Source organism: Bradyrhizobium sp. 142, from assembly GCF_023074015.1.
Taxonomy (GTDB): Bacteria; Pseudomonadota; Alphaproteobacteria; order Rhizobiales; family Xanthobacteraceae; genus Bradyrhizobium.
Genome location: NZ_JADPKQ010000130.1, coordinates 1 through 56265, shown reverse-complemented (window position 1 = coordinate 56265; position 56265 = coordinate 1). Strand labels below are relative to the sequence as shown.

General features: G+C 63.5%; 57 protein-coding genes and 6 pseudogenes (1 of these 63 only partly in view). 48 read left to right on the top strand and 15 right to left on the bottom strand.

Features of this window, described 5'->3' with window-relative positions; genetic code table 11:
* The 16 genes and pseudogenes from IVA82_RS13355 to dhaK all read left to right on the top strand — a co-directional run.
* A pseudogene (locus IVA82_RS13355) lies at positions 1-402 on the top strand (LysR family transcriptional regulator); it begins 496 nt to the left of the window's first position.
* A gap of 83 nt (positions 403-485) precedes the next feature.
* Positions 486-641, top strand: coding sequence for a hypothetical protein (locus IVA82_RS13350; RefSeq protein WP_247388849.1), 156 nt, complete (start codon positions 486-488; stop codon positions 639-641).
* Between the two features lie 4 nt (positions 642-645).
* Entirely contained in the window at positions 646-876 is a 231-nt protein-coding gene (locus tag IVA82_RS13345) for a hypothetical protein (RefSeq protein ID WP_247388850.1), read from the top strand.
* Positions 877-1008: 132 nt separating this feature from the next.
* A pseudogene (locus tag IVA82_RS13340) lies at positions 1009-1120 on the top strand (FAD-binding protein); the annotation flags it as partial.
* A gap of 534 nt (positions 1121-1654) precedes the next feature.
* Entirely contained in the window at positions 1655-3001 is a 1347-nt protein-coding gene (locus tag IVA82_RS13330) for an extracellular solute-binding protein (protein ID WP_247388851.1), read from the top strand.
* 102 nt (positions 3002-3103) lie between these two features.
* On the top strand, positions 3104-4063 hold the full coding sequence (locus IVA82_RS13325) for a sugar ABC transporter permease (RefSeq protein WP_247388852.1): 960 nt from the start codon (positions 3104-3106) through the stop codon (positions 4061-4063).
* Positions 4060-5013, top strand: a complete 954-nt coding sequence (locus IVA82_RS13320) for a carbohydrate ABC transporter permease (protein WP_247493322.1) — start codon at positions 4060-4062, stop codon at positions 5011-5013. Before IVA82_RS13325 ends, IVA82_RS13320 begins: the two co-directional genes overlap by 4 nt.
* A complete protein-coding gene (locus IVA82_RS13315; protein ID WP_247388853.1) occupies positions 5010-5222 on the top strand; it encodes a hypothetical protein in 213 nt (70 codons plus the stop codon). The genes IVA82_RS13320 and IVA82_RS13315 overlap by 4 nt, the downstream gene beginning before the upstream one ends.
* Before the next feature lie 6 nt (positions 5223-5228).
* Complete coding sequence (locus IVA82_RS13310) at positions 5229-6326, top strand: ABC transporter ATP-binding protein (protein WP_247388854.1); 1098 nt, start codon at positions 5229-5231, stop codon at positions 6324-6326.
* Complete coding sequence (locus IVA82_RS13305) at positions 6319-7326, top strand: ABC transporter ATP-binding protein (protein WP_247388855.1); 1008 nt, start codon at positions 6319-6321, stop codon at positions 7324-7326. The genes IVA82_RS13310 and IVA82_RS13305 overlap by 8 nt, the downstream gene beginning before the upstream one ends.
* Positions 7323-7937 carry a dihydroxyacetone kinase subunit DhaL gene (dhaL, locus tag IVA82_RS13300; RefSeq protein WP_247388856.1) on the top strand — a complete coding sequence of 205 codons (615 nt, stop codon included), beginning with the start codon at positions 7323-7325 and terminating at the stop codon, positions 7935-7937. Before IVA82_RS13305 ends, dhaL begins: the two co-directional genes overlap by 4 nt.
* A complete protein-coding gene (gene dhaM, locus IVA82_RS13295; RefSeq protein ID WP_247388857.1) occupies positions 7934-8335 on the top strand; it encodes a dihydroxyacetone kinase phosphoryl donor subunit DhaM in 402 nt (133 codons plus the stop codon). Before dhaL ends, dhaM begins: the two co-directional genes overlap by 4 nt.
* On the top strand, positions 8328-8642 hold the full coding sequence (locus tag IVA82_RS13290; protein ID WP_247388858.1) for an HPr family phosphocarrier protein: 315 nt from the start codon (positions 8328-8330) through the stop codon (positions 8640-8642). Before dhaM ends, IVA82_RS13290 begins: the two co-directional genes overlap by 8 nt.
* A 5-nt stretch (positions 8643-8647) precedes the next feature.
* Positions 8648-10246 (top strand): phosphoenolpyruvate--protein phosphotransferase, encoded by a 1599-nt coding sequence (ptsP, locus tag IVA82_RS13285; protein WP_247388859.1) that lies wholly within the window; start codon positions 8648-8650, stop codon positions 10244-10246.
* Entirely contained in the window at positions 10243-10674 is a 432-nt protein-coding gene (locus IVA82_RS13280) for a hypothetical protein (protein ID WP_148750856.1), read from the top strand. Before ptsP ends, IVA82_RS13280 begins: the two co-directional genes overlap by 4 nt.
* 39 nt (positions 10675-10713) lie before the next feature.
* Positions 10714-11703 (top strand): dihydroxyacetone kinase subunit DhaK, encoded by a 990-nt coding sequence (dhaK, locus tag IVA82_RS13275; RefSeq protein WP_247388860.1) that lies wholly within the window; start codon positions 10714-10716, stop codon positions 11701-11703.
* A gap of 253 nt (positions 11704-11956) precedes the next feature.
* Here the strand turns inward: dhaK and IVA82_RS13270 are convergent, their stop codons facing one another.
* The 7 genes from IVA82_RS13270 to IVA82_RS13240 form a co-directional block, all read right to left on the bottom strand.
* On the bottom strand, positions 11957-12127 hold the full coding sequence (locus IVA82_RS13270; protein ID WP_247388861.1) for a hypothetical protein: 171 nt from the start codon (positions 12125-12127) through the stop codon (positions 11957-11959).
* 33 nt (positions 12128-12160) lie between these two features.
* On the bottom strand, positions 12161-12997 hold the full coding sequence (locus IVA82_RS13265; protein ID WP_247388862.1) for an ABC transporter substrate-binding protein: 837 nt from the start codon (positions 12995-12997) through the stop codon (positions 12161-12163).
* Between the two features lie 71 nt (positions 12998-13068).
* Positions 13069-13551, bottom strand: coding sequence for a MaoC family dehydratase (locus IVA82_RS13260; RefSeq protein ID WP_247388863.1), 483 nt, complete (start codon positions 13549-13551; stop codon positions 13069-13071).
* Positions 13552-13560: 9 nt separating this feature from the next.
* Positions 13561-15144 (bottom strand): malonate decarboxylase subunit alpha, encoded by a 1584-nt coding sequence (locus IVA82_RS13255; RefSeq protein ID WP_247388864.1) that lies wholly within the window; start codon positions 15142-15144, stop codon positions 13561-13563.
* Positions 15145-15160: 16 nt separating this feature from the next.
* Positions 15161-16303 carry an acyl-CoA dehydrogenase family protein gene (locus IVA82_RS13250; RefSeq protein ID WP_247388865.1) on the bottom strand — a complete coding sequence of 381 codons (1143 nt, stop codon included), beginning with the start codon at positions 16301-16303 and terminating at the stop codon, positions 15161-15163.
* 15 nt (positions 16304-16318) lie between these two features.
* Positions 16319-16687, bottom strand: coding sequence for a hypothetical protein (locus IVA82_RS13245; RefSeq protein WP_247388866.1), 369 nt, complete (start codon positions 16685-16687; stop codon positions 16319-16321).
* 3 nt (positions 16688-16690) lie between these two features.
* Entirely contained in the window at positions 16691-17791 is a 1101-nt protein-coding gene (locus IVA82_RS13240; RefSeq protein WP_247388867.1) for a LacI family DNA-binding transcriptional regulator, read from the bottom strand.
* A gap of 184 nt (positions 17792-17975) precedes the next feature.
* On the opposite strand from IVA82_RS13240, the gene dapA reads away from it, so the two are divergent.
* The 17 genes and pseudogenes from dapA to IVA82_RS13155 form a co-directional block, all read left to right on the top strand.
* Positions 17976-18884, top strand: a complete 909-nt coding sequence (gene dapA, locus IVA82_RS13235) for a 4-hydroxy-tetrahydrodipicolinate synthase (protein WP_247388905.1) — start codon at positions 17976-17978, stop codon at positions 18882-18884.
* A 15-nt stretch (positions 18885-18899) separates the two neighbouring features.
* On the top strand, positions 18900-20090 hold the full coding sequence (locus tag IVA82_RS13230; protein WP_247388868.1) for a CoA transferase: 1191 nt from the start codon (positions 18900-18902) through the stop codon (positions 20088-20090).
* Positions 20087-21250 carry an acyl-CoA dehydrogenase family protein gene (locus IVA82_RS13225; RefSeq protein ID WP_247388869.1) on the top strand — a complete coding sequence of 388 codons (1164 nt, stop codon included), beginning with the start codon at positions 20087-20089 and terminating at the stop codon, positions 21248-21250. The genes IVA82_RS13230 and IVA82_RS13225 overlap by 4 nt, the downstream gene beginning before the upstream one ends.
* 10 nt (positions 21251-21260) lie before the next feature.
* Positions 21261-21668 (top strand): MaoC/PaaZ C-terminal domain-containing protein, encoded by a 408-nt coding sequence (locus IVA82_RS13220; protein ID WP_247388870.1) that lies wholly within the window; start codon positions 21261-21263, stop codon positions 21666-21668.
* A 3-nt stretch (positions 21669-21671) separates the two neighbouring features.
* On the top strand, positions 21672-22103 hold the full coding sequence (locus IVA82_RS13215; protein ID WP_247388871.1) for a MaoC/PaaZ C-terminal domain-containing protein: 432 nt from the start codon (positions 21672-21674) through the stop codon (positions 22101-22103).
* A gap of 8 nt (positions 22104-22111) precedes the next feature.
* Complete coding sequence (locus IVA82_RS13210) at positions 22112-23053, top strand: dihydrodipicolinate synthase family protein (RefSeq protein ID WP_247388872.1); 942 nt, start codon at positions 22112-22114, stop codon at positions 23051-23053.
* On the top strand, positions 23050-23367 hold the full coding sequence (locus IVA82_RS13205) for a DUF4286 family protein (protein ID WP_247388873.1): 318 nt from the start codon (positions 23050-23052) through the stop codon (positions 23365-23367). Before IVA82_RS13210 ends, IVA82_RS13205 begins: the two co-directional genes overlap by 4 nt.
* Before the next feature lie 121 nt (positions 23368-23488).
* The gene (locus IVA82_RS13200) at positions 23489-24325 is read left to right on the top strand and encodes an ABC transporter substrate-binding protein (protein ID WP_247388874.1); all 837 of its coding nucleotides are present in this window, start codon (positions 23489-23491) and stop codon (positions 24323-24325) included.
* 16 nt (positions 24326-24341) lie between these two features.
* Positions 24342-25073: an amino acid ABC transporter permease gene (locus tag IVA82_RS13195; RefSeq protein ID WP_247388875.1), complete on the top strand. Its 732-nt coding sequence runs from the start codon at positions 24342-24344 to the stop codon at positions 25071-25073.
* A 23-nt stretch (positions 25074-25096) separates the two neighbouring features.
* The gene (locus IVA82_RS13190) at positions 25097-25876 is read left to right on the top strand and encodes an amino acid ABC transporter ATP-binding protein (protein ID WP_247388876.1); all 780 of its coding nucleotides are present in this window, start codon (positions 25097-25099) and stop codon (positions 25874-25876) included.
* 28 nt (positions 25877-25904) lie between these two features.
* The gene (locus tag IVA82_RS13185) at positions 25905-26864 is read left to right on the top strand and encodes a dihydrodipicolinate synthase family protein (RefSeq protein WP_247388877.1); all 960 of its coding nucleotides are present in this window, start codon (positions 25905-25907) and stop codon (positions 26862-26864) included.
* Between the two features lie 203 nt (positions 26865-27067).
* On the top strand, positions 27068-27952 hold the full coding sequence (locus IVA82_RS13180; protein WP_247388878.1) for an AraC family transcriptional regulator: 885 nt from the start codon (positions 27068-27070) through the stop codon (positions 27950-27952).
* A 240-nt stretch (positions 27953-28192) separates the two neighbouring features.
* On the top strand, positions 28193-29248 hold the full coding sequence (locus IVA82_RS13175; protein ID WP_247388879.1) for a sugar ABC transporter substrate-binding protein: 1056 nt from the start codon (positions 28193-28195) through the stop codon (positions 29246-29248).
* Between the two features lie 78 nt (positions 29249-29326).
* The gene (locus IVA82_RS13170; RefSeq protein WP_247388880.1) at positions 29327-30148 is read left to right on the top strand and encodes an ATP-binding cassette domain-containing protein; all 822 of its coding nucleotides are present in this window, start codon (positions 29327-29329) and stop codon (positions 30146-30148) included.
* A complete protein-coding gene (locus IVA82_RS13165; protein ID WP_247388881.1) occupies positions 30145-31401 on the top strand; it encodes a sugar ABC transporter permease in 1257 nt (418 codons plus the stop codon). The genes IVA82_RS13170 and IVA82_RS13165 overlap by 4 nt, the downstream gene beginning before the upstream one ends.
* Before the next feature lie 25 nt (positions 31402-31426).
* Positions 31427-32156, top strand: a pseudogene (locus IVA82_RS13160) (SDR family oxidoreductase).
* 92 nt (positions 32157-32248) lie between these two features.
* Positions 32249-32398 (top strand): annotated as a pseudogene (locus tag IVA82_RS13155) (FGGY-family carbohydrate kinase); the annotation flags it as partial.
* Between the two features lie 79 nt (positions 32399-32477).
* Here IVA82_RS13155 and IVA82_RS13150 read toward each other — a convergent pair.
* Positions 32478-33416, bottom strand: a complete 939-nt coding sequence (locus IVA82_RS13150) for a LysR family transcriptional regulator (protein WP_247388882.1) — start codon at positions 33414-33416, stop codon at positions 32478-32480.
* A gap of 207 nt (positions 33417-33623) precedes the next feature.
* Here IVA82_RS13150 and IVA82_RS13145 point away from each other — a divergent pair, with 207 nt between their 5' ends.
* The 10 genes and pseudogenes from IVA82_RS13145 to dinB all read left to right on the top strand — a co-directional run bounded on the left by IVA82_RS13145 (position 33624) and on the right by dinB (position 43874).
* Positions 33624-34697 (top strand): ABC transporter ATP-binding protein, encoded by a 1074-nt coding sequence (locus IVA82_RS13145; RefSeq protein WP_247388883.1) that lies wholly within the window; start codon positions 33624-33626, stop codon positions 34695-34697.
* A gap of 42 nt (positions 34698-34739) precedes the next feature.
* Positions 34740-35456 (top strand): HAD family hydrolase, encoded by a 717-nt coding sequence (locus IVA82_RS13140; RefSeq protein WP_247388884.1) that lies wholly within the window; start codon positions 34740-34742, stop codon positions 35454-35456.
* A gap of 15 nt (positions 35457-35471) precedes the next feature.
* Positions 35472-36779: an FAD-binding oxidoreductase gene (locus tag IVA82_RS13135; protein ID WP_247388885.1), complete on the top strand. Its 1308-nt coding sequence runs from the start codon at positions 35472-35474 to the stop codon at positions 36777-36779.
* Between the two features lie 29 nt (positions 36780-36808).
* Positions 36809-37870 carry an ABC transporter substrate-binding protein gene (locus tag IVA82_RS13130; RefSeq protein ID WP_247388886.1) on the top strand — a complete coding sequence of 354 codons (1062 nt, stop codon included), beginning with the start codon at positions 36809-36811 and terminating at the stop codon, positions 37868-37870.
* Between the two features lie 263 nt (positions 37871-38133).
* Positions 38134-38946, top strand: a complete 813-nt coding sequence (locus IVA82_RS13125; protein WP_247388887.1) for an ABC transporter permease — start codon at positions 38134-38136, stop codon at positions 38944-38946.
* Complete coding sequence (locus tag IVA82_RS13120) at positions 38943-39728, top strand: ABC transporter permease (RefSeq protein ID WP_247388888.1); 786 nt, start codon at positions 38943-38945, stop codon at positions 39726-39728. The genes IVA82_RS13125 and IVA82_RS13120 overlap by 4 nt, the downstream gene beginning before the upstream one ends.
* Before the next feature lie 66 nt (positions 39729-39794).
* Positions 39795-40030, top strand: a pseudogene (locus IVA82_RS13115) (aldehyde dehydrogenase family protein); the annotation flags it as partial.
* Between the two features lie 166 nt (positions 40031-40196).
* Positions 40197-41252, top strand: coding sequence for a sugar phosphate isomerase/epimerase (locus IVA82_RS13110; protein ID WP_247388889.1), 1056 nt, complete (start codon positions 40197-40199; stop codon positions 41250-41252).
* Between the two features lie 14 nt (positions 41253-41266).
* Positions 41267-42442 (top strand): Gfo/Idh/MocA family oxidoreductase, encoded by a 1176-nt coding sequence (locus IVA82_RS13105; protein ID WP_247388890.1) that lies wholly within the window; start codon positions 41267-41269, stop codon positions 42440-42442.
* Between the two features lie 184 nt (positions 42443-42626).
* Positions 42627-43874: a DNA polymerase IV gene (gene dinB, locus IVA82_RS13100; RefSeq protein WP_247388891.1), complete on the top strand. Its 1248-nt coding sequence runs from the start codon at positions 42627-42629 to the stop codon at positions 43872-43874.
* 37 nt (positions 43875-43911) lie between these two features.
* Here the strand turns inward: dinB and IVA82_RS13095 are convergent, their stop codons facing one another.
* Entirely contained in the window at positions 43912-44820 is a 909-nt protein-coding gene (locus IVA82_RS13095) for an RNA polymerase sigma factor (RefSeq protein WP_247388892.1), read from the bottom strand.
* 20 nt (positions 44821-44840) lie between these two features.
* Positions 44841-45149, bottom strand: a complete 309-nt coding sequence (locus tag IVA82_RS13090) for a hypothetical protein (RefSeq protein ID WP_247388893.1) — start codon at positions 45147-45149, stop codon at positions 44841-44843.
* A 174-nt stretch (positions 45150-45323) separates the two neighbouring features.
* Here IVA82_RS13090 and IVA82_RS13085 point away from each other — a divergent pair, with 174 nt between their 5' ends.
* Positions 45324-46733, top strand: coding sequence for a DHA2 family efflux MFS transporter permease subunit (locus IVA82_RS13085; RefSeq protein ID WP_247388894.1), 1410 nt, complete (start codon positions 45324-45326; stop codon positions 46731-46733).
* A gap of 505 nt (positions 46734-47238) precedes the next feature.
* Positions 47239-47483, top strand: a pseudogene (locus tag IVA82_RS13080) (GIY-YIG nuclease family protein).
* 25 nt (positions 47484-47508) lie between these two features.
* Here IVA82_RS13080 and IVA82_RS13075 read toward each other — a convergent pair.
* Entirely contained in the window at positions 47509-48540 is a 1032-nt protein-coding gene (locus tag IVA82_RS13075; protein ID WP_247388895.1) for an LLM class flavin-dependent oxidoreductase, read from the bottom strand.
* 88 nt (positions 48541-48628) lie between these two features.
* Positions 48629-50686, bottom strand: coding sequence for an ATP-dependent helicase (locus IVA82_RS13070; protein ID WP_247388896.1), 2058 nt, complete (start codon positions 50684-50686; stop codon positions 48629-48631).
* A gap of 127 nt (positions 50687-50813) precedes the next feature.
* Between IVA82_RS13070 and IVA82_RS13065 the strand changes: the two genes are divergently transcribed.
* Complete coding sequence (locus IVA82_RS13065; protein ID WP_247388897.1) at positions 50814-51404, top strand: TMEM175 family protein; 591 nt, start codon at positions 50814-50816, stop codon at positions 51402-51404.
* Positions 51405-51410: 6 nt separating this feature from the next.
* Here the strand turns inward: IVA82_RS13065 and IVA82_RS13060 are convergent, their stop codons facing one another.
* A complete protein-coding gene (locus IVA82_RS13060; RefSeq protein WP_247388898.1) occupies positions 51411-51797 on the bottom strand; it encodes a YciI family protein in 387 nt (128 codons plus the stop codon).
* A gap of 225 nt (positions 51798-52022) precedes the next feature.
* Between IVA82_RS13060 and IVA82_RS13055 the strand changes: the two genes are divergently transcribed.
* Positions 52023-52175 carry a hypothetical protein gene (locus IVA82_RS13055; RefSeq protein WP_247388899.1) on the top strand — a complete coding sequence of 51 codons (153 nt, stop codon included), beginning with the start codon at positions 52023-52025 and terminating at the stop codon, positions 52173-52175.
* A 29-nt stretch (positions 52176-52204) separates the two neighbouring features.
* Here the strand turns inward: IVA82_RS13055 and IVA82_RS13050 are convergent, their stop codons facing one another.
* Positions 52205-52918 carry a transporter substrate-binding domain-containing protein gene (locus IVA82_RS13050; RefSeq protein ID WP_247388900.1) on the bottom strand — a complete coding sequence of 238 codons (714 nt, stop codon included), beginning with the start codon at positions 52916-52918 and terminating at the stop codon, positions 52205-52207.
* Between the two features lie 338 nt (positions 52919-53256).
* Here IVA82_RS13050 and IVA82_RS13045 point away from each other — a divergent pair, with 338 nt between their 5' ends.
* Complete coding sequence (locus tag IVA82_RS13045; RefSeq protein ID WP_247493321.1) at positions 53257-55668, top strand: ATP-binding protein; 2412 nt, start codon at positions 53257-53259, stop codon at positions 55666-55668.
* Positions 55669-55932: 264 nt separating this feature from the next.
* Here IVA82_RS13045 and IVA82_RS13040 read toward each other — a convergent pair.
* A partial coding sequence (locus IVA82_RS13040; RefSeq protein ID WP_247388901.1) for a transposase occupies positions 55933-56265 on the bottom strand: 333 nt, incomplete at its 5' end.

The window sequence follows — 56265 nt, the reverse complement described above, 5'->3', positions numbered from 1 at the left end:
GAGGAAGTGGTTCCTGCCTGTAGTCCCGCACTGAAACGGCAACACGGCTTCCGTGTTGCAGGCGACTTCAAGCAGGCTCCGCTGCTGAGCATCTCCACCCGCCCTCAGGCCTGGGATCGCTGGTTTTCGCTTCACGATGTGCCTGGCAGAACCTTTCAGGGGATGGTGTTCGACCAATTCGCGACTGTGGCCCAGGCCGCGATTGCCGGCGTCGGTGTGGCGCTGCTCCCGACGTTCCTGATCAAGGACGAACTGGCCAGCCGCAAGCTGGTTCGCGCCATCAATCTGCCGATGGAGAGTCCTGAGCGATACTACCTCGTCTGGCCCTCCGAACGTGCGACGTACCCGCCGCTTCTGGCTTTCCGCGAGTGGCTGGTGGCGGAGACCGCACCCGACCGGTGAGGGGACAGCTGGACTTTTGCTCGCGAAGCGCAATAATTTCCCTTCGTTTTGTCGAAAAGCAATCAATCCGAAGGGAACCGGATTTGAGCCCCAGCTATCGCTTCGGCGCTTTCGTCGAGGAGGGCACCTATTGTACCGACCCGGGCGCCTATGTGGCGGCGATCGTGACGCCGCGCGCATGCGAGGCGCTGTCCTTCGCCAGGCGCGCGCAACGGGCTTGCCGTGACGAATGGTGGTGAAGCGGTGACGACCGACCAAGGCCGGATCGATTGCGATCGCGCGGTGATCTGCGCGGGCATTTGGTCCAAGGCGCTGACTGAGGCCGCGGGTGATCGGGTATTTCTTGCAAGCGAGCGCGGTTATCACGGCGTCATCGCATCTCCTGCCGCCGGCCCGCGGCTTCCGATCATGCCGAGCGACGGAAGAATGGCCAACACGCCGACTCCAGCCGGCCTGCGGCTCTCGACAGGTTGAGCTCGCGCACGTCGACGCCGAACCGGACTGGGCCCGCGTCGAGATTCTTGTTCGGCGCGCCCTGACGACCTACCCGAGTCTTGGAGCACGGGCGGGCCTGCCGGTTGATCGCTGGATGGGGCATCGGCCCGCGGCAACATCGCCACCAATGCCGGCGGCACCGGGGGTGCTGCGCTATGGCAACACCCGCGACAACGTGCTCGGCCTCGAGGTCGTCCTGCCCGACGGCGCGATCTGGGACGGCGGCGAAGACGGCAGCCTCCAGCGTTCCGTGCCTGAAGTCTTGTCTTTGGCTTTGCGGCTGGCAGATGTAGAGGAGGTGGTGCTCTTCACGGAAGCCGTTGGTGAGCTGTTGCTCTGTCTTCACCGCATCCGACGTGTTGGCCGCGTGCCGGTGATGCATTCGCGAATACCGCTCATTGCGCGCCGCGTGCCTGATTTCCCGCACAAGGCGGCGAACGTGCCGGCGCTGCTCTACGTCCAGCTGCTCGACGCCTACGGCATTCGCATTGCAGCGATCCGCGAGAAGCTGTTGGCAGGGGCCCCCGATATGAGTGTTTGAACTCCATGCGAGAACAGCCCGCTTGCAATGTTTAGTATCCCGTGGTTCACTAAACAAATCGAGCTTGGCTGAATCCCTAAGAATCCAGGCAGGCACGAGGAAACGTCCGTTTAGTCGTTCAGCCCGTGAAGGACTGTATCGCTCTGCTCGAAGCATTCGAGCGGGTTGGAGAGTCGCGCCATGTCGATGGCCGGCCCCACTGGGAGGGAAAGCGTTATGAAACAGACCATAAAGGCGCTTCTTACTAGTTTCGGAGTTCTCGCATCCGCGCTCAGTGCTGGAGTGGGGACTACCCCTGCGCACGCGCAGGCCAAGACCATCACGCTGTGCTGGGCCGCGTGGGACCCTGCCAACGCGCTGGTCGAACTGTCGAAGGACTTCACCGCCAAGACCGGCATCGGTATGAAGTTCGAATTCGTGCCGTGGACCAACTATGCCGATCGTTTCCTGAACGAGCTTAATTCGCACGGCTCGTTGTGCGATCTCATCATCGGCGATTCGCAATGGATCGGCGGCGCCGCGGAGAACGGCCAGTACGTCAAGCTCAACGATTTCTTCAAGAAGGAAGGGATCAGCATGGACGATTACATGCCGGCCACCGTGGTCGGCTATTCGGAGTGGCCGAAGAATACGCCAAACTATTGGGCGCTGCCCGCCATGGGTGACGCGGTGGGCTGGACCTATCGCAAGGACTGGTTTGCGCGGCCAGAGATCCAGAAGGATTTCCAGGCCAAGTACGGCCGCGATCTCGCTGCGCCGAAGACGCTCGACGAACTGCGAGACATCTCGAAGTTCTTCCAGGGCCGTGAGATCGACGGCAAAAAGGTCTATGGCGCTTCGATCTATACCGAGCGCGGCTCGGAAGGCGTCACCATGGGCGTTTCGAACTATCTCTACGATTACGGCTTCCAATATCAGGATCCCAAGAAGCCCTATGCGATGGATGGGTTCGTCAACTCGCCTGGCGCGGTCAAGGGGCTTGAGGCCTACAAGGAGCTCTACAAGTGCTGCACGCCACCCGGCGCCTCCAACTCCTACATGTCCGAAGGACTTGATGCGTTCAAGTCGGGCCAGGTTGCGCTGCAGATGAACTTCTTCGCCTTCTTCCCGGGCCTCTACAAGGATCCGAACGTTGGCGGCGACAAGATCGGCTTCTTCAGCAATCCCGCCGGCCCTGCGACACAGGCGACGCAGCTCGGCGGACAGGGTATCTCGGTCGTTTCCTATTCGAAGAACCAGGGCGAAGCGCTGCAATATATCAAATGGTTCTCCGGCGGGGATGTGCAGAAGAAGTGGTGGGCGCTGGGCGGCTATTCCTGCGCCAAGTCCGTGCTGAACGATCCGAGCTTCCCGAACAGCGCGCCGTTCGCCGGGGAGTTTCTGAAGTCGATGGGAATGGTCGTCGACTTCTGGGCCGAGCCCTCCTATGCGCAACTCCTGCAAGCCGAACAGAAGCGCGTGCATGACTACGTGGTGGCGGACAAGGGCACCGCACAGGAAGCGCTCGACGGTCTGGTGAAGGACTGGAAGGCCATCTTCAAGGAAGAAGGCAAGAAATTCTAAGGCAACCGCCTGGAGCGCACGCGAGCGCGCTCCAGGCTCTCTTCGGCAATATCGGCAGCTGTCGCATAGCTGATGGTCCCTGCGCGAGGATCGACCAAAGCCATGAACGATTTGAGTGCTTCGTCGCAGATCACCTATCGGGCCGTCTCGGTCCGGCCAGCCGTGGCGCGTCGTATCCGGGGCCTGTCGGACCAGGCGCTCGCCTGGCTCTTCATCACGCCGACGATCGTGCTGCTGCTGGCGATCAATATCTTCCCGCTGATGTGGACGATCTATCTCTCGTTCACCAACTACCGCGCCAATCGGGCGAACGCGCCGACGATATGGCTGGGCACCGACTGGTACCAGTCGATCCTGACCGATCCGGATATCTGGGCGGCGATGCAGGTGACGGCGCATTTCGTGATCTGGACGGTGCTCATCGAGACCGTGCTCGGATTTGGTCTTGCCCTCCTCATCGACAAGAAATTCCGCGGCCATGGCATGTGGACCACGATCATTCTGCTGCCGATGATGCTTTCGCCGGCTGTCGTCGGCAATTTCTGGACCTTTCTCTATCAGCCGCAGATCGGATTGTTCAATTATGTGGTCGCTTTCTTCACGGGACGCGACGCCTCGTCGTTCCAGATGCTGGGAGACGTGACCCTCAGTCCGTGGGCCATCGTCATCGTCGATGCCTGGATGTGGACGCCTTACGTGATGCTGATTTGCCTGGCCGGGCTGCGTTCGATCCCGGATTACATTTATGAGGCAGCGGAGGTCGATCGCGCGTCGAATTGGCGACAGTTTTGGTCCATCACGCTGCCGATGGCTCTACCATTCATCATGCTGGCTGTGCTCTTTCGGGGTATCGAGAATTTCAAGATGTTCGACATGGTCAACCTTCTGACCGGAGGAGGGCCGGGCTCGACCACGGAAGTCGCTTCGATCACGCTGAAGCGCGCAGCTTTTGAGAGTTGGCGAACCGGCTATTCCTCGGCCTTCGCCATTATTTTGTTCGTAACCGTATTCGGCCTCGCCAACATCTACGTAAAGGCGCTGAACCGGGTGAAAAGCCGATGAGCGCCTCAAACGCAGCCCACTCCATCATCGAACCATCGACCGGCGCTCGCCGCTTCGCTGGCCTGCTCGTCATACTCTATGCCATCATAACGATGGTTCCGCTGGCATGGATCGTACTCACCTCGTTCAAGTCGCCTGACGATGCGATCTCCTACCCGCCGAAGGTCCTCTTCAAGCCTTCTCTTGAAGGCTATTGCAATGTCTTTACAACGCGCTCGCGCCAGACCCAGGAGTTTATCCAGACCTTGGGCCCGCCGCAGGGGCTTTGTGACAACATCGCGCGCAGCCGCAACATGGTCGTGGCCGGGCCGTCGAACTACGTACCGCGTTTCGTCAACTCGCTGATTATCGCCTTTGGTTCGACAGCGCTTGCGGTCGCGCTCGATACGCTCTCGGCCTACGGTTTTTCACGGTTCCGCGTGCCGCTAAAAGATGACCTCTTGTTCTTCATTCTGTCGACCAGAATGATGCCGCCAATCGCGGTCGCGATCCCGATCTACCTGATGTACCGGACCGTTGGGCTGTCGGATACCCGACTCGGGATGATCCTGCTCTACACCTCGGTGAACGTCTCGCTCGCCGTCTGGCTTCTCAAGGGATTCATCGACGAAATCCCGCGGGAGTACGAGGAGGCGGCGATGATCGACGGCTACACGCGGTTTCAGGCATTCGTGAAAGTAGTGCTGCCGCAGGCGACGACAGGAATCGCAGCGACGGCCATCTTCTGCTTGATTTTTGCGTGGAACGAATACGCCTTTGCTGTGCTTCTGACCTCCGGCAACGCGCAGACGGCGCCGCCCTTCATTCCGGTCATCATCGGCGAGGGGGGGCAGGATTGGCCCGCAGTAGCCGCCGGTACGACGATCTTTCTTGTGCCGATCGTTGTCTTTACGGTGCTGCTCCGCAAGCATCTTCTGCGTGGCATTACCTTTGGGGCCGTCCGCAAATGAATCTTGATGTGAATACGTCCACGCTCCGACGCGGCCTCGCGGACAGGATTCTGCGACGCGGTCCGCTGGAGTCCATCGCGACGACGATCATCGCCGCGGGCGTCGTCATGCTGATGCAGCCATTTTTCCTCACGCTCTATTCTTGGTCGTTCGCGACCACGCTGTTCGGGACGGTGATGTTCACCATCGTCTTGAAGGTCAGGGAGTAAGGCGCGATGGCACAGATCAGGGTCGAAGCGCTCGACAAATCGTTCGGGACGTTTCGTGCGGTCAACGCCGCCAGCTTCACGGTGGAAGACGGCCAGTTCCTCTGCCTGCTCGGGCCTTCCGGCTGCGGCAAGACGACGACCCTGCGCATGATCGCAGGGCTGGAATTGCCGACGGCCGGCACCATCTGGCTCGGCGGCGAGGATGTTACGATGAATCGCGCCTCGGCGCGCGATATCGCCTTCGTATTCCAGCTATTTGCGCTCTATCCGCACATGAATGTCCGACGAAATATCGGCTTTCCCCTGAAATGCGAGGGCGTCGGAGCGGCTGAGCGCGACCGGCGGGTGGTGGAGGCCGCGCGTATTCTGCGTATCTCCCATCTCCTCGACCGGTCGGTGTCGGGCCTGGCAGGCGGCGACCGGCAGCGCGTCGCACTTGGGCGAGCCATAGTCCGGAAGCCAAAATGCTTCCTGATGGACGAGCCGCTCGGCGCGCTCGATACCGAGATGCGCGAGGCGATGATCCATGAATTGCGCGCGCTGCATGACCGGCTCGGCGCGACGACCGTGTATGTCACGCATGACCAGCTCGAGGCCATGGCGATGGCCGACATGATCGCGGTGATGAATAATGGCATGGTCGAGCAGGTCGCGAGCCCGCGCGACATCTACGACCGGCCTGCTTCGCTCTTTGTCGCAGACTTCATCGGCTCACCACCTATGAATTTCCTGCCGTTCCACGGTAGCCTGCAAACCGGCGCGCAGGCGGTCTGGCTCGGCGAGCGCGAAGTTGCAATTCCTGCTGCACGCGAGGCGCTGGCGGAAAGCGATCTCGTCCTCGGGGTACGGCCGGAGCATGTGCGGTTCACCGATTGCGGCATGGTGCGGGGCGAGGTTTATGGGTCGGAATATCTCGGCACGACGCAGATCGTGACCGTTACTACGCGCTACGGCGCACTCAAGGCCCGTTCGCCCAGCAGCATATACTTTCGGACTGGGGAAAGTGTCGGACTCGACTTCCGGCCCGATACGCTCTCGGTCTTCGACAAGGCGTCGGGCCGGGCCATCCGCACTGCGTTGTATGAAGGAGGTGCGCATGGCTGAAGTCGAGATCAGGGCAGTCTCCAAGGCGTTCGGCCGGACTCACGCCGTTGTCGACCTGTCCCTCTCGGTTGGAGACGGCGAATTCGTTGCGTTGCTGGGGCCGACGGGTGCCGGCAAGACGACGGCGCTGCGACTTGTCGCCGGACTGGAGACGCCAGACGGCGGTTCGATCCGGATCGGTGGACGTGATGTGACCGGCGATGCGCCGGCCGATCGCGACGTCGCCTTCGTCTTCCAGCAATATTCCTTGTATCCGCATCTTAGCGTGTTCGAGAACATGGCCTTTGCGTTACGTGCGCCGATCCGCCGCGTACCCGAGGCCGAGATTCGCGCGAAGGTGCAGGAGGTCGCGCGTCTTCTCCACATTGAAACCAAGCTGCACAACAAGGCGACGCAGTTGTCGGGCGGGCAGATGCAGCGCGTCGCGATCGGCCGGGCCTTGGTGCGCTCGCCGTCGATCTATCTGATGGACGAGCCACTCTCCTCGCTGGACGCCAAGCTGCGCGGCGAAATGCGCCTCGAACTCAAGCGCATCCAGACCGATCTCGGCGCCACCGTCCTCTATGTCACCCATGATCAGACGGAAGCGATGACCATGGCTTCGCGCATCGGCGTAATCGAGGCCGGCCGGCTGATGCAAATCGGTACGCCGCGCGAGATTTACGAGAATCCGATCAACGCCCATGTCGCCGCGCGGCTTGGCCAGCCGATGATCAACCTGCTGCCGGCGGCTCTATTTGCCGGCATTCCGGCCGGCGCCAAGACCATCGGCGCGCGTACCGAGCACCTGATGATCGCACGCAGCGGCGGAGACGTGTCGGCAACCGTCACGCGGGTCGAACATCTCGGCGACCAGAGCCATCTCCACCTCGACCTCGGCGGCCAGCCGGTCGTGACGTTGGCCGACCCCGAGGCGAGGTTGGGCGCGGGGGACATCGTATCGCTCCGGCTCAACAAGCCGCTGTTATTCGATGCGGCCGGCGGAAGGATAGCGGCATGAGTCTCGATCGGGCTGCCAGGGAAAAGCTGGTGCGGGCGCTAGCGGAATCGGTGATCCAGCACGCCGACGAATTGACCAGCCTCGACCAGGCGATCGGCGACGGCGATCACGGGCTGAACATGAAGCGCGGCTTCGAGGCCGTGCTCGCGACACTGCCCGGCCTTGCTGACAAGTCGCTGCCGGAAATGCTGAAGGCGATCGGAATGACGTTGGTCATGAAGGTCGGCGGCGCTTCCGGGCCGCTGGTTGGCACTTTCTTCATGGAACTAGGTAAGGCGCTTCCGGAGCAGTCGCTTCGAGCGGATCTCGTCGCCGCGACGGCGAAGGCGATTGATGCCGTCAAAGCGCGCGGGCGCTCGGAGGCGGGGCAGAAAACCTTGCTGGATGTGCTGGTGCCGGTGCAGGTCGTGTTGGCGGGGGGCGGCGATGCCAAGGCGATAGCTGCGGAAGCGGCGCAAGCGGCCGATCGCACCACGCCCATGCTTGCGATCCGCGGCCGTGCGTCCTTTCTCGGCGAACGTTCTATCGGTCATATGGACCCTGGTTCGCGTTCGGCGTCCCTTTTGATCGGCGCGGCAGTCAAGGTACTGGAATTCGAGGCAAGTTCATGAACAGTTCAAATTCCGGCAATGTCGGGATCGTTATCGTTTCACATTCGCCCAAGATCGCCGAAGGCGCGGCGGATATGGTGCGCCAGATGGTAGGCGGCGCCGTGCCGCTCGCCTGGACAGGCGGCGACATCGATGGAGGGCTCGGCACGAATGTTGCCGGAATCCTCGAGGCGATCGAGACGGCCTGGTCGCCGGCAGGCGTGGCGGTGCTGGTTGATCTTGGCGGGGCGGAGACAAACTCCGAGATGGCCGTGGAAATGCTGCCTGAAGATCGACGGGCGCGCGTCGTCGTCTGCAATGCCCCGGTGGTCGAGGGAGCTGTGATCGCTGCAACCGAGTCTTCGGGTGGCTCGCCGCTTGCCGCCGTCAAGCGTAGCGCGGAGGAATTCTATGCATGATGCTCACGCCAGCCGGCCGGGCGAAACGCCGGTGCCGCGGACAGCCTCAGCGGTTCTCGTCAACAAGGTCGGACTTCACGCGCGGCCGTCGGTCAAGCTCACGCAGTGCGCGAAGGGTTTTAGCGCGAAGATCGAGCTTGCCCTCGCGGCGGACGGGCCCTGGACGGACGCAAAGAGCCCGGTGAAGGTGATGCGCGTGAAAGCGCCGCAGGGCGCAACGCTCCATTTCCGCGCTACGGGGCCCGATAGCAAGGCAGCGCTCGCTGCCGTACTGGCGCTTGTACATGATGGTTTCGGCGAGGCCTGATCGCGGTGGCAGAGATCCATCTCATCGGCCGTGCTGCCTCGCCGGGCCTCGCGATCGGACCGGTCACCATGCTGACTGCGGCTGTGGCCAAGCGAACGGCGAGCGACGATCCCGCGCAGGAGGCGGCGGCACTGCGGGCGGCGATTGAAGGCGCGAGGGCGGAGATCGCCGAGCAGATCAAGACGATTCAGGGCGAGGTGGCCGACATTCTGGAATTCCAAGTCGCCATGCTTGATGATGATGCGCTGGCGGATCCGGCATATGGGGTTATCTCGGAGGGGATCGCTGCCGACCACGCCTGGCGCTTGGCACTCGACGTGGAAATAGCTGGCTATCGCGCTGCTAAAGATGAATATTTCCGTGCCCGGGCGGCCGATATCGTCGACATCCGCGACCGCGTGCTCGCGCATCTGAGCGGCGTGGATACGGTCGCCAGGATTACCGGTGGCTCGATCGTGGCGGCTGACGACATCACGCCTTCCGCTTTTCTTGCCGCTGACTGGTCGCGCGGCGGCGCCATCGCGCTGGCTGCGGGCTCACCTTCCTCGCATGTTGCGATGTTGGCGCGGGCGCGCGGGGCGCCCATGGTCGTTGGGCTCGGCCCACTGTCGTGGAACGGACAGCCACCGGCGTTGGCGCTCGTCGACGGCGATGCCGGCACCGTGATCTTCGATCCCGAGCCGGAAACGCGCCGCGTGTTCGAGCACCGCATGGCGGTTGCGAATGCCGCGCAAGCCGCCGCCGATGCCGGCCGCCTCGAGTCGGCACGCACGGCAGACGGCCGGCGGATCGCGGTCCTTCTCAATATCGCCGCGCCCGAAGACCTTGCTGGCCTCGATCCTGCAATCTGCGACGGCATCGGCCTTGTGCGTACGGAATTTCTGTTCGAGGCGTCCCAAGGCCTGCCGGACGAGGATGCGCAATATGCAGTCTATCGGCGCATTCTCGACTGGGCCGAGGGAAGGCCGGTGACGATCCGCACCCTCGATGCCGGCGGCGACAAGCCGATCGCCGGCTTGACGATCGATAACGAGCGCAATCCGTTCCTCGGCCTGCGCGGCATCCGTCTCTCGCTCGCGAGGCCGGAAGTGTTTCGGGTGCAACTGCGGGCACTGTGCCGTGCGGCCGTGCACGGGGCGCTGAAAGTGATGCTGCCGATGATCGCGGTTCCTTCGGAACTCGACCGTGCGAGTGCCCTGCTGGATGCGGAGTTCACGGCGCTCAGGGCGGAAGGGATCGCCTGCGCCCGACCGCCGCTCGGCATCATGGTCGAGGTCCCGGCGGCGGCGCTCCGCGCCGAGGCTTTCGGCGCGGCGTTCTATTCCATCGGCTCGAACGACCTGACCCAGTACACGATGGCGGCAGCGCGCGACATCGGTGCCGTCGCGGACCTCAACGATACCGGCAATCCGGCGGTGCTGGCGCTGATCTCCCAGACCGTCGAGGCCGGACGAAAGCGTGGCGTGGAGGTCTCGCTCTGCGGTGACGCCGCGGCCGATACCCGCCTGACGACGGCACTGATCGCCACTGGGTTGACAATTCTCTCGGTGTCGCCGATTGCCGTCGCACGGCTCAAGGCCGCAATCGCAAAGGTGCGTTCATGACGGACGAAGCAGGCGAGGATACCCGCGCGCCTGGTGACAGCAATGTGGCGGATTACAAGGCCATCCTGCGACGGGTGCTCGACAATCGGCCCTCGGGGACGCGGCTGAAGCTGGCGGCGGCGCTGGGCAAGAATCGCTCCTTCGTGACCCAGATCACCAATCCGGCGTATCTGGTGCCGATTCCGGCGAAGCATGTCGCGATCATCTTCGAAGTCTGCCATCTGTCCGGCGCCGAGCGCGCGGCATTCCTCCAAGCCTATGGACGCGCGCATCCCGGCCGGCTGCGTGCACCCCACCGCGAAGCGCACACCCGCACCGTCTCGGTGACCGTACCCGACCTCGGCGATGACAAGAAGAACCGCGCGCTCGAACAGCTGATCGTGGATTTCGCCGCGCAACTCGCGCGCTATGCCGAAAGTGTGGGTTGAGCCATTGATTTGAACTTTAGACGAGACGGGAGGACGTTCATGAAAAAGCTGATCAACAGCACCGATACGATACTCGAAGAAAGTCTGGACGGTTTCGCGGCAGCCCATGCGGATATCCTGCTTCTTGGTGCCGAGCGCAAATTCGTCAGGCGCCGCACGTTGAAGCCAGGCAAGGTCGCGCTGATTTCGGGCGGCGGCTCGGGACATGAGCCGCTGCATGCGGGCTTTGTCGGCCTCGGCATGCTCGATGCCGCTTGCCCCGGTCAAGTCTTCACCTCGCCGACGCCAGACCAGATGATCGAGGCCGCGGAGGCCGTCGACACGGGCGCAGGCGTGCTCTTCATCGTCAAGAACTACGAAGGTGACGTGATGAATTTCACCATGGCAGCCGAGATGGCCGGGCGGGAAGTTGCGAGCGTGGTGACTAACGACGACGTGGCGGTGGAGAAATCGACCTATACGACCGGTCGTCGCGGCGTCGCGGGGACATTGATCGTAGAAAAAATGGTCGGCGCTGCGGCCGAGACCGGAATGCCGCTTGCCGCTCTCACGGCGCTCGGCGAAGAGGTCAACCGGCGCACGCGCTCGATGGGAGTGGCGCTGTTGCCATGCACCGTGCCGGCGGCAGGGCGGCCAAATTTCGCATTGGCCGACAATGAAATGGAAATGGGCGTCGGCATTCATGGCGAGCCCGGCCGGCGCAGGGTGCCGCTGGCGTCCGCCGATGCGATTGCCGCCGATCTGCTCGATGCGATCCTGAAGGATCTTGCGCCCGGCAAGGGGAGTGAAGTGCTGCTTCTCGTCAACGGGTTTGGCGCGACGCCTCTGATCGAACTCTATCTGATGGTCAATGCCGCAAAGCGGATTCTTGACAGCGCGGGGGTGGCAGTGGCGCGCTTCCTGACCGGTTCCTACGTCACATCCCTCGACATGGCCGGTGTCTCGATCACCGTATCTGTGCTCGATAGCAAGTCGACGAAATTATGGGATGCCCCGGTGCAGACCGCAGTTCTGCGGTGGGGTGTCTGATCTCAGCTCGCGGCTTAGTTTTGGTCACAAGCAATGGCCTATCGACTCCGCTCCCCGAAGCTAGTCCTTCTAAGGAAGGTATTCTCTCGTCCGGCTCGATTGATCGGGCATCCAAGCCGCCAAGGCAGCGCGCTTGATCAAAGGCAATGGGAAGCAGCGAGCGGAGGTAGGCGCAAGCGGAGTGGATGTCGCTAACCAGCAGGTTGCGTCCGCCGGCTAGGGCTCACTGCTTCTCTCCTGATTGCAGGCTTCTCTATTGTGCGCCACCGGCGTCGAGGCGATCAGGCTTGTTGGGCAGGAGAGCCGCCAGCAGCGCGACGATCAGCGCCACTTCGAGCATGTGGAAAGTGTCGCTGAGGGCGAGGATGAAGGCTGCTTCTGCACGATCTTGAGTATTGCATGAGCCGGAATTGCGGCGGAACAACAGGCTAAGGCCGCTCGCCGCGGCGAAGGGGCGTCAGTTGCTCGGACCATCGCCGCGGATGGCGAAGGTTGCGGCCTTAAGCTTGGTCATGCCGAACTTGTCGAACAGCTTGTCATAGGTGCCGTCGGCGCGCGTCGCTGTCAGCGCGTCGGCGAAAGCTTGCGCGAGCAGCTTGTCGCGGAAGGCGAAGGTGATGTCGGTGCCGGCGATGTCGCGGACCCAGATTTTTGCGATCCCCTTCTGCTCGAGCGAGTTGGCAGTTTCGTTGATGTTGAGCGCGGCCTCGAGTTGGCCGGCGCGCAAAGCCGCAGAGGTCGCGGTGACGGTGGTAAAGGTGCGGAGCTCGATCGGCTTGAGGCCCTTCGTGACCATCTCGGTGTTGAACTCGCGCGCCTTGCGCTCGGTGTAGGTCGCCGATTCGACGCCCACCACGCGACCGGCGAGATCCTCGAACTTCTCCAGCTTCAGGCTGGAGGTGGGATCGGTGTAGATGCTGATCGCCTGCTGCGCGTAAGGCACGAGATAGAGCATTTTTGAGCGCTCCTCGGTCCAGAACAGGCCGGTGTTGATGGTGTCGAAGCGGCCGGAGCGGAGCGCCGGGATCATCGGCGGGAAATCCATGCGCAAAAACACCGGTTCGACGCAGATGCGCTTGGCGATCTCTCTGGCGAGCTCGACATTGAGTCCCTGCAACTCGCCCTTATCGTCGACGAATTGCTGCGGCGGCAGCGTCGGGTTGATCGACATCTGCCATTTCGGCGCCTCGATCAAACTCGATGCTGGCACATTTGGTGTGCAGGTCTGGGCAGCGGCCGCCTGGGACAGGCCGACCACCAGGCCGAGGGCGGAGAAGGTCTTGGGAAATCGCATCTGAATACTCCAATCAAATCGTGGGTGGCAGAGGAGCCGTTCTCCGGTCCGACGTCTTCTTCATTGTCTTGTTACGTGGCCGCCGTCGTGTCGGCTTGCCGGGTCAGGATCAGCGAGATGTGACGCGCAGCCGTCACCATTTCGTCGCGCTGGTTGAGGAGGTCGAGTGTCTCGATGACGATGCCCCGCGCGGGATCCCTGGTCGGCCGCTTCTCGACAAAACGGAAGCGCACGCGCAAACGGTCGCCGGCGACGATGGGGCCCTTGAACTTTACTTCGTCCCAACCGAGCGAGGCCACCGAGGTCTCCTCGTACAGCTTCAGCTCCGACTTCAGCCCCTCCATCAGCGACAGCCCGAACAGCCCGTGTCCGATCACCGCGGGAAAGCCGCGCGACTTCGCATAGGCGGCGTCGATATGGAGTGGATGGTGGTCTCGGGTGACATCGGCGAAAGTTGCGATGTCAGCCTCGGTTACGGTATGCGCGGCGGTCTCGAACTCCGCGCCGAGCGCGATGTCCTCATAGCGGAGATTGATCGAGGCGCTGGCGTCCATGTGTGTCCCTCAGACGACCTTGCGCGGCCGTGCCGGCAGCGCCATGAAGCTCTGTGCGATTCCCATCGGCCCGGGCCGGAAGATGCGCGGGTCCATGTCCTTTAGTTGCGGGCTGATGCGCGGCTTGAAGCCCATATGGGCGAGGATGTCCTCCTCCAGGCGAGCGCCCGGCGCAATCTCGGTCAGGATCACGCTGCCGTTCTCGAGCTCGAACACGGCGCGCTCGGTGACGTAGCTGACGTGCTGGCCACGTTGCGTCGCGAGCGACGCGCTGAAGCTGATCTGGCCAACCTCGGGTACGAATTTGCGGAAGGCGCCATCGCGCCGGATCGCGAGGCGGTCGTTCTCGACGCCGATGTCGAACTTGCCGCCGGTCATGGTGCCGCTGAAGATCAGCCGCTTGGCATTCTGCGTGATGTCGATGAAGCCGCCGGAGCCGTCGCGGCGCTCGCCGAACCGGGTGACGTTGACATTGCCGGTCTCGTCCACCTCCGCAAAGGAGAGGAAGGCGCAGGACAGCCCGCCACCGTCGTAGAAATCGAACTGATAGGCCTGGTCGAGAATGACGCGCGGATTGATCGCGGTGCCGAATTCGCGGGCATGGCCCGGTACGCCGCCGACCACGCCGGATTCCACCGTCAGCGTGATCAGGTCCGAGATGCCTTCCTCGGCCGCGACATTCGGGATCATCGCGGAGATGCCGACGCCGAGATTGACGACGTCGCGCGGGCGCAGCTCGAAGACGGCGCGGCGGGCGACAACCCGCCGCTCGGTCAGCGGATCGGGCGTGATCATCGCCACCGGCACGCGCGTCTCGCCGCAGCGCGCAGGATCATAGGTGGTACCGTAGGTCTGCATCTGCTCGGGCTCGAGCACGACGTGGTCGATCAGGAAGCCGGGGATCTTGACCATCTGCGGATGGATCGAGCCGCGCTTCACAATCCGCTTTACCTGGCAGATCACCGTGCCGCCGGCATTGTGCACGGCCTGCGCGATCGAGAGATCCTCGCGCGTCGTGCCTTCGTGTTCCATGCTGACATAGCCGTCCTCGTCGGCGGAGGTGCCGCGGATGATGGCGACGTCCGGCGGTGCTGGGACGCGGTAGAGCAGCCACGACTGGTCGTGCAGCTCGAGCAGATCGACCAGCGGCGCCGTGGTGCGCGCGTTCATGCGGCCGCCATCCTGGCGCGGATCCATGTAGGTGTCGAGGCCGACGTGGGTGAGCACGCCCGGATGTTTCGCGGCCATGGCGCGGCAGAGCTGGCTCATCACGCCTTGCGGAAAATTGTAGGCGTCGATCAACTCGTCGCGGACCAGGCGCATGAACGGCACCTGGAGGCCGAAATTGCCGCCGATCACGCGCGCGACCAGGCCTTCATGGGCGAGATGGCACAGGCCTTTCTCGGTGACCGCGCCGACGCCGGTGATGTTGATCAATGTCAGCCCGTGCGGGCCGAGGCCGCTGAGGAAGCGTCGCTCCAGCGCGTCGAGGATCGCTTCTGCGGCACCGGTGCCGCCGTTGCCGCCGACAATCAGCGTGTCGGCATCGCGGATCAGGGCTGCGGCTTGTACCGCGGTGATGACGCTTAGCATGACTGCGCGCACCGCATCACGGGGCCTCCTTCTCAACCTGGCGGGCGATGATGAGCCGCTGGATCTGGTTGGTACCTTCGTAGATCTGGGCGAGGCGCACATCGCGGAAGATGCGCTCGATGCGGTATTCGCGCGAATAGCCGTTGCCGCCGTGGATCTGGAGCGCATTGGAGACGTGCTTCATCGCCATGTCGGTCGTGAACAGCTTGGCCTGCGCCGCCTCTTTCGCGATCGGCTCGCCGGCATCATGGAGGCGCGCGGCGTGATGGATCAGAAGGCGCGCGGCGGCGATGTCGGTCGACATGTCGGCGAGCATGAATTGGATCGCTTGGAAGCCGATGATCGCCTGGCCGAACTGTTTGCGGTCACGAGCGTAGGCGGTGGCGTCCTCGAACGCAGCCTGAGCCATGCCGAGCGCCATCGAGGCCATCATCAGCCGGCTGAAGTTGAAGTTGCTCATGGCCATCTTGAACGCCTGGTTCTCCGGCCCCATCAGGCTGTCGGCCGGCAGGCTCACGTCGGAGAACGTGATCTGACAGTCTTCAAGGCCATGCATGCCGAGAAGCTCCTCGTTCTTGCCGCGCGCGATGCCGGGTAGGACACCGTCAACCAGCAGGCAGGAGATGGCGCGATGGCCTGCATCAGCGCCGGTGCGGGCGAACACTATGATGCGGTCGGCGACGCCGCCGAGGGTCACCCATGCCTTGGTGCCATTCAGCCGCCAGCCATTGCCGTTGCGCACTGCATTGGTCCGGATGCCCGCGACGTCAGAGCCGTGGTCGGGCTCGGAGACGGCGGTGGCGGGAATGACGTCGCCGCTCAGGATTCTTGGGATCAATTCCTTGTGCGCGTCAGTGCCGTGATGGTCGAAGAAGAGAACTGCCTCGACGGGAATGGCGAAGGCGTTGGCGACCGCGCCGGAGCAGCGCGCAAGCTCTTCCATTGCGATGCAGGCCGCCACAGCATCGAGCCCGGCGCCGCCCGCGCCTTCGCGCAGGCAAATGCCGAACAGGCCAAGATCGGCCATGCCCTTGTAAAGCGCACGGTCGAAACGATCCTCGCGGTCGATCTTGGCTGCGCGCGGCAGGATCTCCGCTTCCGCGAAACTACGGGCTGTCTCGCGCAGGGCTTTTTGGTCTTGGCTGTAGAAGCGATCCATGGCGTGTGGCTCCCGTCAGTCGCTGGCGAGCTTGGCGTCGTGGGAGACTTCGCTCTTGTCGCGATCGAGGAAGTAGACCGCGACGTCGTCACCGGGGACGCCATAGGCGCTGCACACGCCGCGGGTCAGGGCGATGGCGGCGGCGCGGCGCTCAGCCTCGCTGCGACGGAACGCGTGGACCTTGAGCAGGATGCGTTGGCCGGCGCCTTGAACCCCCATCACACCGGCATGGGCGTAGTCGTCGGCGGCGATCGGGAGGAAGTAGAGCGTGATCGTGTCCGCACCGACGCTGAATGCCGACATCAGGCCGTCGGTCACCGCCCTCGCCAGCACGGCCTTGCGCTGCGGCGGCACTTGCGGGGCGAGCACTTCGACATAGGGCATCGATCAGACCTTCGCGGACTTGGAGGCAGACAATTTGGACGCAGACGATCTGGACGGGGACGATCTGGGCTTGCCGGATCTCGCCGGGGGCGCGGCGTTGATCTGGCGGCAAGAGTCGCGCTTTATGAGGCGGGCGCCGACGCGATATTCGCGAACGCCGTCATTGCCGCTGCCCTTCGCATCCATGCGCTGCAGCAGCCGGTCAACGGCCAGATTGGCGAGATCGCGTGCGCCGTTGTCAACGATGCTAATGGCCGGGCGGTGCCATTCGAACCACGGCATGTCCTCGTAGCAGAGCAGCGAAAGGTCGTCAGGGATGGCGATGTTCCGCTCCGCGATGACGCGCAGCGCGCCGAGCGTTGCCTCGTGATTGGCGACGAAGATCGCGCTCGGCGGGCGAGGGAGGTCGAGCAGCGTGCGGCAGCACGTCGCACCAGTCTCTGGGACGAAATGGCCGGCAAGAATCAATGTGTCGTCGACAGGGATGCCGGCTTCGCGCAGCGCGCGGACATAGCCGGACAACCGCTCGCGGCCCGACGTAGTGTCCTGGCGGCCGACGATCAGCCCGATGCGTCTGTGCCCGAGCTCGATCAGATGGCGCGTGCCGAGATAGGCGCCTTGCGGATCGTCGGCGAGCACGGTCTCGAGGTCGGTCGCGTCATCGCGACGCACCAGGCACACGATCGGGACGTCTTTCGCCAATGCCTTGAGCTGTGCGCCGTTCTTGCCCGTGGGCACCACGATCAGCCCGTCAATGCGGTGGTCGACCAGTGTGGTAAGGGTGTCGCTCTCCTGCTCAGGATCGTCACCGCCGATGCACAACAGCATCTGGTAGCCCAGCGCCTTTAGCCGCGCCTGCACCACTTCCGCCATCACCTGGAACGAGGCGTTGGTGAGATTGTGGACAAGAAGCGCGACGAGCCGCGACTGCCCAGTCTTCAGGCCCCGCGCGATCGGGTTCGGTCGATAGCCGAGCTGGCGCGCGATGCGCGTCAGGCGTTGCTGCGTGCGCTCACTGGTCAGTCCGGTTCCGGTCAGCGCGCGGGACGCGGTGCTGACCGAAACGCGAGCCGCCTGTGCCACATCTTTGAGCGTGACGCTCATCAAACCTGCCGATAGACTGCAAACGATTGCAGGAACGCTATGGGCTAATTTCGCCCGGATCAAGCCCAAAAAATGGATGATGTTGCTCAATGCAGAGCCAGATACGCAATCGATTGCATAAATACTGCGGATATTCCGTAGGAGGTCGCCGCGCCCTGAATCCACCCGATCACCCGGCAGTTCTCTGATGAAGACGTTCCGCGGCACCTACACCGTCATGATCACTCCGTTCACGCCGTCCGGTGATGTCGATGTCGCGGCGCTGCGCGCCTTCGTTGACTGGCAGATCGCCGAAGGAATTCACGGGCTGATCCCGCTCGGTTCGACCGGTGAATTCCTGTCGCTGGACGATGACGAGAAGGCGCTGGTTGCCGAAGTCGTCATCAGTCAGGCCGCAGGGCGCGTGCCCGTGCTGATCGGCACCGGCGCAGAGGACACGCGCGAAGCAGTTCGCCTCAGCCGCCGTGCCGAAAAACTGGGCGCCGACGGCGTCATGATCATTCCGCCGTTCTATTCGACCCCGACCGACGACGAACTAGTCCACCATTACAAGACGGTTGCGGACGCGATCTCGCTGCCAATCATGGTCTACAACAATCCGGCGACCGCCAATGTCGATCTCAAGCCGCCGCTCGTGGCGCGCCTCGCCGAGATCGACAACTGTCTTTACATCAAGGAGTCGACGCTGGAGGTGACGCGCGTGCGCGACATCATTCGGCTCTGCGGCGACAGGATGGCTGTGTTCGGCGGCATCCTCGGCTTCGAATCCTTCGTCGAAGGCGCGCAGGGCTGGGTGGCGGTCGCCTCCAATGTGGTGCCGTCGGAGATGGCCCGGATCTTCAGCCTCGTTGCCGATGAGGGCGCGATCAAGCAGGCGCGCGAACTCTATCTGAAATACCTGCCGGTGATCGAATTCGTCGGCGGCCAGGCCTATGTCGCCGGCAGCAAGGCGTTGCTCGGTCACATGGGCTTTGCGGTCGGCCATCCGCGCCCGCCGCGTCTGCCGTTGCCGGCTGCACAGGACGCAACCGCCCGCGCCCTGGTCAAGACGTTCGATCTAGCGTGGCGCGGCGCGCCAATCGCGGCTGCTTAAATTGGGTGTGAACGAATGAACCTGCTCGACGGCGTCAAAATCCTCAGCTTCAATCATTATCTCGCGGGGCCGCTGGCGGCGCAGACGCTCGCTGATCTCGGCGCCGACGTCATCGCAGTCGAGCCGATAGAGGGGGCGTTTCAGCGCAACTGGGCGGTCGCCAATCATTTCGTCGCGGGCGACAGCGTCAACCATCTGGCGACCGGGCGCAACAAGCGCAGCCTTGCCGTCGATCTCAAGCATCCCGATGGCATCGCCGCGGTGAAGAAGCTGGTGGCGACCTCAGATGTCGTGATGGAGAATTTCCGTCCGGGCACCATGGCGAAGCTCGGGCTCGGCTATGATGTCCTCAAGGTCATCAACCCGGCCCTGATCTACGCGGTAGCGACGGGCTTCGGCTCCGAAGGGCCATACAAGGATCGCCCGGGCCAGGATCTCCTGCTTCAGGCGATGTCCGGTCTTGCGATGCGGACTGGGCGTGCCGACGGCGAGCCGACGGCAGTGGGCGCGGTGATCGTCGATCAGCATGCAGCCTCGCTCTACGCCATGAGCATTCTAGCGGCGCTGTTCGCGAGGACCAAGACCGGGAAGGGGCAACTCGTCGAGGTCAACCTCTATCAGGCCGCTCTCGACCTTCAGGTCGAGCCGCTGACAGCTTGGCTCAACGGTGCGCCGTCGCCGACGCCGCGCGGGCCGGCCGGCATCGCTGCGTGGTTCAGCCCCGGGCCTTACGGCATTCATGCGACGGCCGACGGCCATCTCGCGATCTCCATGGCGTCGCCCAAAGCACTCGCGGTGGCGCTCGGCAGCGATGCGTTGCAGCAGTTCGGCGACGCCGACAGCTTTTCGAAACGGGAAGAAATCACCGGAATTGTCACGGCGCGGCTGAAGCAGAAACCGACGGAGGAATGGCTGCCTGTGCTTGAAGCGGCGCGGATATGGCACGCGCCAGTGCAGGACTATCGCGACCTTGAGACCGATCCCCAGCTCAAACATCTCGGTGTGTTCAAGTCTGCCGAGAGTGCCGCGGGCGTGCCGATCCGGATGGTCGCGCATCCCGCGCGTTATGACGGCCAGACGCCCGAGGTGCGGCTGGTGCCGCAGCGGCTCGGCGCGCAGACGCGCGAGGTGCTCGGCGAGATCGGTTACGGTGCCGCCGAGATCGACACGATGGTCGCAGGCAGAGCTGTGGGAGTGGCGCGATGATCGATTTTTCGCTACCCGAGGACACCCGCCTCCTGGTCGATACCGTCCGCCGCTTCGTCGAAATGGAAGTGCAGCCGCTCGAAGACGAGGTGGAGCGGACGGCGACAGTGCCGGCCGACGCGCTGGCGCTCACCAAGGCTAAAGCGCAGAAGCTCGGCCTCTACGCGATGAACATGCCGGCCGATGTCGGTGGTGGCGGCCTGTCCTGCGTGGAGCATTGTCTCGTCGAGGAGGAATTCGGCAAAACCTCCGATGCGTTGATCCGCCGTGTGTTCGGCCAGGTCTATCCGATGTTGATGGCCTGCAAGGGCGAGCAGGTCGATTGCTATCTGCTGCCGACGGTCAAAGGCGACAAGATCTGCGCCATGGCGATCACCGAGCCGGGTGCCGGGTCCGACGCAGCGGCGATCAGCACCACGGCTCATCTCGACGGAAGTGCGTGGGTGCTGAACGGCACCAAGCATTTCATCAGCGACGGCGACATTGCCGACTATGTGATCGTGATGGCGCTGACCGACAAGGAGAAGCGCGCGCGTGGCGGCATCACGCTGTTCCTGGTCGATCGCGGCACGCCCGGCTTCAAGGTCGCGCGCAACCAGCCGATGATGGGCCATCGCGGCTACGGCCATGCGGAGCTGTCGTTCGAAGACTGCCGCATCCCGAAAGCGGCCGTGCTCGGCGAGGTCGGTGCCGGCTTCAAGCTGATCATGCAGAGTGTGCTCCAGATCCGCCTCGCCCATATCGGCGCACGTGCCGTCGGCATGGCGCAGCGCGCGCTCGAGATGACGCGCAAGCATGCGGGCGAGCGGCGCCAGTTCGGCCAGGCCATCGGCGATTTCCAGATGGTGCAAAAGCTGATCGCCGATTCCGCCACCGAAATCTTCGGCGTCAAGATGATGGTAATGAACGCCGCCTGGGACATCGATCAGGGGCGGGATGCGCGCGACAAGGTCTCGATGATCAAGGTCGCGGCCTCCGAGATGCAAGGCCGCGTCGTCGACCGCGCCATCCAGGTGTTCGGTGGCATGGGTTTCAGCAAGGAGCTGCCGCTGGAACGCATGTATCGCGACGCCCGCGTCACCCGCATCTACGACGGCACTTCCGAAATCCACCGCATGCTGGTCGCGCGCAGCACGATCAAGAACGGATTGCAGCTCTAGGGAACGCTCGATGTCTCACACACCTCTGAATCCCGGGGCCGCCTTCGCCTTCCGCAAGACCATGACGGTCGCCGAACAGGCGATGTTCACTGGCATCAGCGGCAATCTCGGCGGTCTCTATGTCGATGCCGTCCGTGCCAAGAAGGCGGGCGCGTCCAGCATGGTCGTCTTCGAGCTCGCTGTCGGCGGTCTCGCCACGACCTGCCTCAGCCAGCTCGGCGGACCGACGCGGCGGATCGGCAGCATCGCGTTGAATTTCGCAGCACCCGTGCTCGTCGGCGATTCCGTCGAGGCCAAGGCCGAGATCGTCTCGGTCGCCGGTGATGAAGCGGTCTGCCGCGTCACCTGCACATTGTCGCCGTCCGGCGCGACCGTGGTGGACGGCACCGCGACGCTCGTTCCCTTCGCGAAGGGCTGAACCATGTACGAGCCGAAATCCTTCGACGATCTGAAGGTGAACGACAGGGTCAGCCTCAGCAAGACCATCACCGAGGCGGACGGTGCGCTCTACATTGCCGCGACCGGTGATTTCGGCCCTGTCCATGTCGACGAGGTCTATGCAGGCGCCACGCGTTTCGGCCGCCGGCTGGCGCCGGGGATCATGGTCGCCGGCCTCTGCACCAGCATTCTCACCAGCGAACTGGTCGGCACGATCGGCGTGTCGGTGGAGGATCGCTTCTGGTTCACTGGGCCGGTGTTTTACGGCGATACGCTGACGTTCGACGTCTGGATCGCCGAGCAGCACGATGAGACCCGCACGATCGTCTGGGAGGCCAGCGCCCGCAACGAAGGCGGCCTCGAAGTGCTGAAGGCGCGGGCAAGCCTGAAATTCCCCCAGCGCAAACCTTCATGAGCAAGCCGATGAAGAAACCGGACCTGAGCGGCGTCACCGTCGCCACCGTGCTGCCCTTCACGGATGACAGCTCGATCGACTGGGACGGCTATGCCCGCGTGCTCGACTATAGCGCCTGTCCGGACGGGATCGCGGCCGTGTTCGTCAACGGCCATGCCGGTGAGGGCGGGTCGCTCTCGGACGACGAGCGCCAGGCGGTGATCGAGCGGACACGCCGGCATATCGGCGGCAAGCCGCTATTGGCCGGTATCATTGCGCACTCGACCGCGGAAGCGATTCGTCAAGCGCAACTCGCCGAGGCGGCCGGAGCCGACTGCGCGGTGTTGTTTCCGCCGGCGCCGCTCGGCGGCGGTGCATCGGCCACATCGCGCGCGCCGGTAGCCTACGTGCGGGCGGTCAGTTCCGCCATCGGCATTCCGGTGTCGATCTTCCAGTACCCGCTGACGTCCGGATTCGGTTACTCGCAAGAGACGCTAGCGAAGATCGCGGCGCTCGATGGCGTCATCGCCATCAAGGAGGGCAGCGACACTATCTTCGCCTATGACGAGAACCGGCGGGCGGTGAAGCAGGCCGATCCGTCTGTTGCGATCCTGCCGTCGAACTTCAACTGGTTCCTGCCGCAGCTCGCCGTCGGCGGCGACGGCATTCTGTCTGGTCTCGTCAGCCTCGCTCCGGATCTGTTTGTCGCACTCTGGCAGGCATCGCTCGCCGACGATCTCAAGACGATGCGCGCCGCCAACGAACGGCTTTATCCGATCGTGCGGGCGATCTATGGGCCGGCGCCGATCATGGATATGCACACGCGCATGAAAGTCGGGCTCAAGGCGCTCGGCCTGATCGACAACGCCGATCCACGGCCGCCGCTGCTGCCAGTCCTTCCCGCGCTGTGCGACGCCATTGCAACGACTGTTTGCGCGGCGTGCGCGGCCGGCGATATTCGCCTGGCATGAGAAGCGAGCTCATGGGGGACGAGGCCTTCATCCACATCGTGCGGGTCGATATCGATCCCGAGCAAGAGGCTGCGTTCAACGCCTGGTACGAGCACACGCATTTCCCGGATCTGCTCGCCTGTCCCGGCTGGCTGTCCGCAAAGCGCTTCGTCTCGATCGGCGACGGTCCGAAATATGCGGCCGTGTACGAGGTCGCGGGTCGCTGGGCATTCGACACACCGGAGTTCCTGAAGGTGAAGGGATTCGGTCCGTTCGAAGGGCTCGTGAAGAATTTCATGCGCATCCAGCTCAAGCCGTTGTCGGGACCGGTTTGAAGGGATCGACGACGATGCTGCCTGCCTTGTCGCGAGCTCCGGCTGGTCGCATCCAAGAACATTGAGGGGAAGGCCGGGTGAGGAACTGCATCGGTCATTGGCGTCTTACTGGAGGTATCACATGCTCTCGACACTGTTTCGCTTGAGTGCCGCCGCTGCACTCGTTCTCGCATCCACTGCTGCGCATGCCGCATGCACGCCGGCGATCACCGACGACAATCTGATTGCGCCGGGGAAATTGCAGCTCTCCATCAATCCGACCAATCCGCCGCAGCAGTTCGTCGACAAGGACGGCCAGTTGCGGGGCCTCAACGTGGAGCTCGCCATCGAGCTCGGCAAGCGGTTGTGTCTTCCGGTCGAGCTCGTCCGGATGGATTTTCCGGCGATGATGCCGGCCATGAATGCGGGCCGCATCGACGGCATCGACACCGGCATGTTCTGGACCGAGGAACGTTCCAAGCTGATGTACATGGTGCCCTACGCAATCCAGGCGATTTCGGTGGTGGTTTCGCCCGACAGCGGCACAAAAATTGCTACCGAAGGAGACCTGATCGGGAAAACGTCTGCGGTCGAGGTCAGCACTTACCAGATGAACTGGCTCAAGAAACTTAGCGATGCGAACGTGGCAAAGGGCGGACCAGCTATCGAGATGCGCACCTTCCCGACGGCGACCAACGTCGTGAGTGCGCTGCTCGCGGGACAGGTTGACAATGCGCTGCTCGTCGACAGCGTGGCGCGCGATCTTGTCGGCCGCGGTCGCGTGAAAGAAGTATTGAGCGGGCTCGGCACGGCGCGCACCACGCTCGGTTTCCGTAACAAGACGGTGGTCGATGCCGTCGTCAAGGCGCTGAACGCCATGCGCGCCGACGGCAGCTACCAGGCATTGTTTGAGAAGTTTGGCCTGACCAGCCTGCCGGCCGATCAGCCGATTGCGATCGCCGGCCCTGGTCCGGCCTGAACACGGAGACGAGCCGATGAGCCATTTCAGTCCGACGGCCGCCGTCAACTACTTCTTCAACTACTTCCTGATGAAGGGTGTGCTCGTCACCATCGGCCTGACGGTCGCGGCCGTGGTCGGCGGATTGATCCTCGGCATGGGCATCGCATTGATGCGCATGTCGTCTAACCCGGTGCTATCAGGTGCGGCGCGGTTCTATACCTGGTTTTTCCGCGGCACGCCGCTGTTGATCCAGTTGGTGGTCATCTACAGCGGCTTGCCGCAGCTGGGGATCAAGTTCTCCGTGATCACCTGCGCGCTGGTCGGACTGATCCTCAACGAGGCCGCCTATCTCGCCGAGATCGTCCGCAGCGGGTTCATGGCCGTCTCGGTGGGGCAGCGGGAGGCCGCGTGGGCCTTGAGCTTGTCGCCATGGGTGACGTTCCGGCGCATCACCCTGCCGCAGGCGTTTCGGCTGATGATCCCGCCGCTCGGCAACTCCATCAATTCGCTGTTGAAAGCGACCTCGCTCGCTTCCGTCATCTCGGTCGAGGAGCTCATGCGGCGCAGCGACATGCTGATGCAGGAGCATTTTCAGATCCTCGAGGTGTATGCAGCCGCCACCGCGTATTACCTGATCCTGACCTCTGTCTGGGACGCAATCCAGCGCCGGCTGGAGAAGCATTTCGGCCGCTCCAGTACTTTGAAATCGAAGCGGGCCGCGGCGAGGGTGCCGGTCGCACAAGCCAGCGTCGAGGCCAGAGCATGAGCGCATCATTGGGGAACACAGCGATGGCAACCAGCATCGAGGGTGAAATGGTGCAGTCGAAGCTGCGCGACGTGCCAGCGGTTCGCATGGAGGCCGTGTACAAGCACTATGGCGATTTCACCGCGCTCAACGAGATCGATCTCAAGGTCGCCAAGGGCGAAAAGATCGTGGTCTGCGGTCCCTCCGGCTCGGGCAAGTCGACCCTGATTCGCTGCATCAACCACATCGAGAAGCACGACGAGGGGCTGGTCTACGTCAACGGCACCGAGCTCGATCGCCAGCAGAAGAACATCGATGCCGTCAGGCGCGACACCGGCATGGTGTTCCAGAGCTTCAATCTGTTTCCGCACATGACGACGCTGGAGAACTGCATCCTGGCGCCGATGACCGTGAGCGGCATGACGAAGGAGGAAGCAAAGGATCTCGCCATGCATTTCCTGACCAAGGTCCGGATTCCGGACCAGGCCGAGAAATTTCCGGGGCAGCTCTCGGGTGGCCAACAGCAACGCGTTGCCATCGCACGCGCGCTGTGCATGCGGCCGAAGATCATGCTGTTCGACGAGCCGACCTCGGCGCTCGATCCCGAGATGGTCAAGGAGGTGCTGGAGACCATGAAGAAGCTTGCGGAAGAGGGCATGACGATGCTGTGCGTGACCCATGAAATGGGCTTTGCCCGCGAGGTCGCGGACCGGATCGTGTTCATGAACGAGGGGAAGATCGTCGAACAGTCCGCGCCGGAGGAGTTCTTCAACCATCCGAAGTCCGAGCGGGCAAGGACGTTCCTCGACCAGATCATTCACTGACCGGATGATGGCGGCGGCGAGGGACCAGATGGTGCGATCATTCGGCGACCGCCTGCGCGGCATCCATGCCGCGACCATTGTGCCGATGACGCCGAACTTCCTGATCGACGAGCCGGCGCTGGCGGCACATATCTCATCGGTCACGTCGGTGCCGGGGATCAACGGCCTCTTGGTCAACGGCCATGCCGGTGAGAATTTCGTGCTGTCGCTGACCGAAAAGCGCCGCGTGGTGGAGATCGCACGCGAGCATGCGCCGAAGGACTGCTTGATCGTCTCTGGCGTCAACCACGAATCGAGCCTTGAGGCCGCGCGCGAGGCGGCTGCGCTGGAGCGAGCCGGCGCGGACGGGCTATTGGTGTTTCCTCCCAACAGCTGGGCGCTGGCGCATGCCGATGGCTGCGTCATGGCGCATCACCGCCACATCCGCGAAGCGACGACGATCTCCTTGATGCTTTACGCAGCGCCCGTCGGCGCCGGCGCGATGCCCTATGCACCGTCGCTGCTGGAGCAACTTGTGGCTGACCACCGCTACGTCGCGATCAAGGAAGGCAGTTGGGAGGTCGCCGCCTATGAGCAGAACCTGCGACTAATCCGCAAGCTGCGCCCGGATTTTACGGTGCTGAGCTCGGGCGACGAACATCTCTTGACGAGCTATTTGATCGGAACCGCCGGCAGCCAGGTCAGCCTCGCCGCCGTCGTGCCGGAGCTCATGGTCGCGCTCTGGTCCGCAGCCGAGGCAGGGGAATGGGGTGAGGCCCAGGCCGTGCACGACAAGCTCTATCCGCTGGCGGTCGCCATCTATCGCGATGCGCCGGGCGGACGGGCGACGGCGCGGCTCAAGGTGTGCCTGAAGCTGCTCGGGCGGCTCGCCTGCGACGCGCTACGTCCGCCGCAGCCGCCGGTGACGCCGACCGAGCAACATGCGCTCGAGCTGGCGCTGCGAATGGCGGGTTGTCTCAGTGACGGGGATGATCGGCAACTTTGGTAGTCTTTGAGACCGTCCGATCTGAGGCCAGCACCACATCATATCAAGGGTGCCATCGGGTCAAAAAAGTATCATGATTGGCCACCAAATGTGGTGGCACGCGTCTACGTCGTCACCTACCGTTACGATCAAGCAAGAGCCGACAGAGATCGGCCGGCTGGGAACGAGGTCGTTGCGGGTGCCTGCATACGACTGGGAGGAAGGACATGGAGCCGGATCTTGAGTTGGTCCAGATAAGGCCTGGCGAGTCCTTTGCCGCCTGGTCCCACGGCTATCCCTTCCGCACCGTACGATGGCATTTTCACCCCGAATATGAGCTGCATATGGTGGCGGCGACGACCGGCCGCTATTTCGTCGGCGATTTCATCGGCGATTTCGCGCCAGGGAATCTGGTGCTGACCGGGCCCAACCTGCCGCACAATTGGGTCAGCGACATTCCACCGGGGACCAGCATTCCGCTGCGCTGCCGCATTATCCAGTTCAGCGAGGAGTTCATCGATGGCGCCATCAAAGCCCTGCCGGAACTCGCGGCGCTGCAGCCGGTGCTGGAATCGTCCCGGCGCGGTGTGCTGTTCAGCAGCGAAACTAGCCGGCGGCTGTCGCCGCTGCTCGAAGAGACGATGCATGCCAATGGAATGCGCCGCATCGAGTTGTTCATGCTGATCGCTGGCGTGTTGAGCCGGGCGCGGGGATCGCGCATGCTGGCCAGCGCCAGCTATCTGCCTGATCCGTCCGGCTATATGTCCGCAGGCATCAACAAAGCGCTCGCCTATCTCCGCAAGCATCTGACCAAGCCGTTCAGCGAGATGGATCTCGCCGAGATCGCAGGTCAGAGCACAAGCGCCTTCTCGCGTGCGTTCCGCCAGCACACCGGCATGTCGCTGATGCAATATGTAAAACGGCTGCGCATCAATCTTGCCTGCCAGATTCTGATGAGCGATGAGCAGGCCTCGATTGCAAGTATCTGCTACGAAGTCGGCTACAACAACATGTCGAATTTCAACAGACAATTCCTCGCCGAGAAGGGAATGACACCATCACAGTTCCGGCGATTGCTGCTCGACAACATCAACGCGCCCAAAGCCGCATGAGAAGGTTCTACGGCTTGGCCGCATAGCTCGTCGAGCGAGATGACGTATTATTCGACATCACGGCGCGAACGGCTTCCACCGCTTCGACGACGGATGACTGTTGGGTGTAGCGATCGACAAAAAGATGGGGGATTGTCCGGGATCGCCGGCGCCAACCCTACGCATTCAAGGCAACCGCAGGGGTTGCTCTTACCCTAGGGAGAAGACCATATGACACTAGCATCATTGAACGGAGCCGGGATGGCGGCGCTCGCCTTGTGCGTCCTGGCTGGCGGCCCCGCTCTCGGTCAGAATGCCAAAGTATCGGGCGCCACGGTCGCTTTTCTGATGCCGGACCAGGCTTCGACACGTTACGAAGAACACGATCGCCCTGGTTTCGTGGCTGAGATGAGCAAGCTATGCCCGACCTGTAAGGTGCTCTACCAGAACGCCGACGCGAATGCGTCGCGCCAACAGCAGCAGTTCAATTCCGTCATTTCGCAGGGCGCCAAGGTGATCGTCATCGACCCCGTCGATTCCACTGCTGCGGCGTCGCTCGTGAAGCAGGCCCAGGGGCAGGGCGTGAAGGTCATTGCCTATGACCGGCCGATCCCCTCCACGCCGGCGGACTTCTACGTGTCTTTCGACAACAAAGCGATCGGCAAGGCGATTGCCAAATCGCTGGTCGACCATCTCAAGGCGACCAAAGTGCCGACCGACGATGTCGGCGTGCTGGAGATCAACGGCTCACCGACCGATGCCGCAGCCGGGCTGATCAGAGACGGTATCCACGACGGTCTGGCCGGCAGTGGATACAAGACGCTCGCCGAGTACGACACGCCGGATTGGGCGCCGCCGAAGGCGCAGCAGTGGGCCAGCGGCCAGATTACCCGTTTCGGAAAGAAGATTGTGGGCGTCGTGGCCGCCAACGACGGCACCGGCGGTGCCGCGATCGCCGCTCTCAAGGCTGCAGGGGTCAATCCGGTGCCGCCGGTCACCGGCAACGACGCCACCATTGCCGGCCTCCAACTGATTATTGCCGGGGACCAATACAACACCATCAACAAGCCAAGCGAGATCGTCGCGGCCGCGGCGGCCAATGTGGCTGTCCAGTTGCTCGCGGGGGAGAAGCCGAAATCTGAAACCACGCTGTTCAACACGCCGTCGCAGCTATTCACGCCGACGCTGGTCACGGCCGACAACCTCAAGGCAGAGATCGTCGACAAGCGGATCAGCGGCAAGCCGATCCAGACCGCCGAAGTGCTCTGTGGGGGCCGCTATGCCGAAGGCTGCAAGAAACTCGGCATTACCAAGTAGAGTGTCGTCAAGGTATCATTTGGCCCGGCGATGCGGTTCGGTTCGCCACATCGCCGGGACGATCACGGAACGCCACGCATGACCGACCTGACATCGCCATCCAATTCGCAGAACGGCCTGGTGCTCAGCCTGCGCGGCGTTTCGAAAAACTTCGGCGCCGTCTCCGCCTTGACCAACATCGATCTCGATGTCCACGCCGGCGAGGTCGTCGCGTTGGTCGGCGACAATGGCGCCGGCAAGTCGACCCTGGTGAAGATCCTCGCCGGCGTTCATCTGCCGGATTCGGGAACGATCACGTTCTGCGGCGACATCGTGGTCCTCGACGATCCGGCCGCGTCGCTGCGGCTCGGTATCGCGACCGTATTCCAGGATCTGGCGCTGTGTGAGAATCTCGACGTCGTCGCTAACATTTTCCTCGGACGGGAACTCGATCCATGGCGCCTCGACGAGGTGGCGATGGAGATTCGGGCCTGGACCCTGCTCAACGAACTGTCGGCGCGCATCCCCAGTGTTCGCGAACCGGTGGCATCGCTTTCCGGCGGCCAGCGCCAGACGGTTGCGATTGCCCGTTCGCTGCTGCTCGAGCCGAAACTGATCCTGCTCGACGAACCAACGGCCGCGCTCGGCGTGGCGCAGACCGCTGAGGTGCTTGATCTGATCGAGCGCGTCCGCGATCGTGGTCTCGCCGTGGTGATGATCAGTCACAATATGGAAGACGTCCGCGCGGTCGCGGACCGGATCGTGGTGCTGCGGCTCGGACGCAACAACGGCATCTTCCATCCCGACGCATCCAACCAGGAACTCGTGAGCGCCATCACGGGGGCCTCGAACAATGCCGTGTCCCGCCGCGCAGAGCGGCGACAGGGCTCACGTGAACATTCAAGGGAGCCGCGGCCGTGAACGGCGACAAGGAACGTCGCGCAACGTCGGCGCCGCTCGATCGCGCCGACGAGCGGATTCGCAGCGATACGGGTCTTGCCGGCGCCACGCGCGCCTTCCTGGACCGGGTCCGCTCCGGCGATCTCGGCGCGCTTCCGGTCGTGATCGGGCTCGTGATCATCTGCACGGCGTTCCAGAGCCTCAATCCGGTGTTCCTGTCGAGCAACAATCTCGTCAACCTGTTGTTCGACTGTTCGACGGTGGGGGTGATCGCGCTTGGGATTGTCTGCATCCTGATGGTCGGCGAAATCGATCTGTCGGTGGGCTCGGTCAGCGGTTTCGCTTCGGGCATGGTTGGCGTGCTCTGGGTCAACATGGAATGGCCAGCCTGGCTCGCGATTTTCGCGGCGCTCGTCGTCGGCGGAACCATTGGCGCACTCTATGCGGTGTTGTTTAACCGCTTCGGGATGCCAAGCTTCGTCTCGACACTGGCCGGCCTGCTCGCGGTTCTGGGCTTGCAGCTTTATCTTCTAGGCTCGACTGGATCGATCAATCTGCCGTACGGCTCGCCGCTTGTGAATTTTGGCCAGACGCTGGTCATGCCGCCTGCGGTCGCCTACACGCTGGCCGCGGTGACCGGCGCGGTGGTATTCGCAACAGCCTTTCGAACTGCCGCTCGCCGCAAGCAGGCTGGTCTGTCGGCGAGATCGCTGGGCAGCCTGTTGCTTCGGGGCATCGTGATTACGATCATTCTCGAGCTCGTCGTTTATTATCTCAATCAAGATCGCGGCGTGCCCTGGATGTTCGGTCTGTTTGTCGCCCTGGTCGTAGCGATGAACTATGCGTTGACCCGAACAAAGTGGGGACGCTCGATGAACGCCGTCGGGGGCAACCGGGAGGCGGCGCGTCGTGCTGGCATCAACGTGCGTCGGACTTACATGACGGCCTTCGTGCTATGCGCGATCTTCGCGGCCGCTGGCGGTATCCTTTCGGCGGCGCGCCTGGCGTCCGCAAGCCAGCAGGCCGGCACCGGCGATGTTAATCTCAACGCCATCGCGGCGGCCGTGATCGGTGGAACTAGCCTGTTCGGCGGTCGCGGCACTGCTTATTCCGCGCTGCTTGGCATCATCGTAATTCAATCGATCGCCAGCGGTCTGACGCTGCTCGATCTATCGTCTTCGCTCCGGTACATGATCACCGGCGCCGTGCTGGCCGTTGCGGTGATCGTCGATTCGCTGGCCCGCCGCTCGCGCATGTCCCATGGCCGGGCCTGAAATCACCCCAAGCAACAGGAACGCCATGACTCTCACGCTATCCGGAAAAGTGGCCGCCATCACGGGAGCGGCTTCGGGGATCGGTCTGGAATGCTCTAGGATTCTGCTGCGCGAGGGCGCGCGCGTCGTGCTGGTCGACCGTGACGAGGATGCCTTGAAGTCGGCTTGCGCAATCCTCGGCCCGGAGGCCGTCCCGTTGACGATCGACCTTACCAAGCCTGAAAGCGTCAGCCGTATGATGCCGGGGATACTGGACCCGAGCCGGCCAACTCGATATCTTCCACGCCAATGCCGGAACCTACGTCGGCGGCGATATTGTGGACGGGGATCCCGATGTCTGGGACCGCGTGCTGAACCTCAACGTCAACGCTGCCTTCCGTTCGGTCCACGCCGTCCTGCCGCACATGGTCGCGCGCCGGACTGGCGACATCATCGTGACGAGCTCGATTGCCGGTCTGGTGCCGGTGGTTTGGGAGCCGATCTACACCGCTTCCAAGCATGCCGTTCAGGCGTTCGTGCATACGGTCAGGCGGCAGGTCGCCAAGCATGGGCTGCGCGTCGGCGCCGTGGCTCCTGGTCCCGTGGTCACGGCCCTGATCAAGGATTGGCCCAAGGATAAGCTCGACGACGAATTGGCGGCCGGAGGCTTGATGCAGCCGGCCGAAGTGGCCGAGGCCGTGCTGTTCATGCTGACGCGGCCGAGGAATGTCACCATCCGCGATCTCGTCATCCTGCCGCAGAGCAACGACTTGTAAACGTCATCGCCAAGCACGATGGCGATCACTGAGATGTCCGACAAGCATTTCCTCGGCGCGCGCACTGCCTGTGCCGACGTCGACGAACAGTCGGCGCGCGTGGCGACACGATCATCGTCAGCGGCGGTGCGGGCCAGAGTGAGTTGGCGCGTCAGCTTTTGGCCGATACGATCGGACAACTCGTGGCGACGACAATCTCACGGGAGCCTGTGCTTCTCGGGTCCGCTATGCTAGGCGCGGTGGCCTGGGCGAATACTGATGCTAGCCGGCTGAAACCCGGACTGGACGGAGAAGGTGTGCTCCGCATGATCAAGAATCACATCAATAGCAGGCCGATATCAAGCCGAGCTTCGGGTGAAGGCGGTCGATCGCGGTGAGCTCGCTTTGCATCTGCTCGATGATCCAGTCGCGGATCTCGGCGGCGACGGGCCGCATTGGCCGATTGCGTGGCGGCAGGAATTCGCAGATCCGCCGGGTGGTGGTGAGCGCGTCGGATGCCGGCGTCAGCGCACCGGTCAATAGCCAGTGCGAGGTGACCGTCAGCCAGCCGAGCGCGATGCCTTGGCCGAGCAGGGCGGCCTGCACCACGACGGCATAGTCGGTGAAGCTCAGCGTCTTCGCCGCACCGCGGCGTTTCGTGAGAAAGGATGGGTAGTCCGCCGCCCAGTCGCCGGGCGTCTCGGCCAGGCGAATGATGGTGTTGCCTTCCGCCTGCCCGGTCTGACCGAGATAGCCGGGGCTGCACACCGGCAGCATGACCTCTTTCATCACCAGCGTGCCGCCGGACGAAGGCTCTTCGCGATCGCGAAAGCGCATGCCGAGGTCGACATTCTCCACCGGCCCGCGCAATGCACCCGAGATCAGCTGAAAGCGCAAATCGACTCGCGGAAACTGCCGTTGAAGCTTGTCGATCCGCGGCATCAGCCAATGCGTCGTGAAGGCGGAGGACACCGACAGCGTGACGGTCTCAGTGCCTTTGCGGCGGCGCTCGATCTCGACCAATCCGGTCTCGATGCTACGAAAGCCCTCCAGCACGCGGCGATACAAGAGTTCGCCTTCCTCTGTGAGCACGGCGCGTCCCGCTTTGCGATCGAACAGGCGCACGCCGAGATGCTCCTCGAATTGGCCGAGCATCCGGCTCACCGCGGGCTGCGTGACATTCAATTCGGCGGCCGCAGCCGTGAAGCTGCCGTTGCGCGCAGCTGCGTCGAAGACGAACAGGGCGTTACTGGAGGGCAGCATCCGGCGCAGCTCAGGCATAACGCCATGTTATGAGGCCGGTAAGAATTTGGCAATTGCCGAGTTTGGCCAAGTCTGGTGTCATTGGCATGACAGCCGAAAGACAGGGCTCGCGAGTGAAGATTGGTTGCAGCGCACGCTGCAATCCAGACTGCTCCGAAGACTTGTCTATAAAGCAAGCTTATGGCGTGCAGTGAGGCACGCCTGAGGACATGGCGAGGTCGATCGTTGGACAAGCGAGCGGAAAGCGTCGAGATCAGGTCCGCGAGCAAGGCTTACGGCGCAGTTCGCGCCCTCGATGACGTGTCCCTTAATGTCGGAGCCGGCGAGTTCGTCTCGCTGCTCGGCCCCTCCGGCTCCGGCAAGACCACACTGCTCGGCATTTTAGGCGGCTTCATCCTGCCCTCGTCCGGCTCAATCCTGTTCGGCGGCCGCGATGTGACCTACATGCCGCCACACAAGCGCGATCTCGGTGTCGTCTTCCAGAACTACGCGCTGTTCCCGCATATGAGCGTCGGCGAGAACGTCGCCTTCCCCTTGCGTGCGCGGCGCCTGCCGAAAGCGGGCTGGCCCGACAAGGTGCGCGCCGCGCTCGCGATGGTCGGTCTGGCCGGCTATGAAGCGCGGGGCATTGCGCAGCTCTCCGGCGGCCAGCGCCAGCGCGTGGCGCTGGCGCGCGCGATGATCTTCGAGCCGCGGCTGATCCTGATGGACGAGCCGCTCTCCGCGCTCGACAAGCAGCTGCGCGAATCCATGCAGATCGAGCTGCGCGCACTGCACAAGCGCATCGGCGCCACCATCATCTACGTCACCCACGACCAGCGCGAGGCGCTGACCATGAGCGACCGCGTCGCGGTGATGAAAGACGGCAGGCTGATCCAGATCGACGCGCCCGAGCGCCTGCACGATTTCCCCGCAGATTCCTTCGTCGCGAGCTTCATCGGCGAGGCGACGATGCTGCCCGTGCGCCGCGTCGATGGCTCCAGCGTCGCGCTCGGCAACGCTCTTTTGCGCAGCGCCCGAGCCATTCCTTCAGGCGATGCCCTGATGCTCGCGGTTCACAGCGAAAAGCTGCTGATCGATGACGGCGCGCAGGATGCCGCCTGCAATCGCTTGACCGGCACTGTCACCGATATCGTCTACCAGGGCGAGAGCCTGCGCATCTTCCTGGCGCTCGAAGGCGGCATCGCGCTCAGCCTGCGCCAGGCGAGCTACCACCAGGCGTATAGCCGCATTCCGCCGCTCGGGGGCAGCCTCACCGTCACCCTTCACCCCGAGGATACCATCGTCGTGCCGGGGTAGGGGACTGATCCCAGCTTTGTTCAACTGAGAGAAGAAGCCAAAATGTCGTCAGCAGCCTCGTTCAGCAATTTCAAGGTCCTCACCTTCGACGTCGTCGGCACCCTGATCGATTTCGAGACCGGCGTGCTCTCCGCGGTGCGCAGGATCTCCGGCAAGACGCCGGCCGAGCTCAGCGACGACAAGATATTCGAGTTCTACAAGCGCGGCCGCGACCGGCACCATGAGCGCTCGAGCGAGGTGATGTTCCATGTCTACCGCTACGTCGCCAAGGAGCTCGGGTTGCCCGCCGACGACGCCTCCTGCGACGTGTTTCAGCTCGCGGTGCTGCGCTGGGGGCCGTTCCCGGACTCGGTCGAGGCACTCAAGCGTCTGCGTACGAAATTCCGTCTGGTGGCAATGACCAATGCCGACCGCGTCGCACTGTCCTGCTACGCGCATGCGCTCGGCAACCCTTTCGACGACACCGTGTGTGCCGACGACACCGGTGTGGCCAAGCCGAACCCGGAATTCTTCGCCTACAACAAGGGCCGCCAGTCCGCCTTCGGCTACAAGCAGTCCGACATCCTCCACGTCGCGCAGAGCCAGTACCACGACATCGGGATCGCGCGGAAACTCGGCTACAAGGTGTGCTGGATCGAGCGCCGCCAGGGCATCGCGGGCTTTGGCGGCACGCCGGCCGTCGAGACGCTGACCAAGCCGGACTTCCATTTCCCGACCCTGAAGGCGCTCGCCGATGCGGCCATCGGACCGGTAGCGTAGTCGGTGGGCCCGGGCATGACACGGGACTGGAGCGCGCTGCCATCGGCCAATTCGCTGTGGGCCGCCACGGCCGAGCCGGCGCGCGATTTTCCGGTCTTGTCGGGCGAGCATCAGGCCGATGTAGTGATCATCGGTGCGGGCTACACCGGCCTCTCGGCTGCGCACCATATCGCCAGAAGCGGCCTGTCGCCGATCGTGCTGGAGGCGAACCGCCCCGGCTGGGGCGCGAGCGGCCGCAATGGCGGCGTGATCACGGCAAAGTTCCGGCTGTCGTTCCGCGAGATCGACGCCGTGCATGGCCGCGCCATGGCGCGGCGCATGTACGAGATCGCGCATGAATCCACAGACATCGTCGAGGAGCTGGTCTCCGAGTTCGGCATCGCCAGCGCGCAGCTCACCCGCGCCGGCCAGGTCAAGGCCGCGCACAACGAGACCACGCTCCGGGCCGCGACCGACGAGGCCGACTGGATGAAGTGCGAGATGGGTGATGCGGAGGTGCGCATCCTCGACAGACGCGGGGTGCGCGAGGAGACCGGCTCCGACAGCTTCGTCGGTGGCGTGCTCAATCCCGGCTCCGGCGGCATCCATCCGCTGAACTATCTGCGTGGCCTCGCCGAGGGCGTCGCGCGCCGCGGCGTCGGTGTCTTCCAGGAATCGCCGGTGGTCAAGCTCCGGCGCGACAACGGCGGCATCGTCGCGCAGACGCCGCAAGGCACGGTGCGGGCGAAGCAGGCGATCATCGCCACCAACAGCTATTCGGATCTGACCGACGCCACCGCGCACATGCAGCGCACGCTGATCCCGTTCCGCAGCGCCATCATCGCCACCGATAGGTTGCCGCGCAATCTCGCCGGACGGCTGATGCCGACGGGACGCACCTACACCGAGACCAAGCGCATGATGCGCTGGTTCCGCATGGTCGACAATCGGGTGATCTTCGGCGGCCGCGGTGCCTTCGGCAAGCAGGATTCGCAAGCCGCCTTCGAGGCGCTGCGCAAGGCGATGGTCGGCATCTTCCCCGACCTCGCCGAGGTCCCGCTCGCCTACAAATGGTCGGGGCTCGTCGGCATGACGCTGGACTCGGTTCCGCATATCGGCCGGCTCGACGACCGCACCTTGTTTTCGATGGGCTACAACGGCGCGGGCGTCGCGATGTCGAGCCTGATGGGCCGCTATCTCGCCGCGTTCGTGCGCGGCGAGACGCCCGAGGTGGGGCTGCTCGATGCGCGGCGGATGAAGGCCATTCCGTTCTATCCGTTGCGCGAGCCTGCCGTGCGCATGGTCGCCGGCTGGTACCAGTTTCTCGATGCGATCGGACAGTGAGATCTTGTGTGGCGACAGAGGAGGCGAGGATGACGATGAAACGCGATCTTGGAGTTGGCTATGCCCTGTTGGGCGCTTCGCTCGGCGCGATCGCGCTCGGCGGCACCGAGGCCAGCGCCGCCGAGCAGATCACCTTCGTCTCGCAGGGCGGTGCCTATCAGCAGGCCCAGACGGTGGCGATCCTCGATCCGTCCGCCAAGAAGCTCGGCATCACCATCAACCAGGATTCGATTCCCGACGCCTGGCCCGCGATCAAAACCCAGGTCGGCAGCGGCAAGCCGATCTGGGACGTCGTCGACACCCCGACCGGCTATTGCCTGCGCGGCGGCGAGCAGGGGCTGATCGAGAAGCTCGACTTCGCGAAGATCCCCAACGCCGCGGCAATGCCAGAGGCATATCGCAGCCCCTATTCGGTGTCGTACGAGTTCTATTCCAGCGTGCTGGCCTTCAGCCAGAAGACGTTCCCGAAGGACGCGCCGAACAGCTGGGTCGATTTCTGGGACGTCCAGAAATTTCCCGGTCGCCGCGCGCTGCGCAACCATCCGATTGCCACGCTCGAGGCGGCGTTAATGGCCGATGGCGTCGCACCCGACAAGCTCTATCCACTCGACGTCGATCGCGCCTTCAAGAAGCTCGAAGAGATCAAGCCGCACATCACGGTGTGGTGGACCTCCGGCGCGCAGTCGGCGCAGCTCCTCAACGACGGCGAGGTCGACATGGAGATGGCCTGGAACGGCCGCGTCAGCGCGGTTGCCAAGGAAGGCGCCAAGGTCTCCTTCACCTACAACCAGGGCATCTTGCAGAGCACCTCGCTCTGCATCCTCAAGGGCGCGCCGAATCTCGACACCGCGGTCAAGTTCCTCAATGAGGCCGTCGATCCCGTGCATCAGGCCAACCTGCCGCTCCACATCGACTACGGCCCGGGCAATCCGAAGGCGTTCGAGACCAATGTGATCAAGCCGGAGCGCGCCGCGCAGCTGCCGAGCGAGCCGGCCAATGCGGCCAAGCAGGCGCTGATGTCCTACGCCTGGTGGTCGTCGCCGGCGGGCGAGGCGGCCGAGAAGCGCTGGGCATCGTTCATGCAGAAGTAAGACGACCAGAGGGGGCAGTTGAGCGTGAACCGCGCCAGCAGTGACACTGCGCTCCCTCCCACGCTTGCGGGGGAGGGTTGGGGAGAGGGTCTCTCCGCAATAAACACTCCCCAGGAGGAGTGAGCCCTCACCCGCCGCGCTCGTCGAGCGCGTCGACCTCTCCCGCAAGCGGGAGAGGTGCAGCACCCGAGAAGAGCGAGGCAGCGTTGACGAGACAAGTGCCAGATCCATCGCAGAAACATCGGCGCCGCGAGCACCGGCTGATGCTGGCTTTGGTGTCGCCGGCGCTGCTGGTGATCCTGCTGCTGATCGTGCTGCCGGTCGGCTGGCTCGCCTGGCAGTCGATCTACCATGACGGCTTCTCGCTGGAGAACTATCGCCGCGTCTTCACTGAAGACATCTACTGGCGCAGTTTTGCGCTGACCTTCGAGATCAGCCTCGCCGTCACCGTGCTGGCGCTGCTGCTCGGCTATCCCGTAGCCTATCTCGCCAACACGGTGCCGAAAGGATGGAGCATCCTCATCCTGTCGCTGGTCGTGCTGCCGTTCTGGACCAGCGTGCTGGTGCGGGCCTATGCCTGGCTGGCGCTGCTCCAGCGTACCGGCGTGATCAACCAGTTGCTTCGTTATCTTGACGTGATCTCCGAGCCGCTCGCGCTGGTCCACAACACCTTCGGCACCGTGGTGGCGACCGTGCACATCCTCTTGCCGTTCATGGTGCTGCCGCTCTATGCGACCATGCAGAAGATCCCCGCCGACCTGATGCAGGCAGGCGCCAGCTTGGGTGCGAGCCCGTCGCTCACCTTCGTCCGCGTCTTCCTGCCGCTATCGCTGCCGGGCGTGCTCGCCGGCTGCACCATGGTGTTCGTGCTCTGCCTCGGCTTCTACATCACGCCGGAGCTGCTCGGCGGCGGCCGCACGGTGATGGTGTCGATGCTGGTGAGCCGCAACGTCGAGCTCTACAACCAGTTCGGCGCTGCGAGCGCGGTCGCGGTGGTGTTGCTCTTGAGCGTGCTCTTGATCTTCCTCGTCGTCAGCCGCTTCATCTCGCTCGATCGCGTGCTGGGGCAGAAATGATGCGACCGTCGCCCGCCCGGATTGCCCTATACGTGGTCAGCGCGCTGGTGCTGGTCTATCTGATCCTGCCCGTCCTGATCATCGCGCCGATCTCCTTCTCCAGCGCGCGCTTCCTGACCTTCCCGCCGCCGTCCTTCTCGCTGCGCTGGTACCAGCAGTATTTCGCCAACGCCGCCTGGATGCAGGCGACGCGGGTGACGCTGACGGTGGCATTCCTCACCGTCGTGATTGCGACGCCGCTCGGGGTTGCCGCCGCCTATGCCATCAGCCAGTCGAAGCTGCGCATCATGCGCATCATCCACATGGCGCTGCTTTTGCCGCTAGTGGTGCCGATCATCATCACCGCGGTCGGCATCTTCTTCGTTTATGCCAAGGTTGGTCTGGTCGCGACCCTGCCCGGCCTCGTGCTTGCCAATGTGATGCTGGGCCTGCCTTACGTCATCATTTCCGTGCTGGCGGGCTTGCAGAGTTTCGATGCGGCGCAGGAGATGGTGGCACGCAGCCTCGGCATGAACCGTCTGCGCAGCTTCTTCGCGGTGACGCTGCCGCAGATCAAGTCCAGCGTCGTCGCCGGCGGCATCTTCGCCTTCATCTCGGCGATGGACGAGACCATTGTCGCCCTGTTCATCTCAGGCGGCCAGTATCAGCCGCTGACCAAGCGCATGTTCACTGCGTTGCGCGACGAGATCGACCCAACCATCGCCGCGATCTCGACCCTGATGACGGCGGCCTCCTTCATGCTGGTGCTGCTCGCAAGCGCACGACTGCGGAGGAATTCGTAAGGCACCCTGGCGCTTGCGGGAGACGCAATTATTGATCGCGACGATGTAAATGGCATCCTGCCCGTGAAGGCGATCGAGATCGCCAACGATACTGTCTACGGCCTCGGCGCCCATGTGCAGGGCAGGGACATGGATCCGGTGCGGGCGGTCGCCAAGCATCTGGTCCGGTCCGGTCCATCTCAACTATCCTGACTGGGACCCGAACGCACCTTTCGGCGGATACAAGCGTTCCGGTAACGGCAGGCCCTGAGGGTATGGAGGAATATCTCGAGACCAAGGCCGTTCTCGGATTTTATCGATAGAACGTCATCTCCAGGACAACCCTTTCGAAATCAGGCTGCCGACATCGCGCTACCAGAGGCGATGAAGCGGACCGCGCGCGGTCTTGATGACGACATTTCGTTTTGCTGAGATATCGCGCTCGGCAGGCACGTGCTGCTGGAGCATCCAGGGAGAAGGAAGCACGAGATGAAGATGATCAAGGGACCGGCGATATTCCTCGCTCAGTTCACGGCCGATGCGGCGCCGTTCAACTCGTTCGACGCGATCTGCGAATGGGCTGCCTCGCTTGGCTATGAGGGGATTCAGATCCCGAGCTGGGACGGGCGACTCTTCGACCTCAACAAGGCCTCGGAGTCCCAGGACTATGCCGATGAAGTGAAAGGGATAGCAGCCGAACATCGCCTTTCCATCACCGAACTCTCGACCCATCTTCAGGGCCAGCTCGTCGCCGTACATCCGGCCTATGACGCAGCATTCGACGGCTTCGCCGTGCCGGAGGTGCGCGGCAATCCCAAGGGACGCACCGAGTGGGCCGTCGACCAGGTCAAGCGCGCAATTCGCGCCTCAGGGCGCCTCGGGCTCACGGCGCAGGCGACCTTCTCCGGCGCGTTGGCCTGGCCCTATGTCTATCCCTGGCCGCAGCGTCCAGCCGGCCTCATCGAGGCCGCCTTCGACGAGCTCGCCAGCCGATGGCGGCCGATCCTCGACTATGCGGACGAGCACGGTGTCGATCTTGCCTATGAGATCCACCCCGGCGAGGACCTTCACGACGGCGTCTCCTATGAGATGTTTCTCGATCGGGTCAAGGGTCACAAGCGCGCGAACCTGCTCTATGACCCGTCGCACTTCGTGCTGCAGCAGCTCGACTATCTGGACTACATCGACATCTACCACGAGCGCATCAAAGCCTTCCACGTCAAGGATGCCGAGTTCAACCCGACGGGCCGCCAAGGCGTCTATGGCGGGTTCCAGAGCTGGGTCGACCGCGCCGGCCGCTTTCGCTCGCTAGGCGATGGACAGATCGATTTCGGCGCGATCTTCTCGAAGCTCACGCAGTACGACTACGACAGCTGGGCGGTGCTGGAATGGGAATGCGCGCTCAAGCATCCTGAGCAGGGCGCGCGCGAGGGCGCCGAATTCATAAAAAGGCACATCATTCGGGTGACCGAGAAGCCGTTCGACGATTTCGCGGGCTCCGGCGCAGACGACCAGATGAACCGCAAGATGCTCGGCATCTCCTGAGCGAGGAGCAACAAATGGTTATTGAGGCAAGCAGCGGGGGCGGCGGTCATGCTCGTATCCGGCTGGGCATGGTCGGCGGCGGTCAAGGGGCCTTTATCGGCGCCGTCCATCGTATTGCCGCGCGTATCGACGACCAGTTTGTGCTGACGGCCGGTGCGTTGGCGTCGGATCCGGCCCGAGCAAAAGCCTCGGCGCGGGAGCTCGGTATCGCCGACGACCGCGCCTATACCTCTTTCGAAGAGATGGCGAAGGCGGAGGCCGCGCGCTCTGACGGCATCGAGGCGGTCTCGATCGTGACCCCCAATCACCTGCACGCCCCGGTCGCCAGGGCGTTCCTTGAAGCCGGCATCCACGTCATCTGCGACAAACCGCTCACGACGAGCCTCGCCGAGGCGGAGGAACTGGTTGAACTGGTCAGGAAGACGGGCAAGGTCTTCGTCGTGACGCACAACTACACGGGCTATCCCATGGTCCGACAGGCTCGCGCCATGGTGGCGAACGGTGATCTCGGCGAGATCCGGCTCGTTCAGGCTGAATATCTGCAGGATTGGTTGACCGAGCGGTTGGAAGCAAGCGGCCATAAGCAGGCCGCGTGGCGCACGGACCCGATCCGTTCCGGTGCTGGCGGTTGCATTGGCGATATCGGCACCCACGCCTACAATCTCGCCTGCTTCGTCACAGGTCTCGAGCTTGAGGAACTGCTCGCGCAACTTTCGACCTTCGTCGGCGGCCGGCGCCTCGATGACGATGTCCAGATTCTCCTCAAGTGGAAGGGCGGTGCCAAAGGCATGCTTTGGGCGAGCCAGGTCGCGGTCGGCAATGAGAACGGCCTGACGCTGCGCGTCTATGGGACCAAGGGTGGGCTCGAATGGGCGCAAGAAAATCCGAACTATCTCTGGTTCACGCGTTACGGGCAGCCCAAGCAGCTCCTGACCCGCGGCGGTGCCGGGGCCTTGGTCGAGGCGGGCCGCGTCACCCGCGTGCCATCGGGCCACCCCGAAGGATATCTTGAGGGTTTTGCAACGATCTATGCTGAGGCAGCGCGCGCCATTCGTGCGGCACAGGCCGGCAAAGCACCGGATCCGGCGGTGATTTTCCCGACCGTCGAGGATGGCCTCGCCGGCGTGAAGTTCATCGACGCCGCGGTGAATTCGTCTGCAAGCAATGGCGCCTGGGTTCGAATGACGTAGATGCCGATGCTTCTGTTGAGCTGGTTCTGTCTCCATAGCGGTGCCGGTCGCGTCTTACGACGCGTTTGACGGCCGGCCATGCTTCAGTCCGACAGGTTCGCAGGCCGGCTTGACACTCACTGCTGATGTTCTCATTATGTTCCATCAAAAGAGTTTCCTCGAAACGTGACGGACGAACGGTCGGATGGCGACGACAGCCACCATCCTCCATGCGGACCTGGACGCCTTTTATGCTTCGGTAGAGCAGCTGCTTGATCCTGCGTTGCGCGGCAAAGCCATCGCCGTCGGCGGCGGAGTTGTACTTGCCGCGTCCTACGAGGCTAAGGCGTTCGGAGTTCGCGGAGGGATGCCGGGACGGCGAGCGCGCGAGCTCTGTCCGCAACTCACATTTGTGAGCGGGCATTTCAAGGAATATCAGCGGCTGGGCGACGCCGCCATCAAGCTGATCGGCGATTTCACGCCTATGGTGGAGCGGATTTCAATCGACGAGGCCTTCGCCGACGTTGCTGGTTGTACCCATCTGTTCGGTCCACCCGACGAAATTGCGAGGACAATCCGCCAACGCGTCCGGGCTGAACTCGGCCTGCCGATTTCGGTCGGCGTGGCTCGCACCAAGCATCTTGCAAAGATTGCCTCGCAAGTGGCCAAGCCCGATGGGCTGGTGGTCGTCGATCCTGACAGTGAGTTGCAATTCCTTCACGATCTGCCGGTCGAGCTGATGTGGGGAGTGGGCCCGGTCACAAAAGCCCGGCTCGCCGAGATCGGCGTGCTCACAATCGGAGACTTGGCGAAGACACCGGGAGGCTCGCTTGAGGGGCTACTCGGTCCTGCGGCAGGAGAGAAGCTTGCAGCGCTGGCGTGGAATCGCGATCCACGCGAGGTCAAGGCTCACCGCCGCGCCCGATCGGCGGGAGCACAATCGGCGATCGGCAGGAAGCCTGCCGAAGAGCGGGTGTTTCGACCAACCCTGCTTCATCTTGCAGATCGAATCGGCACCCGGCTCCGGGCCAAGGGCAGGCCGGGCCGAACCGTGACGGTCCGCGTTCGCTTCGCCGGCCTGAACTCAGCTACGCGCTCGGTAACGCTCGCCGCGCCTATCGCGGCGACCATGATCCTTGCCGAACTCGCCGAGGACCTGGTGCGTGCCGTCCTTGCAGATCACCCTGACGAGAAGACCATTTCGCTCCTCGCGATCTCCGTCTCGCATCTCGAGGAGGACTGGGATCTCGAGCTGGAGCTTCCGCTTGGGCTTCGAGATGAACCGCGCCGCCCCGGCAGCAAAATAGGCCTGGCGCGTTGGGCGGCCGACCGTGCCGTCGATAAGATCCGCGATCGTTTTGGATGGGATGCGATCGGATATGGCTCCGTGGCGCTGGGCATCTCGCGTTCGGTTCCTGACGAGTTTCGCAAGCTCGCCGAAAAGGACTTGTGATGGTCATGGGAAGCTTGCAGTCTGCCCGGTTGGGCTGCTATCGCCTGATGTTGTCCTGGTCAACTTGGACATCAGCCTCATCGGCGACGTACGCGGCATGCCTGAAGTCCCGGATCCTAACGACTTTGCCCGCCGACCAGCCGAGCAGAATGAAGTATTTCGGCTTTGCGCCTAGGGGCGCCATGGGATCGAGCACCAAGATGGCCGGACGGCCCTCGACGAGGCCGGGTACGAGGTGCCAATCATTGATCTTGGCGTAGTTGCCGAAGTAGCGGGACACCTCGGCTTTGCCATCCAGCCGGGACTTGTTCACCAGATCGAGCTTGACGTCCTCGGCAATCATGGTGCGGATCGCATCGAAATCCCGCGCATTGAAATGGTCGACATAGTTGGCAAGCCGCGCGCGGTCGGCTGCCGATAGACGCGGACGCGGCGCATCGTCGGGTTCCTCAGCAAGTTCGCGCAGCCTCGCGCGCCCGCGATGCAACGCGCCCTTTACTGCGGGCAGTCTCCAGTCCATGACATCGCAAATCTCTTGAAGCGAGCAGCCGAGCACGTCCATCAGGATGACGCTTGCGCGTTGGCCAACCGGCAGGCGCATGAATGTGCGCAGGCTGGTCGCGGCGATTTGGCGGCTTGCGACGGTATCGATCTCGTCGACGATCATGTCCACCTCCTGAAGCGAATGCAGTGCCTCCTGCCGGTTGCGACGGCGCAGGAAATCGAGCGCCGTGTTGTGGGCGATCCGGAACAGCCAGGCCTCCGGATTGCGGATCGGGCCGGCCGTGGAGGCCGCCTCCACAGCCTTCATCAGTGCGTCCTGCAACACGTCTTCCCCGTCGATGGCGGATCCGACCATGCGCGCGCAATAGCGGTGCAGCCGCGGTCGCATGGTTAGCAGGACCGCCGGAATGTCGTGTGCTGCGACTTCCTGAGCTGAATTCATGATGCCTCCATCACCAAGCCCTATGGCTCCGCCAGTATGCGATAGTTGCCGACGACGATAGCACTATTACGGGTCGGCGGCTCGGCGCAGCGGTCGCGTAGCCCGCTCTGAAACGCCTGAAAGGCCGCAAGCTTCGGGATCGGTGACGAGTCGTCCTCGACGGTTGTTTCGACAATGTGGATGAAGCTGTTGTCCTCGAGTCGCAGCGTCAAGTAATGCACGCCATCTGGTTGCGCCGTCTTCAGCTCGGCAAACACCGCCTCGACCAACTCGGCATTCTTGTCGGCCATTTCGGGTCTGGTCTTGTAGCGGATCACTGTTCTTCTCATGGTTGCCTCCTCGCCTCGGCCGCAGCACCACTGCGGCTTCTCAACCACGTAGGACGTCTGTCCTGGCCCAAAGGATGCGGTCCGGACAATTCTTTTTGAGGCCGCATCCTGGGGCCCTTTTGCTTCGTCCTCCGTGCGACGGCGCCGTTCGGGCGTCAGGATGGAGTTTACGAGATGCAAGACGCTTCCAAACCCGCGGGGAAGACCTGGGTCTTCGCTCTGACCTCACTCGCCTCGTTCATGATAGCGTTGGATGCCTTGGTACTTACGACGGCGTTCGCAGATATCCGCACCGAGTTCTCAAGCACGGTCGAGACGCTGCAATGGACCGTCAATGCCTACAATCTCGCATTCGCCGTGTCACTGCTGTCCGGGGCCGCGCTCGGCGACCGGTTCGGCCGGCGCAGGATGTTCGCTGGTGGCATCGTGCTGTTTACACTCGCTTCCGCCGCTTGCGCGCTGGCACAGACGGTCGAGTGGTTGATCGCGGCGCGTGCAGTGCAGGGCACCGGGGCGGCCCTGGTGATGCCGCTTGCGATGGCGATCCTGAGCGGTACGTTCGGGCGCGAGGAGCGTGCAAAAGCGCTCGGCATCTTTTCCGGGATTACCGGCTTTGCATTGATCGTCGGGCCTGCGATGGGTGGCCTGTTCACTGAACAACTTGGCTGGCGCTCCATCTTCTGGATCAACCTGCCGATTGGCGCGATCGCAGCCACGTTGGTACGGGCGCGTTTGCGCGAAAGCTTTGGACCGGCCGCAACACTCGACATCATCGGGTTGGCGCTGGTCGCGATTGCGTCACTGGCCTGGGTCTGGAGCCTCATGCGCGGCAACACCGTCGGCTGGACCAGCGCGGAAGTCGTAGGTGCGATTGTCGCTGGTCTCGCCTTCGCGGCCGCGTTCCTGATCTGGGAGTCGCGCGCCGCCGCGCCGATGGTGCCGTTACGGCTATTTGCGTCACGGCCGTTCTCCGCGGCGCTCGCGCTGAGCCTCCTGTTTTATGCCGCGATGTATGGGGTGCTATTTTTGCTGCCGCAGTTCCTGCAAGTGACCCTGCATTTCGGCGCTTTCGGCGGCGGGCTGCGCCTGTTGCCATGGACCGCGACCCTGTTTGTGACCGCCCCAATAGCGGGCGCGGTGGTCGGCAAATTCGGCGAGCGGCCCTTGGTGGTGACGGGACTCATCATGCAGGCCATCGGGCTCGGCTGGATCGCCTTGATCGCCTCGCCCGATGCCAGCTACGGCGCGCTCGTCGTTCCGCTGGTGGTTGCTGGCGTGGGCGTATCCATGGCAATGCCGGCAGCGCAAAGCGCCATCCTGAGCTCGGTCTCGTTGCCTGAGATGGCAAAGGCCTCCGGTATCTTCAATATGGGCCGGTTTCTCGGCGGTATGTTCGGGATTGCTGCGCTGGTTGCCACGTTCGCGGCGAATGGTGCAATGGATAGCCCGGCGCATTTCGCCGATGGTTTTGGGGCAGCGATGACTTTGGCGGCGCTGCTGTCGCTGGCCGGCGCGTGGATCGGCCTTTTGCTGCCCGCTCGAGAATTGGTGTCCACCGCCTCGGCGCCGCAAAGAATAGGGTGAAACGAGCGTGAACAAAACGAAATGGCGCCCACGACGTCGAGCAGTTTCAATGACTGAGAAGTTGGACACTTCGTTCGGGACACAGGTGACGGCCGCTTCGGACGGCCATGATCAGCGAACGTCGGTATTGGTGGTTGCAGGTCCACGATTGAACCTGCGGCGGGATCATCGGTCGAGGGGCAGGGAGGAAAGGGCGGCCTTCTGTTTTGTCATTTGTGGGTGACACCCTCGCTTGATTGGATCTGGTTGGACGTCGGTTGCAGGAGCTAGCTTAAACTGGCCCATGATGGACTGGACTGACCCACGCTAGCTGACGTTGGCGATCCCTGGATGGAATTTGACGAAGCCCCAACCACGAAGCCGATCGAGTGCGCTGAGGTCGCGCGCTCAGTCCCTAAAATCAAAATGCTGAGGTGTAGTGGGTGTCGAATGAACTGGCAGTTCGCGTGCCTTTAGCCAAAGCTCTTGATGCCGTCCGAAGCCTTGGCGAAGGAGGACGGTGTCCATGCACAATGTCTATCTTCTGGAAAGCGAAACTTTCGGCGGTCAGCGCTACATCGGCCTGAAGACGGATCTTAGGCAACGCCTTGCGGATCACAACGCTGGTAAATCACCACACACGTCGAAGTACAACTCCTTGGCGACTGATTACGTATGTGGCCTTTTCCGAGATCGAGAAGGCGCGAGCCTTCGAACGTTATTTGAAGTCAAGGTTCGGGCCACGCCTTCGCGAAAAAGCGGCTCTGGTGAGCCGATGCGAAGACGGACTGCCGGCTTATCCCATCATCTCCCTGACCATCGGCACCACCTTGCGCCCATAAAGCTCGATGCTGCGCATCAGCTTCTCATGCGGCAGCGATCCGGCCGAATACTTCAACTGGAAGCGCGAAATGCCAAGCACCTTTGCGGTTGCCGCGATTTTTCGCGCGACGGTTTCCGGCGAGCCGACATAGAGCGAGCCGTGCTCGGCCTCGCTGACGAATTCGTCGCGTCCCATCGGCGGCCAGCCGCGCTCCTTGCCGATGCGGTCGCGCATAGCCTTGTAGTCGGGCCATAGCTCCTCGCGCGCCTCTTCATCGGTCTCGGCGACGTAGCCCGGCGAGTGCACGCCAATCGGCTTTGCTTGGCGGCCAAATTCCTTGAAGGCGCGGTGATAGAGATCGACGTAAGGCGCAAAACGTGCGGGATCGCCGCCGATGATCGCCAGCATCAAGGGCAGATCGTAATGCGCGGCGCGCACCACTGATTGCGGACTGCCGCCGACACCGATCCAGGTCTTCAGCGTGCCGTGCTCGACCGGCGGATAGACGCGCTGGTCCTTCAGCGGCGGACGCAGCTTGCCTTCCCAGGTCACGGGCTTTTGCGACAGCAGCGCGATGAACAGGTCGAGCTTCTCCTCGAACAGCGCCTCGTAAGCCCGCAGATCGAAGCCGAACAGGGGAAATGATTCGGTGAATGAGCCGCGGCCGAGGATCACCTCGGCGCGTCCGTTCGACACCGCATCGAGCGTGGCAAAGCGCTGGAACACGCGGATGGGATCGTCCGAGCTCAGCACCGTCACGGCCGAGCCGAGATGGATGCGTTTGGTGCGCGCCGCGATCGCGGCCAGCACGGTCTCGGGCGAGGAGATCGCGAAATCGGCGCGGTGATGTTCGCCCAACCCGATGAAGTCGAGGCCGAGCTCGTCGGCCAGCACCGCCTCATCGACGACGTCGCGGATCACCTGCGCATGCGCAAGCATGGCGCCGGAGGCATCCCTGGTAACGTCGCCAAAGGTATCCAGTCCGAATTCGAGCGGTGCGGTCATCGATCAGGTCTCTGCGGGGAAGATGGCTGAGACTTAAGGGATGACCGCTTTACCACAAGGCGGCTTTCGGAAATGCTCGGTTTCCGTTTTACCGCCACATCCCGCGCATCCGCGCGCCGATGTCGACCTTCGGGCCTTGCGCCGCGGAGCGCGCCGCGCCGGCGGCGGCCTTCGGCCAGGCGGTGCGCTCGAACAGATAGACCAGCTGCTCCGGGATGAAGCGGGTGCGCGAGGCATAGACGTGGCGGTCGCCCTTGGCGGCCTGGCCGTGGGTGAAGAAGCGCTGCGGCACGACGAGGTGCAGATCGTCCTTGGCGCGCGTCATCGCGACATAGAGCAGCCGGCGCTCTTCCTCGAGCTCGGCGCTGGTGCCGGCGCCGAGATCGGAGGGCATGCAGCCGTCGACGACGTTGAGCACGAATACCGATTTCCACTCCTGCCCCTTGGCGGAGTGGATGGTAGAGAGGATCAGATAGTCCTCGTCGCGGAGCGGAGGTCCGGATTTGTCGCTGGTCGCATCCGGGGGGTCGAGCGTGAGCTCGGTCAGGAATTTTTCGCGCGAAACGTAGCCGCTCGCGATCTGCTCGAGCTGCATGAGATCGGCGCGGCGCGTCTCGGAATCCTCGTGGATGCGATCGAGATGCGGCGCGTACCACAGCCGCACGCGTTCGAGATCGGCCGGCCATTCCGAATAGCGCAGGTTCTCGACCGTGCGGACGAAGTCGGCCCAGTCCGCGCCGGTGCGCGGCGGCGTCGGTAGCTGGCCGAGCGCGTGCAGCGGGTCGGGGCTCTCTGCCATCTGGTCGAGCACGCGCTGCGCGGTCGCAGGGCCGATGCCCGGCAACAAATGCAGGATGCGAAACCCCGCGACGCGGTCGCGCGGATTTTCGGCAAAGCGCAGCAGCGCCAGCACGTCCTTGACATGTGCGGCGTCGAGAAACTTCAGCCCGCCGAACTTCACGAACGGGATGTTGCGGCGGGTCAGCTCGATCTCCAGCGGTCCCGAATGCGACGACGTCCGGAACAGCACCGCCTGGTGCTTGAGCAGTGCGCCTTGCTCGCGATTGGCCAGCACCTCCTCGACGATGTAGCGGGCCTGGTCGGCCTCGTCGTGCACGGTGACGAGCTGCGGCTTTTGCGTGGAATTGCGGTCGGTCCAGAGGTTCTTGGTGAAGCGCTCGCGGGCGAGACCGATGACGCCGTTGGCCGCCGCCAGCACGGTCTGGGTCGAGCGGTAATTGCGGTCGAGCGTGATGAGCTCGGCGCGCGGCGAAAAGTTTTGCGGGAAGTCGAGGATGTTGCGCACGGTGGCGGCGCGGAACGAGTAGATCGACTGCGCATCATCGCCGACCACGGTCAGCCCGCGTCCGTCAGGCTTCAGCGCCAGCAGGATCGAGGATTGCAGGCGGTTGGTGTCCTGGTACTCGTCGACCAGCACGTGATCGAAGCGGCCGCCGATCTCCTCGGCGATCAGCGCATCGCTCATCATCTGCGACCAGTAGAGCAGGAGGTCGTCGTAGTCGAGCACGTGCTGGGCCTGCTTGGCCTCGACGTAAGATGCGAACAGGCTTTTCAGCTCGGCGGCCCAGCCGGCGCACCAGGGATAATGCTGGCCGAGCACCTTCTCGATCTCCATCTCGGCATTGACGCAGCGCGAGTAGATCGAAAGACACGTGCCCTTGGCGGGAAAGCGGCTTTCTGTCTTCGACAGGCCGCGCTCGTGCCGGACCAGGTTCATCAGGTCGGCGGAATCCTCGCGGTCGTGGATGGTGAAGGACGGGTCGATACCGATCCGCTCGGCATATTCGCGCAAGAGCCGCGCGCCGATGCCGTGGAAAGTGCCGGCCCAGCTCAAGGCGTCGCGCATGATCGCGGCATTGTTCTCGCCGAGCACTTTTCGGGCAATGCGCTCGACCCGGCCGGCCATCTCGGCCGCCGCGCGGCGCGAAAACGTCATCAAGAGGATGCGGCGCGGATCTGCGCCCGCGACGATCAGATGAGCGACGCGGTGGGCAAGCGTGTTGGTCTTGCCGGAGCCGGCGCCGGCGATGACGAGCAGGGGGGCGCCCACGGTCGACCCTTCGGCCACGCCATGCTCGACGGCGCGGCGCTGCTCCGCATTGAGCGTGTCCAGATATGTCGCCACGAATCGCCCCGGTGAAAGATCGAGCGTCGGCGATTTGCTTGCGAATCGCAATGCGGCTGGACGGAACCGAATTTAGGACTTAGGGGAGAGACGGACAAAAAGTTCCAGTCCGCGAAGCTTGCCAGGAATGCCCGAGCTCAAGCCCGACCAGTTCGAAATGCGGCGGCTGGAGTCGCTCAGCAACACCATTTTCGGCGTCGCCATGACGCTGCTCGCCTATGACCTGCCCAAGGCGGCTGTATTCACCGGCGCGCCCGATTGGAACGATCTCGCCCGGGTCTATTCCGGCAAGCTCGCCGGTCTGGCGCTCAGCTTCATCATCGCCGGCGTGTTCTGGATCAGCCACCACCGCCGGCTGGCGCGCCAGCCCCTGGGCAGCCGCGGCACGGTGGTCCTCAACCTGTTCTTCCTGCTCTCGATCGTACTGCTGCCCGTGACCAACGGCCTCTACACCAATTATGCCATGAGCAGCGCGGTCGCCGTGCTCTATGGCCTGCATTTGACCGCCATCGCCGGCCTCAATGCCTGGCTGTGGTGGAGGATTTTGGGCGGCTGGCGCCACGAGATCATGGCGTCGCTGTTTCCGCTGCTGGTGTTCATCCCGGGCACGATCGTCGCGGTGTTTGCGCCGCACGTCGCGCCCTTCGTGTGGTTCATCGCCTTCGGCGGGCTCCTAATCCAGCGCTTCTATGCCGCGCCGACCGGGGCGGACGCGTAGGCCCGGTCATCCATCCGACGGCGTCGCGCCGAACCCATCCGCTGGCACGTAAAGCTTGACCGGGCGGATTTCGTAGACCGCAGTCGGATTGACCTGACGCAGCGTGCGCGCCGCCGCGATTGCCTCTTCGTCCGTGTCGTATTCAACGAGGTGGAAGCCGAGGAGCTGCTCCTTGGTCTCGGCAAACGGGCCGTCCAGCACCATTCCTGCGCCGGGGCCACGCAAGGTGCGGGCCTTTCGAGTCTCATCCAGACGGGCGGCCGGCCCAAAATGTCCACTCGCCCTCAAGGGCGCTTGAACCTCGATGACTTTGGCCACGACCGCGGCGTCCTGCTCCGGCGTCCACGACAAAATCTCATCTTCCACATGGTAGGCCAGGATGGCGTAGAGCATCGTCACCTCGTTCATTTTTGTTGTCGCAAGTCCAAAGGACGTATCACCGCGCCCGCTGCCGACCAAGCCGGAACACGAAATATTGCGCCGCCACGGCGCGACGAAACCGTCCCGAAACTCGATTGCCGGCCTCTGGCGTGAACGCCGTGGGACGGGGCCACGACTGATGACCACCAAGAACACTGGAGGCGGCAATGTCGGGTCACACCATCAAGATCATCTGCGATGCGCGTCGGGCGGGACAATCGGAGCCTGCCGATCTACACGACCATGCCGCATCACCGCTATTACGGCAGCTCCGCCGAGAAGGGCGGCGAGCGCATCGCCGAAAGCCGACGCGGCAAGCGCCCGCGCTCGCCTAACGTCTGCGGCTTCTGACCTTTCGCGCGACCAACGGTTGCCGCGCGTCACATTCCGCTCAGCACCTGCTTGATCAGGGTTTCCCGCAACCGGGCGAGTTCGCCGCTCGCGTCCATCTGCTCGATCACCCTTCCGACTTTCGGCACGAGATCGCGATGCCGTTCGTGCAAATGGTGGTAGATGCTGATGCGCTCGAGCGGCGGGGAGAGCGGATGGATCCTGACCTCTAGATTGAGTTTCCTTACCGCAACCAGCCCGCTGAAGAGGTCGGTGACCATCACGTCGAAGCGGTCGGCATCGAGCATCTTGACCATGTTCTCCAGGCTGGTGGTCGCCGTGACGCGCGTCATGCCGCGCGTACCGGCTTCCGACGAGCCGACGCCGCGCACGATGCCGATGCTGTAGTCGCTGATCGAATCCCAGCCGGCGACGTCGAAATGCAGTTTCGTGGTGAAGACGGCGGGCTCGATGTAGTTGATCGCAGGGGTCACCTGGATCAGCGTCGGGTAGTCGCGCGAGAGCGTTCCGATCCGCCGGATCTCGCCGTCGACCTCGCCGGCGCTCGACAGCGCGAGCGCGCGCTTGCCGGGGACGTCCTCGAATTCGAGCTTGATGTTCAGCCTGGCATAGACCGCGCGCAACATCTCGCCGCCGACATATTGATCGGGGATGTCGGCGATGCGCGCCAGCCGGATGACCTCTTGCGCCTGCGACGGGCCGGCTGCGAGCAGCGACAGGCAGACCACGACTATCCGCCACATGACCCGTCTCCTCGGGCGTGCCCTGCTACCGCTAGATTCGGCTGCCGCGCGATCTACGGGAAGATGGCACCTGCGCCGGGCCGCAACGCTCACAGCGCGCTCCCGCCGTGCGGGCGGCTCCGGACTTTCACCGATGTCATTCTAGCACGCGAGGTGGTAGTTTGCCCGGGAATCCTGCTGCTGGGCGCAAGATATGACCCCGCCGACCTCAAGCCGCCCATGGGCCGACAGGATCGCCGCGCGCATTGCGTGCTGAGGCCGAGTCTCAACAGTTGAATTTGTTCGAGGCTGCGATCGGCAGGCCGAGCAGGGTGTCGCCATTTTCGGGGACTTGGTGCATGGGCAACGCAGGTAACGAGGATTCCAAGCGCCGCCGTGCCATTGCGCCAGCGACTGAGAAGCAGGATTTGACCGGCATCGGCGCCGTGCTCGCGCCCACGATGTTGGCGGCGCTCCTGTCACGGATCTTCAACTGGTTGCGCAGTGGCGTCGGGCCCCGCCTGCTTGCCGCCGTGCTGCTGTTCTCATCGGTCGTGACGCTGACGCTGACCGCGCTTCAGCTCTACTTGGATTACAATCGTGAGGTCGGTCTCATCGAGACGCGGCTCGACGAGATCGGCCGCAGCACCACGGGCAGCCTCGGAGAGAGCCTGTGGAATCTCGACCAGAACCAGCTCAAGCTGCAGCTCGACGGCATTCTGCGGCTGCCCGACATCCGTGCGGCAGAGGTCCGCGAGATCGCCAATCGGCCCAATCCGATCCGCGTGGAGGTCGGCGAGCGAAGTACCCGTTCGGCCATGATCCGGGAATTTCCGCTGACCACCATGGTGCAGGGGACCTCGCGCGCCATCGGCACGCTTCGGGTCGAGGCGACGCTGACCGACGTCTATCAGCAATTGCTGAACAGGGCCCTCGTTATTCTGGCAAGCCAGGCGGCCAAGATGTTCCTCGTCTCCCTGTTCATCATCTACATGTTTCATCTGCTCGTGACGCGGCATCTCGTCGCGATCGCAGAGTTCGTCGGCAAATACAGCCTCGGGCGGCCGCCGCCGCCTCTGCGCCTGGAGCGCCGGCCGCCCGACGATCCCGACGAGCTGGACAAGGTGATTGATGCCTTCAACGCCATGTGCGCCAACCTCGAACGTGCCTATGGCCAGCTGCGCGAGGTCAACGGAAATCTCGAGCGTGACCTGAAGATCCGCCGGCGCGCCGAGGAGGAAGCACGCGCGAGCGAGCAGCGCTTCCGTGACTATGCCGAGACCGCATCCGACTGGTTTTGGGAGACCGGACCGGATCACGTGTTCACCTACATATCGGACCGGGCCGATGCCTTCGGCATGGACCACCGGGCCCTGATCGGCAGGCGTCGTTCGGACGCAGCCTTCGACCGCGATGCCGAGCCGCAGAAATGGCGCAGTCACCTGGCGACGCTGGATTGTCACGAGCCGTTCCGGAAATTCGAGTATCGCGGCCGCGATGCGGCCGGACGCGTGCGCCATTTCAGCGTCAACGGCCAGCCGGTGTTCAGCGCCGACGGACGCTTCATGGGCTATCGTGGTTCGGCCACCGATCTCACCGAGCAGCACGAGACGGAGGAGCGGCTTCGCCAGTCGCAGAAGATGGATGCGATCGGCCAGCTCACCGGCGGCGTCGCGCATGACTTCAACAACGTGCTCACCGTCATCACTGGCACCATCGAGATCATCCAGGAGGGGCTGGCGGACAAGCCCGACCTCGCCGCGATCGCCCAGCTCATCGACGATGCAGCGGCGCGCGGCGCGGAGATCACCTCGCAGCTCCTGACCTTTGCGCGTCGCCAGCCGCTGGAGCCGCGCGAGATCGACGTCAACGCGCTCGTGGTCGAGACGGCGAAGCTGTTGAAGCCGATCCTGGGCGGAAACGTCGAGATCGTGACCCGCTTCGTGGACGACGCCTGGTCGGCGATGGCCGATCCGTCGCAGCTGTCGTCGGCGATCGTCAATCTCGCCGTCAATGCGCGCGATGCGATGCCGGGCGGCGGCAGGCTGACGCTCGAGACCGCAAACTGGGAATTCGACGGCGCGGACGGTGCCGGTGACGGCGACGCCACACGCGGTGCCTTCGTCATGGTCGCGGTGGCCGACACCGGCCACGGCATCCCGGCCGACATCCGCGACCGCGTGTTCGAGCCTTTCTTCACCACCAAGGGGGTCGGCCGCGGCACCGGACTTGGCCTCAGCATGGTCTACGGCTTCGCCAAACAGAGCGGCGGCACCGTTGCGATCGAGAGTGAGGAGGGCCGCGGCACCGTGATGCGGCTGTTTCTGCCGCGATCGGCGGGCGGGGCGCCGGCCAGGACCGGGACGGTGCAGGCGCCGGCGGCGGCACGCGGGCACGAGACGATTCTCGTGGTCGAGGACGATCCGCTGGTGCAGGGCTATGTCATCGCCCAGCTCGGCAGCCTCGGCTATCGCACGCTCGCAGCCGGCGACGGCGCAACCGCGCTGGCGCTGGTGGAGCAGGGCGCCAAATTCGATCTGTTGTTCACCGACATCATCATGCCCGGCGGCATGAATGGGCAGGAATTGGCCGCGGCCGTGCGGCGCCTCCGCTCGGGGATGAGGGTGCTCTACACGTCCGGCTATACCGACAACGCCCTCGACCACGAGGGCCATCTCGATCCCGGTGTGGCGTTGCTGAGGAAGCCGTACCGGAAGTCGGACCTGTCACTGAGGATCCGCGAGGTGCTCGCTGGCGAACTGCCCGCCTGAGCAGCACGCACGATGCCAACGAAAAGGCGCGGCGGGGAGGCCCCGTCGCGCCCGATTTTCTGCTCGCTGGTCCAGGGCTGAGAGCGCCCCGATGCCAAGCCCTTTTCAAAAGCTTAGCGGGCGATCCCAGCGAGGTGACAGCGCTTGGTAAAAGACACTGGATCACCTCCTTTCGTTGGTTTCGGAAGATTTCAATATAGGCGGCAACGCCGCTCTTGTTAAGGGGAGGCGGTCTAGGGAGGAACTAGTATCTCGTCACAGTGATTATGACTCTTTGGGAGTGGCGGGATAGGAGCCTGCCATTTTGGCGCGGGCCTTGTCTGTTGTGAACATCCATTTGATGCGGGAGCGGGCGGCGTTTCGTTGCCGTTCCCAGGCAGTGATCTCGCGGCGCAGTCGCTTGGGGTCGTCGATCCTGCGATCCAGGCACTGGCCCCGCAGGACGCCGATCTCGATTTTGACCATGTTGAGCCAGCTGGCGTGCTTGGGAGTGTAGTGGAACTCGAGTCGTCGCAATATCCGCCTGGCTTCGGCGGGCGGGAACGCCTGATACAGGGCGCCGGCGCAGTGGGTCGATAAATTGTCCTGAACGACCCG

Coding starts and splice junctions, on each gene's coding strand:
- IVA82_RS13305 (WP_247388855.1), top strand. CDS start 6,319: ATGGCTGAAGTCGAGATCAGGGCAGTCTCCAAGGCGTTCGGCCGGACT.
- IVA82_RS13180 (WP_247388878.1), top strand. CDS start 27,068: ATGGAGCCGGATCTTGAGTTGGTCCAGATAAGGCCTGGCGAGTCCTTT.
- IVA82_RS13170 (WP_247388880.1), top strand. CDS start 29,327: ATGACCGACCTGACATCGCCATCCAATTCGCAGAACGGCCTGGTGCTC.
- IVA82_RS13320 (WP_247493322.1), top strand. CDS start 4,060: ATGAGCGCCTCAAACGCAGCCCACTCCATCATCGAACCATCGACCGGC.
- dhaK (WP_247388860.1), top strand. CDS start 10,714: ATGAAAAAGCTGATCAACAGCACCGATACGATACTCGAAGAAAGTCTG.
- IVA82_RS13130 (WP_247388886.1), top strand. CDS start 36,809: ATGACGATGAAACGCGATCTTGGAGTTGGCTATGCCCTGTTGGGCGCT.
- IVA82_RS13120 (WP_247388888.1), top strand. CDS start 38,943: ATGATGCGACCGTCGCCCGCCCGGATTGCCCTATACGTGGTCAGCGCG.
- IVA82_RS13325 (WP_247388852.1), top strand. CDS start 3,104: ATGAACGATTTGAGTGCTTCGTCGCAGATCACCTATCGGGCCGTCTCG.
- IVA82_RS13090 (WP_247388893.1), bottom strand. CDS start 45,149: ATGAGAAGAACAGTGATCCGCTACAAGACCAGACCCGAAATGGCCGAC.
- IVA82_RS13075 (WP_247388895.1), bottom strand. CDS start 48,540: ATGACCGCACCGCTCGAATTCGGACTGGATACCTTTGGCGACGTTACC.
- IVA82_RS13110 (WP_247388889.1), top strand. CDS start 40,197: ATGAAGATGATCAAGGGACCGGCGATATTCCTCGCTCAGTTCACGGCC.
- IVA82_RS13310 (WP_247388854.1), top strand. CDS start 5,229: ATGGCACAGATCAGGGTCGAAGCGCTCGACAAATCGTTCGGGACGTTT.
- IVA82_RS13175 (WP_247388879.1), top strand. CDS start 28,193: ATGGCGGCGCTCGCCTTGTGCGTCCTGGCTGGCGGCCCCGCTCTCGGT.
- IVA82_RS13315 (WP_247388853.1), top strand. CDS start 5,010: ATGAATCTTGATGTGAATACGTCCACGCTCCGACGCGGCCTCGCGGAC.
- IVA82_RS13185 (WP_247388877.1), top strand. CDS start 25,905: ATGGTGCGATCATTCGGCGACCGCCTGCGCGGCATCCATGCCGCGACC.
- IVA82_RS13150 (WP_247388882.1), bottom strand. CDS start 33,416: ATGCCTGAGCTGCGCCGGATGCTGCCCTCCAGTAACGCCCTGTTCGTC.
- IVA82_RS13140 (WP_247388884.1), top strand. CDS start 34,740: ATGTCGTCAGCAGCCTCGTTCAGCAATTTCAAGGTCCTCACCTTCGAC.
- IVA82_RS13210 (WP_247388872.1), top strand. CDS start 22,112: ATGAAGAAACCGGACCTGAGCGGCGTCACCGTCGCCACCGTGCTGCCC.
- IVA82_RS13225 (WP_247388869.1), top strand. CDS start 20,087: ATGATCGATTTTTCGCTACCCGAGGACACCCGCCTCCTGGTCGATACC.
- IVA82_RS13230 (WP_247388868.1), top strand. CDS start 18,900: ATGAACCTGCTCGACGGCGTCAAAATCCTCAGCTTCAATCATTATCTC.
- dhaM (WP_247388857.1), top strand. CDS start 7,934: ATGAACAGTTCAAATTCCGGCAATGTCGGGATCGTTATCGTTTCACAT.
- IVA82_RS13135 (WP_247388885.1), top strand. CDS start 35,472: ATGACACGGGACTGGAGCGCGCTGCCATCGGCCAATTCGCTGTGGGCC.
- IVA82_RS13045 (WP_247493321.1), top strand. CDS start 53,257: ATGGGCAACGCAGGTAACGAGGATTCCAAGCGCCGCCGTGCCATTGCG.
- IVA82_RS13280 (WP_148750856.1), top strand. CDS start 10,243: ATGACGGACGAAGCAGGCGAGGATACCCGCGCGCCTGGTGACAGCAAT.
- IVA82_RS13095 (WP_247388892.1), bottom strand. CDS start 44,820: ATGAATTCAGCTCAGGAAGTCGCAGCACACGACATTCCGGCGGTCCTG.
- IVA82_RS13200 (WP_247388874.1), top strand. CDS start 23,489: ATGCTCTCGACACTGTTTCGCTTGAGTGCCGCCGCTGCACTCGTTCTC.
- IVA82_RS13250 (WP_247388865.1), bottom strand. CDS start 16,303: ATGGATCGCTTCTACAGCCAAGACCAAAAAGCCCTGCGCGAGACAGCC.
- IVA82_RS13290 (WP_247388858.1), top strand. CDS start 8,328: ATGCATGATGCTCACGCCAGCCGGCCGGGCGAAACGCCGGTGCCGCGG.
- IVA82_RS13260 (WP_247388863.1), bottom strand. CDS start 13,551: ATGGACGCCAGCGCCTCGATCAATCTCCGCTATGAGGACATCGCGCTC.
- IVA82_RS13065 (WP_247388897.1), top strand. CDS start 50,814: ATGCCCGAGCTCAAGCCCGACCAGTTCGAAATGCGGCGGCTGGAGTCG.
- IVA82_RS13245 (WP_247388866.1), bottom strand. CDS start 16,687: ATGCCCTATGTCGAAGTGCTCGCCCCGCAAGTGCCGCCGCAGCGCAAG.
- IVA82_RS13190 (WP_247388876.1), top strand. CDS start 25,097: ATGGCAACCAGCATCGAGGGTGAAATGGTGCAGTCGAAGCTGCGCGAC.
- IVA82_RS13125 (WP_247388887.1), top strand. CDS start 38,134: ATGCTGGCTTTGGTGTCGCCGGCGCTGCTGGTGATCCTGCTGCTGATC.
- IVA82_RS13240 (WP_247388867.1), bottom strand. CDS start 17,791: ATGAGCGTCACGCTCAAAGATGTGGCACAGGCGGCTCGCGTTTCGGTC.
- IVA82_RS13255 (WP_247388864.1), bottom strand. CDS start 15,144: ATGCTAAGCGTCATCACCGCGGTACAAGCCGCAGCCCTGATCCGCGAT.
- IVA82_RS13105 (WP_247388890.1), top strand. CDS start 41,267: ATGGTTATTGAGGCAAGCAGCGGGGGCGGCGGTCATGCTCGTATCCGG.
- IVA82_RS13265 (WP_247388862.1), bottom strand. CDS start 12,997: ATGCGATTTCCCAAGACCTTCTCCGCCCTCGGCCTGGTGGTCGGCCTG.
- dinB (WP_247388891.1), top strand. CDS start 42,627: ATGGCGACGACAGCCACCATCCTCCATGCGGACCTGGACGCCTTTTAT.
- IVA82_RS13050 (WP_247388900.1), bottom strand. CDS start 52,918: ATGTGGCGGATAGTCGTGGTCTGCCTGTCGCTGCTCGCAGCCGGCCCG.
- IVA82_RS13055 (WP_247388899.1), top strand. CDS start 52,023: ATGCGCGTCGGGCGGGACAATCGGAGCCTGCCGATCTACACGACCATG.
- IVA82_RS13195 (WP_247388875.1), top strand. CDS start 24,342: ATGAGCCATTTCAGTCCGACGGCCGCCGTCAACTACTTCTTCAACTAC.
- IVA82_RS13330 (WP_247388851.1), top strand. CDS start 1,655: ATGAAACAGACCATAAAGGCGCTTCTTACTAGTTTCGGAGTTCTCGCA.
- IVA82_RS13215 (WP_247388871.1), top strand. CDS start 21,672: ATGTACGAGCCGAAATCCTTCGACGATCTGAAGGTGAACGACAGGGTC.
- IVA82_RS13205 (WP_247388873.1), top strand. CDS start 23,050: ATGAGAAGCGAGCTCATGGGGGACGAGGCCTTCATCCACATCGTGCGG.
- dhaL (WP_247388856.1), top strand. CDS start 7,323: ATGAGTCTCGATCGGGCTGCCAGGGAAAAGCTGGTGCGGGCGCTAGCG.
- IVA82_RS13220 (WP_247388870.1), top strand. CDS start 21,261: ATGTCTCACACACCTCTGAATCCCGGGGCCGCCTTCGCCTTCCGCAAG.
- IVA82_RS13085 (WP_247388894.1), top strand. CDS start 45,324: ATGCAAGACGCTTCCAAACCCGCGGGGAAGACCTGGGTCTTCGCTCTG.
- IVA82_RS13060 (WP_247388898.1), bottom strand. CDS start 51,797: ATGCTCTACGCCATCCTGGCCTACCATGTGGAAGATGAGATTTTGTCG.